This window comes from Planotetraspora phitsanulokensis, assembly GCF_016863295.1.
In the GTDB taxonomy this organism is placed as follows: Bacteria; Actinomycetota; Actinomycetes; order Streptosporangiales; family Streptosporangiaceae; genus Planotetraspora; species Planotetraspora phitsanulokensis.
Genome location: NZ_BOOP01000014.1, coordinates 1 through 56,589 on the forward strand (window position 1 = coordinate 1; position 56,589 = coordinate 56,589).

The window sequence follows — 56,589 nt, forward strand, 5'->3', positions numbered from 1 at the left end:
GGGGTCACCGGCACCAGCCGGACGCACCCACAACACAACCACCGAAACGATCAGAAGGGGAGCGCCGAACCACGCCGACGACCACAAGATTAGCAGCCTTTGAGACCACCTTGATCCGAAAGGAGACGCACGCCGGACTCGGGAGATTGCTCCTGGCTCACCCCTCATGCCGCGCATGGGCCCGGCGTCGCACGGCCGGCGAGCCCCGCGATCTGAGCGCGATGGGCGGCTGATCCCTCGCTCAGGAACGCATCGGCGCCTTCGGCTGTTTGCATCCGTGTATCGGTGCGGCAGCCGTACCGACACGGCAAGCTGGAAACGGCCGGAAGAGTTGCCGGGAAACAGCAGAAGGACCGGCGCCGACGTCTGATCCAATTGTCGGATCTTTCCTCAAAGAAGGGGTAGAAACCGAAACGTGCCTCCACAGCGGATCCCTCGCGCACTCATCGCCATGCTCGGCGCCGCCGCCGCTGTCGTCACCCTGGCCGGCATTCAGGCCGTCGGGTCCATCGTCGGCCCGGTGATCCTGGCACTCACACTGGTCATCGCCGTCTCCCCCCTGCGCGGCTGGCTCTCCCGGCATCGAGCCCCGGTATGGGTCCAGGTCGCCGTCCCCCTGGCGGTGGTCCTGCTCGTCCTCGCCGGCATGGTGGCGGTGCTTTCTCTCGCCGCCGCGCAGCTGGCGATCCTGGCGCCCACGTACTCGACGCAGTTCAACACGATGGTCGCCGATCTCCAGCACTGGGCCGCGGGTCTCGGCTACGGAAGCGAGCAGCTGAACAAGGCGCTGTCCTCGTTCGATCCGGGCAAGATGATCGAAGTGGCGCAGGGCGTGCTCAGCAGCCTCCTCGGGGTGTTGTCGAGCCTCTTCCTGATCGTGGTGCTGCTCCTTGCGATGAGCCTGGACGCCCCCGTGTTCTCCCGGATCGTGGACGCCGCCGCCAGGGAACGGCCGCAGCTGGCCGTGGCACTCAAGTCGTTCACGTCCCGCACCCGCCGCTACCTGGTGGTCTCGACCATCTTCGGATTGATCTGCTCGGCGCTCGACGTCATGGTCCTGGCCATCCTCAGCGTCCCCCTCCCCCTGCTGTGGGGAGTGCTGGCGCTCATCACGAACTACATCCCGAACATCGGCTTCATCCTCGGGCTCGTTCCCCCCGCTCTGCTCGGCCTGCTCGAGGGCGGCCCGAAGACGATGATCCTGGTGATCGTCGCGTACATCGCGATCAACGTCGTGATCCAGTCGTTCATTCAGCCGAAGTTCCTGGGTGACGCCGTGGGGCTGTCCACCACGGCCACGTTCCTGTCACTGATCATCTGGGCATGGGTGCTCGGGCCTCTCGGCGCGCTGCTCGCGATTCCGCTGAGCCTGCTGGTCCGCGCGCTGCTGATCGACAGCGATCCGGACAGCAAGTGGACGGCGGCCCTCATATCCGGCCGGCTGCCGGACGAATCACCTAAACCTCCCGCGGAGCCGTCCCCGGACGTGCCGGCGGAGGCGCGCCCAGGCGGTGCGCCGGTGCAGGCGGAGCCGCCACCTCGCGCGTAGTGTCTGAGCATGCGGCGATGGGACACCGACGAGCGCCTGACGGGAATCGCCGACGGGTCGGCCATGGAACCCCAGGTGCGGAGACTGCTTGAGGCCATGCGGCGGGACGGCTGGGTGACCGAGGACCCCGAGGCGCATCTGCTCCCGCACCTACGGCGTGCGTGCGGCTCCGAATGGCTCCTGCTCGGAGAGTGCCTACTCGACGACGGCGTCTATGAGGTCACGGTCTCTCTGTCCGGCGACCGGGAGGGCGTGCACATCCACCGCGACGCGATCCGCCTGCTGTCAGCGATCGCCGAGCCCGCCTTCTTCGTACGGCAGAGCGAGCCCGGCGTGTTCGACTGCGTCACCGGCGTCCTGGACGGCGACCCTCCCGGTTTCAAGAGCCACGGCCACCTGGTCCGGTTGATCGTCAGGTAGCGCAGACCGCCCTCGTCAGGCGTCCACGCGGGCGGCCTTGACGCCGGTGGGGACGGCCTCGACTCCTTCGGACCTCCTGCGGCCCCACGGCATCGCGGCGATGAGCGCGGGGAACAGGATGATCGAGCTCATCGCCCAGGGCGCGTGCAACTCGCTCCACTTCTCCCCGGTGAACTGGGTCAGCACCAGGTAGCCGACCGCCGACCAGGCGGCGCAGCCGATGATCGCGGGCCACGCCCAGCGGGTCGGCCGCGCGACGAGGAACGGCATGAACCACATCAGGTACTGCGCACCGAGCCGCGGCGTGAAGATCATGAAGGCCAGCACGATCGCAATCGTCACATCGATGGGATCGGCCTTGCGCCACCAGATCAGGCAGAACACCACCGCGGCGTAGATCATGTACTGGCCGAGCTTCAGCGCCGTCGGGTTGAGAACCCAGTCGCCGCCGTTGAGGATCGCCGTCCATCCCCAGTCGCCGGTGATCGGGCGCACGTCGCCGGGCCGCAGGCCGATGGTCTTGAGGACCTCGGGCAGCTGCCCCCAGGCGGTCCAGCCGCCGATGGGCAGCGTGAGCAGGAAGAAGACCGGCGGAATTCCCGACGCGATCAGAGAGATCAGGCGCGAGCGCGGCCCCGGCAGGAGCAGGAGCATCCCGGGAATGAGGATCACGGGCCAGCTCTTCGCGCACAGCGCCATGCCCATCAGCAGCCCCGCCCAGATGGCCCTCGAGGTGGCCGCCCGATCGACGTCGACGGGATGGGTGAATCGCCGGAGCAGGTCGCCCGGCCGCCGCCAGGGAAGGACGCCGGACGGCCGCCAGCCGTCCGGGCCGCGCGCGACGACGTAGGCGGCGACGCCGAAGACCAGCGAGACGGGCTCGACCTGGCCGTGCACCGACGCGACGAGGATGGCGAGCGGGTTGCACGCGTACTGGAACGCGCGGAGCCGTTGGGCGGATCCTCCGGCGAGCTTGCCGACCAGGGGGATCAGCACAATGTCGGAGACGACCGTGACGAGGCGCCCGGCGACCTCCCAGGGGATGCCCAGCCAAAGGAGCAGGCCGTACACATAAGGGATGGTCGGCAGGAAGTGCCAGCCGCCGTTGCTCTCCAGCACCGGGTCGTGATGTTGCACGATGGCCTCGCCGGCCGGTCTGAAGCTGTTGACGAAGTCGATCGGCTGCCAGCTGTCCTTGGCCGAGAGCACGAGGATCAACACGCGGAAGCCGACGCCGATCGCCAGCGTGACGGCGAGTGAGGGCTTCCAGCCCTTCCACTGCGCGACGAGAGCGAGCACGACACCGGTGACGAGGACGATGCCCGTCGGAATTGCGTAGTCCATGACGCTGCCAAGACTGCCCGACAAACCGTCGAAGACGCGACCCGGCTCCAGAATTCTTCGTCCCCCCACTACCGTCTGTCACGGTTAGTTGTATTCTTGTTACGCAGCGTAACAAATGGGAGACTTCGATGAAAATTCGCCTGTGGATCACTCTTGCCATCGCCACGGTCGTGGGCATGCTGATCGGCCTGCTGGCCCCGACGCGAAGCGGCGGCCGGCGCGACGGTTAGGGGGGATCCCGTCGCGCCGGCCGCCGAGTCATGGCCGGCCGGCCCGTTGGTCAGAAGCCGGCGGTGATCCTGGTGAAGTCCCAGTCGTTCTGAGCGATGCCGCTGCAGTTGGAGACCACGCCGCCGCCGGGGCACCCGCGGTCACGGTTGACCGACCAGAAGGCGAGCCTGCCGAGTCCCTTCGACTTGGCGTAGTCGCGGATCTGGGTCCAGGTGGCCACCGACGTCAGCTCTTGCTGGTCGGACAGGCCGTTCATGCCCGAGATGCCCATGTGCGCGTAGGCCTGGGCGTCGGTCCAGCCCCACGCCGTCTTCAGGGCGTTCTTCAGACCCTCGGCCGCGTTCACGGTGTTCTGGTACATGTTCGCGCCGCCGCCGAAGTCGAACGGCATGATCGTGTAGTTGTCCACGTTGACGCCGAGCGCCTTCGACTGGTTGATCAGACGGGTGCCGTAGTACGTCGGGCCCGTCGTGCTCGTGCCGAAGGTGATGACGACCTTGGTGTTCGGGTTGTTCTGCTTGATGATCTTCAGGCCGCCGAGGATGCGGTCCTGGACGGCCTCGTTCTCGAACTCGTCGCTGTTCTCGATGTCGAAGTCGACCGCGGCCGGGTTGTAGGCGTTGATGACCTGCTGCACCGCCCCCGCGAACGCGGCCGACGACGAGCAGTTGGGCCCGAGCTTGTTGCCCGAGTAACCGCCGAAGGAGATCTGCACGTTGCCGCCGGCGGCCTTGATCTGCGAGATCGCCGCGGCGTCCGCGCCGCCCGTCAGCGGGCGTGAGCTGTCCCACGCGGGCGTGCAACCGCCGCCGGAGAGCATGAACGCCATGGTGAAGGCCTTGACGCCGGTGGCGTTCATGACCGTGGCCGGGTTCGGCGGGTTGCCCCAGCCCTCATAGAGGTACGGCGCGCCCGGAAGCTTGCCACCGCCGGTCGGGCAGCCCGTGGTGGTCGCGGTCGCCGCGCCGCTGGCGGCGGATTCACCCTGCCCGTTGTACGCCTTGACCGTGTAGGTGTGCGTGGTGCACGTGCCCAGGCCGGAGATCGTGGCGCTCGTGCCGGTGACGGTCGCCCGCACGGTGGTGCCCTCATAGACCCGGTAGCCGGTGACGGTGCCGCTCGACGCCCCCCACGACAGCGAGATCGACGTGTTGGCCGTGCCGGTGACGGTCGGGTTGCCCGGCTTGCCCGGGGCGCCCGCCGGCGGAGTCGGCGTGGGCGACGTGGTCGGACCGCCGCCGCCGCAGGAGGCGCCGTTCAGCGTGCAGTTGGCCGGGACAGCCCCCGAACCGCCGGGGCTGCCGTTGAAGCCGAAGCTCGCGGTGCCGCCCGCGGGGATGGTGCCGTTCCAGCCGACGTTCGTGAAGGTGAAGTGCTGGCCGTTCCTGGTCATCGCGGAATCCCAGACGGACCCGACGCTGAACCCGGACGGCAGGTCGAACTCCACCCGCCAGCTGTTGATCGCCGACGCCGTCCCGTTGGTGATCACGTACTTGCCTTCGAACCCGGTGCCCCAGTCCTGGGTCTTGGTGAACACCGCGGTGGCGGACGCCGCGTACGCGGGTGCGACGGCGACGATGCCGCCGACGATGGCGAGCGCCGCGGCGGCGATGGCCGCACGGACGCGCAGGCCGGGGCCTGACCGTAGTTTCATGGTTCCTCGCAGGGGTTGGGGGGTGTCATCCGAGCGCGTTGAGGTACGCCCGGTGGTTGCGCGAGAACTCGGAGCCGTTGTACTTGTCCCAGTTGACGGACCAGGTCATCAGCCCGCGGAGACCGGAGAAGACGCCATGCGGGCGGTAGGTGCCGCAGTTGGTCCCCTTGGCGAGACAGCCGAAGGCCTTCTGGACCTCGGCCACCGTGGTGAAGCCGTTGCCGGCGAACGGCGCGGCCGGAAGGCCGATCGCGACCTGGTCGGGCCGGAGCGCGGGGAAGGTCGCGCCGCCCGCCACGGGGAAGCCGGTGAGCAGCATGTCTGTCATGGCGACGTGGAAGTCGGCCACGCCCATGGTGTGGTACTGGTTGTCGAGGCCCATGATCGGCCCGGAGTTGTAGTCCTGCACATGGAGCAGGGTGAGGTCGTTCCGCAGGGCGTGGATGAGGGGCAGGTAGGCGCCCGAGCGCGGGTCCGCCGAGCCGTTCGGGCCCGGGCCGTAGAACTGGTAGCCGAGCTGGACGAAGAACGTCTCCGGCGCCATGGTGAGGACGAACTTCGATCCGTACCTGGCCTTGAGCGACCTGATGGCCGAGATCAGGTTCACCACCACGGGGGTGGTCGGGTTGCGGAAGTCGGTGTCGCCCTGGTTGAGCGACAGGGAGTGGCCCTCGAAGTCGATGTCCAGACCGTCCAGGCCGTACTTGTCGATGATCGCGCCGACGGACTGCACGAACTTGTCGCGCGCGGCGGTCGTGGTCAGCTGGACCTGGCCGTTCTGCCCTCCGATCGAGATGAGCACCTTCTTACCCGCCGCCTGCTTGGTGCGGATGGCCGCGATGAAGTCGGCGTCGCTCTCGACGTTGGGGCACTCGGTGGCCGGGCAGCGGTTGAACCGGATGTCCCCCGAGGTGACCGAGGTCGGCTCGCCGAAGGCCAGATCGATGAAGTCCCAGTCGCTGGACACATCGGCCATCCGGATATATCCGGATCCGTTGGCGAATGAGGCGTGGAGGTATCCCACCAGCAGGCGCTTGCCGTTCGACGTGGGCGGCGTGGGAGTCGGGGTGGGGGTCGGCGTCGGCGTGGGCGTCACGGTGGGAGTGGGGGTGGGGGTCGGCGACGGGTTCGTCCCGCCAGGCCCGTCAAGGACGATGTCGTCGGCGTAGTAGGTGCCCTGGCCGTACCAGCCGTTGACGTAGACCGTCACGCTGGAGGTCGAAGGGCCGGTGGTGAACGACGTGGTCAGCTGCTTCCAGGTCGCGCCGGGCGTCCCCCACGTCTGCGCGTCGGTCGTGCCGGTGCCGGTCGCGCCGAGGAACACGTAGTTCCCCCGGACCCACGCGGACACGGTGTAGGCCGTGGACGGCCTGACGCTGATCGTCTGCTGGCAGCGGGCGAAATCGCTCCCCGCCGGGGTGGCCGACAGGGCCTTGGTCCCGCCGTGGACGGGTGTGGAGACCACCGCGGCGGTCGACGCGCAGGTCCATCCGGTCAGGCCGGACTCGAACCCGGGATTGGTGACGATGTTGGCGGCGGAGGCGGTGCCGCCCCACAGGGCGGTCGCCCCGAGCACCACCGCGACGGCGGCCGCCCACTTGTGCAGGGACCTCCGCCCAGTGATCTGTCCAGTCATTCGCCCGGTCATTCGCGCAGACATGAGACTCACTTTCATGAGTGATCACCCCCCCACCCCTTGCCGTGATCATGCACGCCGGTCGGCCGCGCATGATCACGAACAGCGTTTCCGCAGGCCGTACGGCCTTCATCCGACCTGTGCATGATCACGCGCAGGAGGGGTGGGCGGGCGAGAGGGTCAGCCGGTGAAGGACTTGAAGATGTTGGTGAACTCGTAGGCGGACTGGGCCACGCCGCTGCAGGTGGGCGAGACGGTGCCGTTCGGGCAGCCGCCGTTGTCCCGGCCGACCGACCAGAAGCCGATCCGGCCCACGTGGTTGGTCTGCGCGTACGACAGGAGCTTGCGGGCGTCGGCCTGGAAGGTCGTCTGGCCCGTGTCGTTCTTGCCGATCATCGGGGTGAGCCCGAGCAGCCGCTTGATCTGCGCGTCGCTCTTCGACGGCCAGATCTGCTTCATCTGCGAGACGGTCGCGTTGGCCGCGGAGACCATGGCGTCTCCCCAATTGCCGGAGAAGCCGAAGTCCATCAGCATCGGGTTGACCATGACGTTGAGGCCCTTGGCCGCGGCGTCCTGGAGGATCTGCACCGAGGACGGGTCCATGCCGTAGTCCTGGCCCAGGATCCGCATCGTGTAGCTGATGGTGGTGCCGCGCTCTGCCTGCAGCTGCTTGAGCGCCGTGTTGACCTTGTTGGCGTCGATGGCAGCCTCGACGTCGACGTCCAGATAGTTGGTGCCGACCGTGTCGAGCACCTTCTTGTAGGCGGCGAGCAGCGCGGCCGAGGTCCCGCAGCTGTGCTCCAGGTACGGGCCGACGGCCCCGCCGGTGGCGACGATCACCTGACCGCCCTTGGCCTGGAGGGCCCTGACGTCGTTGATGATCCTCGAGTCGTTGACCGGGATCGTGCCGCCCCACGCGGGGTTGCAGCCGGTGCTGTCCCCGAGCGCGAACGCCAGCGTGTAGTTCTTCACCCCGGTCGCGGTGGACGCGGCGGCCAGCGACGGCGTGGTCATCGTGATGTCGATGTACGGCGCGACGGTGATGGCGCCCGGGTTCGGGGGCGGCCCGGTCGGGGTCGGCGTGGGCGTCGGGGTTGGTGTCGGTGTGGGGGTGGGAGTCGGCGACGGCGGGACCGTGCCCGGGCCGTCGAACACGATGTCGTCCGCGTAGTAGGTGCCCTGGCCGTACCAGCCGTTGACGTAGATCGTCACGCTGGTGGTCGAGGCGCCGGTGGTGAACGACGTGGACAGCTGGGACCAGGCGGCGCCCGGTGCGCCCCACGTCTCGGCGCTCACGCCGTTGCCGGTCGCGCCCAGGAAGACGTAGTTGCCGCGCACCCAGGACGACAGGGTGTACTTCGTCGACGGCTTGACGGTGATCGTCTGCTGGCAGCGGGCGTAGTCGCTGCCGGCCGGGGTGGCCGACAGCGCCCTGGTGCCCGAGTGCACGGGGGTGGAGACCGCCTGCGCCCCCGACGACCCCGAGCAGGTCCATCCGGACAGGCCGGATTCGAATCCCGGGTTGGCCGCGATGTTGGCGGCGTACGCCGTTCCGGTCAGGACGCCCACGAGTGCGACAGCCGCCACGGCGCCCAGGGTGATCAGTTTCTTCATGACGTCATCCCGTGTACGAAGCGAAGATCTTGGAGAACTCGTAGGGCGACTGGGCGATGTTGGTGCACATGTAGAGCGCGCCGTTGCAGGCGTTGCGGTCCCGGGTGGTCTCCCAGAAGGCGAGCAGGCCGAGATGCTTGCCCTTGGCGAAGGTCACGAGCTGGCGGGCGTCGTCCTGGTTGTAGATCCGGCCGTCGTCGTTCTGCCCGAGCATCGGGGTGACGCCGACCATGCGCCACACCTGGGCGTCGGTCAGGCTCGGGTACAGCGACTTGAGCTGGGAGAAGGTGCTGTTGGCCGCCTGGACCGCCGCGTCGCCGTAGTCGACCGACTGGTAGTAGTCCATGGCCATGACGTTGACGACGTCGAGCTTGACCCCGGCGTCGCGGGCGGACCTGACGACGTTCAGCCCGTCGGTGGTCAGGCCGTTCGGCAGGACCGGGAGGGTGAGCGAGATCTTCAGGTTGGGGTGGGCCTGCTGGAGCCGGGCGAGCGCCTGCGACCTGCGGGCGACCGACGCGGGCTCGGCCGTGGCGGAGCCCTCGATGTCGAGGTCGATGTAGTTGAGGCCGTAGGCGTTGACCACGGCGTTGTACTCGTTGTATAGCGCGGTCACGTCGGTGCAGGCCTGCGCGAGTTCGATGCCGGTCGCGCCGCCGAAGGACACCTTCACGTCTCCCCCGCCGGCCCGGATCGCGTCGATCTGGTCCTTGCCCCACTGCTGCCTCGGGTCGTACGCGTTGAACCACATGGCCTTGCAGCTCGACGCGGTGACGAAGGCCAGCGTGAAGTTCTTCAGACCGGAGGCCGAGGCCATCGCGCTCAGGCTCGGGGTCGGCCACGCGCCCATGTCCACGTACGGCGCGGTCCTGAGGTTCCCCGGGGAGGGCGGAGGCGGGGTGACCGTCGGCGTGGGAGTCGGCGTCGGCGTGGGTGTCGGCGTGGATCCGCCGCCGCCGCACGCACCACCGTTGAGCTTGCAGTTCGCCGGGACCCCGTTGCCGCTGCTCACCCAGCCGAAGCTCGTCGCGGCCCCCGGGGCGAGGGTGCCGTTGTACTCGCGGTTCTTGAACGTGTAGTGGTTGCCCGACTTGGTCAGCAACGCGTCCCAGTAGGAGCCGACCGACGAGCCCGACGGCAGGTCGAACTCGACCGTCCAGGCGGAGAGCGCGGCGCTCCCCGTGTTGGTGACCGTGTATCTGCCCTGGTAGGCGGAGCCCCAGTCGGAGTCCTTGGAGAAGACGGCCGTGGCGGTGGCGGCCTGGGCGGGGAGGGCGACGAGGGCGAGCGCGACGGCGGCCACCGCCGCCAGCGCACGCCAGACGAACCTGATCTGCATGTCACAACCTCTGGGGAGTGAGATGGGAGGTCATGGAAACCCGTACGGCTGACGCCTCACGGAGGCGGCCGAGTAAAGACGGCGCCAGCCGTACGGCGCTTCTGGGCGTCTGGTGACGGGACGCAGTTTCGTAAGGTGAGCTAGGTCTTTTTTAGGAAAGTTTCCTAAGAGTTGAACGGATCGTAGCTCTGCCGACAGGAGGCGGCAAGGCCCAAACGGAAGGGAATTCTGACGAGCTCTGTCAGAGATCCACAACTGGCGGGAAGCGTAATCGCGGGCTTTTCCGGCCTGCAAGGGCGCGACCTTAAGCAGCGCTTATCTCCGCCTCAAGCCCTGCCGGGGCGCTGACACCGCTCTGCCAGGGGCCTGCCAGCGGGCACCCCGATCCTCGATGCATGAGCAACACGATCGAAGCCGAGGGCCTGGTCAAGAGGTACGGCGACAAGACGGCCCTGGACGGGGTGGACCTCGAGGCGCGCGCCGGCTCGGTTCTCGGCGTCCTCGGGCCGAACGGCGCGGGCAAGACGACGGCGGTCCGCATCCTCGCGACGCTCGTCAGCCCGGACGGGGGCAGCGCCCGGGTCGGCGGCCACGACGTGACGAAGGAGCCCGCGAAGGTGCGCGAGCTGATCGGCCTGACCGGCCAGTACGCATCGGTCGACGAGAAGCTGACCGGCAGGCAGAACCTCGTGATGATCGGCCGCCTGCTCGGCATGGACAGGACGGCCGCGCGGGCCAGGGCGGCAGATCTCCTCGGCCGGTTCGGCCTGGGGGACGCCGCGGACCGGGCGGCGCAGACCTATTCGGGCGGCATGCGGCGCCGGCTCGACCTCGCGGTGAGCCTGGTCGGCGAGCCGTCGATCATCTTCATGGACGAGCCGACCACCGGCCTGGACCCCCAGGTGCGGGCGGAACTGTGGGCCGTCCTCCGCGAGCAGATCGCGCGGGGCGCCACCGTGCTTCTGACCACGCAGTACCTGGAGGAGGCCGACCAGCTGGCCGACGAGATCGTGCTCATCGACCGGGGGAAGGTGAGCGCCCGGGGAACCCCCGACGAGCTGAAGGCCCGCGCGGGAGACAGACGCCTGGAGATCCGGCCGGAGCACGACGCGGAGAAGGCCGGGCGGATCCTCGCCGAGGTCACCGGGTTGCGCCCGCACCACGGCGAGAACGGGGTGATCAGCGTGCCGGTCCTCGACCCCGCGCTCCCGCCCGCGGCGCTGCGCCGGCTCGACGACGCGGGGATCGTCCTCACCGAGCACGCGCTCAGACGGCCCACCCTCGACGAGGCGTTCCTCGCGCTCGTCGCCGCCCCGGCGGACGGATCGCCCGAAAGACCAGCAGGAAGACCAGTGGAAAGGCCGTCGGCATGACCTCCCGCAACACCTTCGCCCAGGGAATGACGCTGACCTGGCGGAGCCTGGTGCCGCTCAGGAACCAGCCCGGGGAGCTGATCCAGCTTCTCCTTCAGCCCATCTTCATGATCGTGATCTTCGTCGTGGTCTTCGGGGCGATGTCCGGCGACCAGGGCGGGGCGGTGCAGCGTCTGCTACCCGGCGTGCTGACGCAGGTCGCCCTCACCCAGACGATCACGACCGGCATGCGGCTCGCCGAAGACATCGGCAACGGCGTGTTCGACCGATTCCGGAGCATGCCCATCGCGAGATCGGCGCCGCTGATGGGCAGGATCCTCGCCGACACGGCCACCATGACCCTGACCATCGCGGTGGCGCTGCTCGTCGGCGCCGCGGTCGGCTTCCGGATCCGCACCTCGCCGCTTGAAGCACTCGGGGGTGTCGCGCTGCTGCTGACGTTCACCCTGTCGCTCGGCTGGGTGTCGGCGTGGCTCGGCCTCCGGGCGAGGTCCGCGGCCTCGATGCAGGGCATGGCCACGGCCGTCCTGCTCCCGCTGACCTTCGGCAGCACGGCCCTCATCCCCGCGGCCAACCTGCCGGGGGTGCTCCGGTGGTGGGCGAACCTGAACCCCGTCTCGCACCTGGCCGACTCCCTGCGCGCACTGTTGACCGGCGGTCCTGTGGGAGCGCACGTCTGGATCACTCTGGGATGGTGCACCGCCATCGCCGCCTGCTTCGTCCCGCTCGCCGTACGGACCTACGCGCGCAGGATCAGGTGAACGGCGGGCTCACCCACCCGTCGTCACCCGGCGGATCTCGTCGAGCGACAGGGCGCGTCCCCGCTCGTAGGCCTCGCCGAAGACGGCGCCCGCCCCGGCCCGAGCAGACTCCAGCGCCGCGAGGGCGCCGGGGTCGGCCCGCCATCCCTCGTGGACGGCGTCCGCCGCGCCGAACAGGACGGCCGCCTGCTCGGCGTCCCCGTCCGCGAGGGCGACGTTGGCGGAGCCGGCGACGAGCAGGGCGAGGACGGGCACGTCGGGCTGGGTGCCGAGCGCTTCGACCGCGGCCCGGTGCTCGCGCCGTGCGCCGGTCAGGTCACCCCTGGCCAGCAGAACCCTGCCGTACCCGCCTCGCGCGATCGCGGCCTGCTGCGGGACGGTGATGTCGCCCAGCAGGGCCACGACGCCCTCGTAGGAGAGGAGGGCCGCGTCGAGGTCTCCGCCGTGGCGCGCGATCTCGGCCTCCGCGATCCCGAGCTGAAGCAGGGTGTGGGCCGACATGGTGTCCGACAGCCGGGCGCGGGCGGCGGACAGGTCGCTCATCGCACCCTCGAGGTCGCCGGCCCCCATCCTCAGGTGTGCCAGCCTGGTCAGCGCCGAGATCACGTCGTGCGGGCTCATCCACTCGCCGGTCAGGGCGATGATCTCGTCGACGAGCTCGGACGGCAGGTCGCCGCGGCCGGCGCGGAGGGTGGCCAGCGACAGCAGCGACTCGCTCAGACCCCGGCGGTCTCCCGTTCTCCTGAAGCCCGCCACCGCGGCCTCGAGGTCCCCCACGGGGTCGTCGGACATCCCCAGCGATCCTCCGCGGATCATCAGGGCCGAGTTGGCCAGCCAGGGGTCGTCCGACAGCGCGTAGCCGTCCAGGAGCCCGCGGGCACGCGCGTCCTGGCCGGACATGGCCGCGATGACCACGCGCACGATCAGCAACATCGGATGGACGGGCCCCTCGCGCTCCGCCGCGACGATCAGCGCCTCCATCTCCCTGGACAGGGCGCCGATCCGTTCGCGATCGGCCATCGCGTGGCCAAACTGGACGACGGTGAGGCCGACCCGGCACGCGGCGTAGTGCCGGAGCAGCCCGGCGGGCGGAGCGTCGCCGACGAGCTCGACGACCCGGGCGGCCCAGACCGCCGCCTCACCCTCGTACCCGCGCATCCACCAGTAGCAGCTCAGCTCGCCGCACAGCCGCAGGGAGATCTCCACGTCGCCGGCGTCGATCGCCCAGCGGAGGGCGGCGTGGAGGTTGTCCTGCTCCGCGGCGAGCCGGGCGATCCAGCGCTCCTGCCCGGCCGCTCGCAGGCGCGGCTCGGCCTCCTCGGCGAGAGCCAGGAAGTGCCGGGCATGCCGGGCGTGGAACTCGCCGGACTCCCCCGCCTCGGCGAGCCGCTCGAGCGCGTAGGCGCGGATCGTCTCCAGCATCCGGTAGCGCCCGTCTTCGGTCACCTCGACCAGGGACTTGTCGACGAGCCCAGGGAGGGTCTCCGTCACCTCCGCCGGATCGCCGCAGACCGACTCGGCGTCGTCCAGCGTGGCCCCGCCCGCGAAGACGGCGAGCCGTCCGGCCAGAGCCCGCTCGCCGGGCGTGAGCAGGTCCCAGCTCCACTCGACCACCGCGCGGAGCGTCCGCTGCCGCGGCAGCGCCGTACGGCTCCCGCCGGTGAGCAGGCGGAACCGGTCGTCGAGCCTGGCCGCGAGCTGCGCCGGCCCGAGCGCGCGCAGCCGCGCGGCGGCGAGCTCGATCGCCAGCGGCATCCCGTCGAGGCGACGGCAGATCGTGACGACGGCGTCGACGTTGTCCTCGTCGAGCGTGAAGCCCGGCCGTACGGCGACCGCCCGGTCGGCCAGCAGCCGCACGGCCGGGTAGCCCGCCGCGTCCGTGAGCGTCGCCCCGGCGGGCGGGAGGCCGAGCGGCGAGATGGGGGCGAGGGTCTCCCCCGGAACCCCGAGCGGCTCGCGGCTGGTGGCGAGCACCCGTACTCCGGGGCACTCGGCGAGCAGGCGGTCGGCCAGCGCTGCCGCCGCCCCGATCACGTGCTCGCAGTTGTCGAGCACCAGCAGAGCCGACCGGCCGCTCAGCGCGCTCAGCGAGGCGACGAGATGCTCCACGGGATCCCTCGCCTCCTCCCGCCACTCCCCCGTGACCGCCCGCTCGCCCGTGATCCCGAGGGCGTTCAGCACGGCATGGGGTACGTCGACGGCGTCGGTGACGGAGGCCAGCTCGACCAGCCACGGGCCGACCGGCTGTGGTCCGCCGTGCGGTTCCGCCGGCACGCGCAGCGCGGTCTCGATCGCGAGCCTGGTCTTGCCCGCGCCTCCCGGTCCGATGATCGTGACCAGGCGCGACCGCTTCAGCAGCCCGCCGAGGTGGGCGACCTCGTCACCGCGGCCCACGAAGCTGGTGAGGGGCGCGCGCAGAGCGGGGGCGCGCAGGCCAGGCCGGCCGCGCCGTCCAGCGGAGATCTCTCCCCTGAGGACGGCGAGGTGGGCGTCGCGGAGGTCGGGTCCGGGGTCGACGCCGAGTTCGTCGGCGAGCGCCTGCCGGGTCTTGTCGTACAGCGCGAGGGCCTCCGCCTGCCTGCCGCCCCGCGCGAGGGCGCGCATGGCGAGGGCGCAGAGCCGCTCCCGCAGAGGATGGGCGGCGGCCTCGGCGTACAGGTCGAGGTCGCGCCCGAGCGCGAGGCAGGCCTCGGCCCGGCTCTCCACGGCCGCGAGCCGCTGCTCCTCGAGGGAGGTGGCGACGTTCGCCAGGTACGGCAGGCCGGGCAGGCCGTCGAGAGCGGGACCGCGCCACAGGGCGAGCGCCTCGTCGAGCGCGTCGGCCGCCCTGGCGGGGTCGCCCGCGGCGTCGCCGGCGCCCCGCAGGACGGCGAAACGCTCGACGTCGACGTGCGCGGGGTCCACATCCAGCGCGTAACCCCCGGACCGCCACACGACCGCGTCCGGACGGCCGAGCGCCGCCCGCAGTCGCTTGACCAGTGTCTGCAGGGCGTTGGCCGCCATCGCGGGCGGATCGTCGTCCCACAGCGCATCCACGAGAGCGTCGGCCGTCACGACCTGCCGGGGTCGTATCGCGAGAACGGCCAGCAGCGCCCGCACGCGCGGCCCGGCGACGTCGATCCGCTCGCCGTCGTCGTCCGTGACCTCCAACGCGCCCAGAAGGCTGACCCTCATGCCCGCCATCTTGCCCGATGTCCTGCCCGACGTTCTGCCCGATGTTTCCGCGGCGGTGGATCAGTCCATGCCCCGCTTGCCAGGGGTCCAGAAGGGTTTGATGACGACGCTTCCGCGGGGCCAGCCTCGCTCGGCGACCAGGTGACGGCGGACGGCCTGGAGGGTCCTCGCCTCACCCGCGAGGTAGGCGACTCCCGGCTCGTCCGGCAGGTCGAGCGCCTGCACGGCCTTCAGCAGGGCCTCCGAAGGGACGGCGTCGCCCGTGCGCTCCACGCGCACGAGGTCGCGGGAGAGCGGAAGCTGGTCCTCCGCCGCGCCGGCCTCGACCACCCCGTAGACGGGCGTGCCCTCCGGGATCGCCCCGAGCATCGGGCCGAAGGCGACGGAGGCCGTCTCGTCCCCGGCGAACACGTGGTAGCCGCCGGGCCGTACGACGAAGTCGCCCTGGGGCCGGGAGAAGGTGACCTCCTGGCCGGGGGCGGCGCCCCTCGCCCAGGCGTTGCCGGGCGAGTCGCCCACGTGGTCGAACACGACCAGGTCGAGGGTGCCCGCGTCGGCGTCGGCGTCCCAGATCGAATACGTGCGCAGCACGTCGCCCACCGCGCCCCGCAGCCACGTGCGCGCGGCGAACATGTCGGTGACGTGCACTCTGACCTGCTGGCCCGGTGTCCAGGACAGGCCTTTCAGCGCCGGCCCCGAGATTCGGACGCGGCGCATCCGCGGGGTGAGCAGACGCACGTCCTCGATCACACCCACGAGGAACAACATCTCGCGAAGGGCTCGGGCGCGGGCCATGACGGACCTCCCTCGGTACGGCGGGTGCCCACACCTTATCGAGATATATCGCATCTCGACTCCTCCTGAGGGAGGAGCCGGATCTCACCAGGCGGTGACCAGCGTGATCGCCCCCGCGGCCACCAGGGCGATCGCCCACATCCGGTCGAGGTTGAACCACGCCTTCCGCAAAATCGTGAGCCCGACGAACTCGTAGACGACGAGGGCGATGATCGTGGCCGTCACGAACATGGCCAGGGTGTGGATCCCCGCGACGACCATGCCGCCCGCCAGGGCGCCGCCGTGGTGATGCGCCCCCGCGGCCGTCGTCGCGGCGGGCAGACGGGTGAGGACCGGCAACAACATCAGGCCGGCGCCGTGCACCGACGACATGAGGAACGACCAGGCCGCGAGTTGTGGCAGCGACACCCGCATGCCGACCCAGCGGAAATGCCGCTTGGACAGCAGGTGCCACAGGCCGAAGCCCACGAGCAGCACGCCCGAGGCGATGCTGGTCACCGTGCCGGTGACCAGCGAGTCGGTGGCGCTGACGACGAGGACCACCATCGCCACCGACGCCAGGTGCCCCAGCGCGATCACCGGGAGGGACTGCAGGAGCAGATCGCGGCTGCGTTCCTGCAGTCCTCTGGCGACCGCGAAGAGCCAGCCCATGGAGGGGTTGATGCCATGGAAGGCTCCGAGCAGGATGACCGCCGTCAGAGTCACGGGTAGCAGTAGGAGTCGGAGGAGGCGTCCCCGCCCTGCAGCCGGGTCTGGTGCGGGCGCAACCCTCGGAAGTCGTCGCCGTGCGGGAAGAACCTCTCGTCGAGGGTGAACGACGCCGTGTCGGCCTTGGCCATCCAGGCGCCCACGCCGTCGGGGTAGAACTGGTCGTCCCACGAGCCGTACAGCGAGTTCGTCATGTAGACCCTCTGGCCGTCCCGGCTGACCTCGATCATCTGCGGACCCCCGGCCAGCCGCTCGGACGGCGCGGCCGGGTGGGCCGCACGCCGCACGACGCCGCCGAGGTGGATCGAGCCCGTCTCGACCGGGTGGAACGGGTCGGACACGTCGTACTGCTTCAGCTCGCCCGTGCCCCAGCACGAGACGTAGAGGTGCCTGTCGTCCACGGACAGGTCGATGTCGGTGACCAGCGGTGGCACCGCCCCGAAGGGCTTGAGCACGTCGGGCAGGTCGCCGGCTGCCGCGGGCTCAGCCGGGATGTCCACGACCTTCCGCACGGCCCAGCGGGAGCCGTCCTCGTACCACACCCAGATCGAGGCCGACAGGTCCTCCACGTTCGTGACGACCCCGGCGAAGCCGTACTTCCTGGTGGGGTCGTGGGCCGGGCGCAACTCGAGGACCATCTGGTACTGGTCGCCGAGGTCGATCTCCTGGACGTGCCTGCGCCTGCGCAGGTCCCAGAAGTGGAGCCGGTGGCCGTACTTGCGGCCGAGCAGCAGTTCGCCCACCACGCCGTCCTCGACCATCGACGGGGTCCCCCACTCGGAGGTGACCATCACGTCGTGGTTGATGTGCCACCAGAAGTCGTAGGCGAGGTACTGCGGGCCGCGGTCGGCCTCCCACCTGCCGAGGACCTCGAACGTCGTGTGGTCGAGCACGGCGATTCCTCCGGGGCCCTCCTCGCCGTAGCCGCCGAGCGCCGAGACGTACAGGCCCTCGGGGCCGCAGTGGACGGTGTGGGGCCGGGAGTATCCGGCGCGCTTGCCGAGATCCTCCGCCTCGATCACCTTGACGAGCCGCGGGCTCACCACGTCCTTGGTGTCGTACACGTAGATCCGGGACGAGCGCAGCCCCGGGACGACGAGATAGCGCCGCTCGACATGGGGATGCGGCGCGGAGGGGCACAGCGCGCTGCTGCACGCGTTCCAGCCGAAGTGGTGCAGCTCGTCTCCCGTGTAGGGGAGGTCCGTCCAGCCGACGACCGTGCCGTAGGTGGCGGAGCCGGGGTCGGCGTCCAGCACGGCCAGCGCGTCGGGCCTGCTCGCCGAGCGGTCGAACGCGGCGACGTAGGCGAGCTTCTCCGCCGGGGCCGCGGCGGCGTCACGCGGAGACGGATAGAACGTTGGATCCGGCTTCCAGAGCGTCATGCGCTCAGAATCAGCCGCAATTTCCCACCGGGTCAATAGGCATTTCCATGCCCTCACCTGTCGAGACCAAGTCGAGTAGGGCACTATAACGACCTATGTCGTAATTTTGGAGTGGAAGATGTTCTTCGGGATCACCAATATCTGGGCCTACGCCGTCGGCACGTTTCTGATCATCCTGCTGCCCGGCCCGAACTCGCTGTTCGTGCTCTCCACAGCCGCCCAGCGGGGGGTGCGGCGCGGCTACCAGGCCGCGTGCGGCGTCTTCCTCGGCGACTCGGTGCTGATGTTCCTGTCGGCCGCCGGAGCGGCCTCACTGCTGAAGTCCACGCCGATCCTCTTCTCCGTGGTCAAGTACTCCGGGGCGGCCTACCTCGCCTGGATCGGCTTCGGCATGTTGCGCTCGGCCTGGAAGTCGTGGCGCTCGGCCGCGACCGCGGACGGCGGAGCGGAGGCCGTGGCCGCCGCGGCGCCCCGCCAGGTGAACCCGTTCCGCAAGGCGCTGGGCATCAGCCTGCTCAATCCGAAGGCGATCCTGTTCTTCGTCGCCTTCTTCGTGCAGTTCGTCGACCCGTCGTACGGCGCCCCCGTGTTGTCGTTCCTGATCCTGGCGCTGATCGCGCAGGTGTTCAGCTTCATCTACCTCAGCACGCTGATCTTCGGCGGCACCTACCTGGCGAGCCAGTTCCGGCGTCGCCGCAGGCTTTCGGCCGGCCTGACCTCCGGGGTGGGGGCTCTCTTCCTCGGTTTCGGGGCTAAGCTCGCGACCGCCACACTGAACTAGCGGCTCACTCCCCCCGGACCTCGGCGAGTGCGGCCTCGAAGGCGTCCATCTCCCGCCGGATCGCGTCGAGGCCCGCCGAGTGCAGGTAGGTCATGACCCGGGCGACCCCGGCGCGCTCGCACTCCTCGATCACGTGCGGGTCGGCCGGCGTCGAGTTCATGACGACCTCGATCCGCCGGCCCGCGTCCGCCGCCCGGCTGAAGAGTTCGGGCACCCGCTCCAGGACGCCCGGCCGGTAGTTGGGAAACCAGGCGTCGCCGTAGGAGAGCACGCGGTCGAAGACGGTCGGCCCTATGCCGCCGACGAGCACGGGCGGATGCGGTCGCTGGGCGGGCTTGGGCCACGACCACAACGGCGGGAACGACACGAACTCGCCGTGATACTCCGCCTCGGCACGGGTCCAGATCTCCCGCATCGCCTGGACGTGCTCCTTCATCACGGCGAACCGGCGCCGGGGGTCGACCCCGTGGTCGCGCATCTCCGGCTCGTTCCAGCCCGGCCCCACGCCGAACTCGAACCGCCCGCCCGTCAGGTGGTCGACGCTCGCCACCGTCTTGGCCAGCGTGATGGGGTGGTGCTGAGCCACGAGGCAGACGCCCGTGCCGACCCGCAGCCGCGTCGTCGCCAGCCCCGCAGCGGTGGCGGCGACGAAGGGGTCGTAGACGTGCCAGTACTTCGTCGGCAGGTCTCCGCCGCTTTCGGACTGCACCCGGGTGCCCGGCTCGGGGACCGGGATGTGCGTGTGCTCGGTGAACAGCAGCGCCGCGTGTCCCCGCTTCTCGACCATGTGGGCGAGCGTCGCCGGGCCGACGGTGTCGTGGGTGGCGAAGTAGCCGAAGCCTGATTCCATTCCGCCAAATTAATCGGCATTTCTTCCGCGACCCCGGAGACACCCGCCCGGCCGTCGTAAAGACCTGGCCACCGCCCGTTTCGGGGCATTCGCGGCCTTGCGCCGCCATGCCGTACGGGCATGGGGGACGGGCGGCGACCCTCGCGGGATGGGCACAGGATCATGCGGGGGTCGGGTACGTTAGGCCACCGGTAAAGGCCAGCCCTCGTGTTTCCGGCAAGGGCCGCGGGTAGGTGGAGTCCCTACGCCCGGCCCGATGGAGTGTCATGAACCATTCGCCTTTCGTCCTGCCACGGCTCACCGCGATGCTCAAGCAGGCGGTCCCGCGGCTGCTGGAAGGCGTGGTCGCCCCGCTGGCCGTCTTCTACGCCGCACTCATGCTGCTCGGCCTGAACGGCGCGCTGGTGGCGGCGGTTTCATGGGTCTATCTCGGGCTGCTGTGGCGGCTGGTCAGGCGGCGCCCGATCCCGGGGACGATGCTCCTGGCCGCGATCGCGATCACGTGCCGCGCGGCCGTCGGCCTGTGGTCGGGAAGCGCGGTGGTCTACTTCATCCAGCCCGAGCTCGGCACGATCTGCATCAGCATGGCCTTCCTGGCCTCGGTGCGGCTGCGCCGTCCTCTGGTGCAGAAGCTCGCGCTCGACTACATCCACCTGCCGTCGTTCATCCTGCGCCATGAGCGGATCCGCAGGTTCTTCGCGCAGATCACGCTGCTGTGGGCGTTCGTGCTTCTCATGAACTCGACCGTCAGCATCTGGCTGCTGCTGCACCAGTCGATCGAGACCTACCTGCTCGTCCGGACCGCGGCCGTCGCGACCATCAGCGGGATCGCGTTCGTCGGATCCGCCTGGGCGTTCCGGCGCGTGCTGGGTCGCCTGCACGCCGAGACTCCGGCCATAGCGGCTCCTGCCGCGACCGCTTGATCACCCCGGGCTGAGCGCTCCGGCCGTCACCGGCCGGAGCGGCTCCCCGGGGGTTCGCTCCGCCGTCGCGGAGTCGCTTCCCCACGCGGGCGGGATTCGCGTTACGCCTGGAGCGTGTGGGTGCGCACGGAGGCGTCCCCGCGGCTGTGCTTGGCCTCGAACGCCAGGGCGGTCACCTTCCAGCCCTCGGCCTGCCGTACCAGCCTGAGCCGGTAGACGCCCCAGACCTCCCAGATGCCCCCGCCGAGGTCGGCGTCGAGCAGGTTGTAGGCGTGTCCCTTCGCGGTCACGCCCGCCTCGGCCCCGTCGACGTTGATCGCGTAGTTGCTGACCATGTGGAAGCTCTGCTTCTTCGCGTGCAATCCCTTGTTCCAGCCGTCGACCAGCTGCGCGGAGGTCACCGTCGAAGGCTCCCCGCCGTTGAGGCTGGTGAAGTCGACGGCGACCTCGTCATCGAAGAGCTCCTGGCAGACGGGCCAGTTCTTCGCGTCCGTCATGTCGAAGACCGCGGTCACGACGTCCTCGATCTCGGCCCGGTCAACCAGTGCGGCGATCTCATCCATGCGGATCACTATGCACCATGCGCGAAGTCCTCGTGATTGGTGCTCGCGCCCGGTCCCCTTCCAGGGCTGCGAACCACCGTGATAGGACGAACAGTCATGGGAACGGCACTGGTCACCGGAGCTTCACGAGGTCTTGGCGCGGTCATCGCCGAACGGCTCGCAGCCGACGGCTGGCACGTGGCCGTCAACTACGCGCACGACACCGCGGGGGCGGCGGCCGTCGTCGAGCGCGCCCAGGCCGCCGGCGGCTCCGCGCGCCTGTCCCGGTTCGACGTCACCGACGAGGAGTCCGTACGGCGGGGCGTCGCCGAGATCGGCGCGATCGACGTGGTGGTGAACAACGCGACGGGACCCCAGCCGCTCATGCCGGTCCTGGAACAGACGTGGGACGACCACCTCGACCAGCTGCACTTCTTCGTGAAGGCCCCGCTTCTCATCCTGCAGGCCGTGCTGCCCGCCATGCGCGCCGCCGGATCCGGCCGGATCATCAACGTCGGAAGCGAGGTCACCGACCTCGGCAACCCCGACTACGGGCACTATGTGTCGGCCAAGGCCGCGATGCACGGCCTCACCCGGTCGTGGGCCCGCGAGCTCGGTCCGTCCGGCATCACGGTGAACACGATCGAGCCGGGCTGGATCCCCGTGGAGCGCCACGAGGGTACCCCGGCGGCGGAGTACGACGAGTACATCAGGCACCTTCCCCTCGGCCACATGGGCGTTCCCGTCGACGTGGCCGAGGCCGTGGCCTTCCTCGCCTCCCCCGGTTCCCGGTTCATCACCGGCCAGCGCCTCGCCGTCAACGGCGGCAGGACGATGACCTGAGCCGGATCCGGGCACGGTGCGAGAGCCGTCTGTCGGCGAACCGACGACGAGCTGACCACTATCTGAAGTGCAGCCGACGATGAGCTGATCGGCCCCGCACGCGGCGGGCATTAGTCCCGCGTTCGACCTCCGGTCGCTGACATGAGGCATTTAGGCCATGACGCCGTGTCTTCATTCAGCTGGAAGGAGGGCGCATGATTGTGTTCGCGGCGGCCGTGGCGCTGCTCGGCTCACTTTTCTTCGCTCTGGGCGCGGCGTTCCAGCAGCACGAGGCGTCGGGCGCCGCCGGGCCGGGCATGCTCGCGCTGCTGCGCCGACCGCGCTGGCTGATCGGCACGGGAGCGGTCGCCCTGGGCGGCGGCCTGCACATCGTCGCCCTGAGCGCGGGCCCGCTGATCGTGGTGCAGCCAATGGGCGTCGCCAGCCTCCTGTTCGCCCTGCCGATCGCGGCCGCACTGCACGGCCGCAAGCCCTCGGGAGGCGAGCTCATCGCCGCGGCCGTCGTGGGCGCGGGCCTGATCGGCCTCGTGATGCTCGTCCCTCCTACCGCGCCGACGCCCAGCCTGGACGACACCAGCTCGCTCGGGCTGCTCTCCGGCGCCGTCCTCACCGCCCTCGTGTGCTTCGGGCTGGCCAGGAGCATCGGCGGCGCCGGCCGTACGGCGCTGCTCGCAGTCGCGGCCGGAGTGATGTACGGCGCGTGCGCCACGATCACGCGTGTGATCGTCGACGGGGACGGCCATCTGTGGCTCCTGACCGTCATGCCGATCCCCGTGCTGGCGGCGCTCGGCCTGCTGCAACGGGCCTACGCCGGCCGTCATTTCGCGGTCGCCTACGCCACCCTGCAGTTGACCGACCCGCTTACCGCGGTCGCCTGCGGTGCCCTGCTGCTCGGGGAGCCCCTGCCGAGGAACCTGGCCGCCGCCGTGGTGGCGGCACTGGTCGCCGGAGCCGGAACCGTCGCACTCGCCCGGACCACTCCACTCACCGGATGACCTTCGGAACCTGGACAGCCCGCAGTCCAACAGCCCCGCAAGCCGGACAGCCCCGCAACCCCGACGAACCCCGCACGGACGCCCCCCGCAACCCGACAGCCCCGCACGGACGACCCGCACCCGACGACCCCCCGCACCGGATGACGCAGATCGGAGCCCGATGAACGCCGTCCCCGCCCCCTCCAGCCCGGACCCCGCAGGCGCGCAGCCGTCCCTCGCCGTGGCCGCTGCCCCGGCGCGCCGCCGCCGGGTGCTGATCGCCACCGACACCTACCCTCCCGACGTGAACGGCGCGTCGTACTTCACCCACCGCCTCGCGGGAGGGCTGGCCGCGCGCGGCGCCGACGTCCACGTGGTGTGCTCGTCCGACGAGGGGCGCCCGCGTACGGAGGTCGTGGGCGGCGTGGTGGTCCACCGGTTGTGGTCGGCCCGGCTGCCGGTGCACCCGACGATGCGGATCACCCTTCCCCCTGGCCTGAAGCGGACGATGGAGCACCTGGTCGACCGGGCCCGGCCGGACGTCGTCCACGTCCAGGGGCACTTCATGATCGGCCGTGCGGCACTCGGGGCGGCGGGCCGGGCGGGCCTGCCCGTGGTGGCCACCAACCACTTCATGCCGGACAACCTCTTCCAGTTCGCGCCCATCCCGACGAGGCTGCGGACCCGCGCCGGGGATCTGGCCTGGCAGGACCTGGCCCGGGTCTTCGCCCGCGCCCACCGCGTCACCACGCCCACGCGGATCGCCGCCAGGCTCCTGGGCGAGAAGGGGTTTCCGCACAAGGTGGAGGCGGTGTCCTGCGGCATCGACCTGCAGCGGTTCCAGCGCCAGCCGCAGGAGTGGGCGCGGCGGCGCTTCGGCATCGCCGACCGGCCGACCGTCCTGTTCGTCGGCAGGCTGGACGAGGAGAAGCGGCTCGAGGACCTGGTCAGGGCGCTGCCGCACGTGCTGAACCACGTCGACGCCCAGGCGGTGCTGGTCGGCACCGGCGGGAGGCGTCAGGACCTGGAGCGGCTCGCGGCCCGGATCGGGGTGGGCGAGCGGGTGCGCTTCCTCGGGTTCATCCCCGACGCCGACCTGCCGCAGGTCTACTCGGCCGCGGACGTGTTCGCCATGCCGGGCACCGCCGAGTTGCAGAGCATCGCGACACTCGAGGCGATGGCCGCCGGGCTGCCCATCGTGGCGGCGGACGCCATGGCGCTGCCCCATCTCGTGTCCGGCAACGGCTTCCTCTACCGGCCGGGGGACGCCCAGGAGATGGCCCGGCATCTCGTCGGCATCCTGACCTCCGCCGAGGGACACGCCGCGATGTCCAGGGCGAGCCTCGCCATCGCCGCCACCCACGACCACCAGCGATCTCTCGCCCGGTTCGAGGAGATCTACACGGAGCTCCTCGCGTGAAAAGACCCTATTTTCGCAAGAAATCAGTTAATGTCCGTTCATGCCCGGCGCCTATTTCCCCCGCATCCAGACCGTCTCGGGTGCGGTCCCCGTCTCCGAGATCGACGGCCCGGTGCTCGCCCGTGAGCATCTGCGCACCGACACCCGGTGGGGAATCGGCGTGGACTCCGACCCGTACCGCTGGCTCGACGAGGAGCGGTACGTCGTCGCGGAGCTCAAGAATCTGGCATCGGATCGCGGGCTGAGCCTGGTCGTCGAGCACACCTGCATCGGCATGGCCCGCGACCCCTCGTCGCTCGGCCGCATGGCCACGGGCAGCAGGGTCGCCGTCGTCGCCGCCACGGGATTCGCCCCGGAGCCGTTCTCCGGGGACGCGATCCGCCGGTACAGCGTGGACGACCTGACGGCGGACCTTCTGCATGAGATCGGAGCGGGGCTCGACGGCGCGGGGTCACGGCCGGGGCTCATCGTGGCCACCGCCTGGGACGACACGCCGACGGCGGCGGAGGAGCGCGCGCTGGTCGCCGCCGCCCGCGCCTGCCTGCGGACCGACCTGCCGGTGGCCACCGAGGGCCTCGGCCTGCTCGAACTCCTGCTCTCCCACGGAGTGCCGGCCCGGCGGCTCAGCGCGCGCACGGCCGACGCGCCGGCACAGCGGAAGATCGCGGAGACCGGCGCCTACGTGAGCGTCGACGACGCCGAGGACGTCCTGGCGCTGCTCGACGCCGGCCACGCCGAACGCGTGCTGCTCAGCAGCGGCGTGTCCCGCCAGAAGGACCTGCACGGCTACGGCGGGCACGGGTACGGCAGGCTGTTCGACACGATCCTCCCGGCCCTGAGCGAGGCCGGCGTGGACGACGAGACCCGGCGCCTGATCACCCACGAGAACCCGCTGCGCTGGCTGGCGGGGTAGCGCCCCCGCCGCCAGGAGCCGAGGCGTCAGGAGTCGAAGCCGAGCCCGAACGCGTCGAGCGTGCGGAGCCAGGCGTTGCGCCGCCCCTCGTGAGCGTCGGACCTGGCCATCGACCAGCGCGTGAGCTGGATGACGCCCGACCTGAGGGGTTCGGGCGGGAACGGCACGGGCTTGCGCCGCACCATGCGCAGTTCGGTCCGCTCGGTCCGCTCCCCCGCGAGCAGGTCGAGCATCACGTTGGCCCCGAAACGGGTGGCCCCGACCCCGAGGCCGGTGTACCCCGCCGCGTAGGCGAGGCGAGAGCCGTACGCGGTGCCGAAGAAGGCGCTGAACCTGCTGCAGGTGTCGATGACCCCGCCCCACTTGTGGCTGAACCTCACCCCTTCGAGCTGCGGGAACGTCTCGTAGAAGTGCCCGGCGAGCTTCTCGAACGTGGCGTCGCGCTGATCCTGCTCCGCCGTGATGAGGCCGCCGTTGTAGTAGACCGCGTCGTACCCGCCCCACAGGATCCGGTTGTCGTCGGTCAGCCGGTAGTAGTGGAACTGGTTGCCCGAGTCGCCGAACCCCTGACGGTTTCGCCAGCCGACCTCGGCGAGCCGGTCCGCCGGCACGGGTTCGGTCATCAGCACGTAGTCGTAGACCGGCACGAGGAAGTGCCGCAGCCTGCCCAGCAGCGGAGCGAAGGCCCCTGTGCCCAGGGCGACCATGCTCGCCCGCACCGTGCCGAGCGGCGTGTCCAGTTCGAGGAGGCTTCCGCCGTCCCGCAGCGACCTGACCGGGGTCCGCTCGAAGACCCGCACGCCGAGCCGGACGCAGGCTTCCCGGAGTCCCCAGGCCAGCCGGGCGGGGTCGACCATGGCCGCTCCGTCCCGGTCCCACAGGCCGCCCAGGTAGGTTGGGGAGTCGACCTCGGCCCGCACCTGCTCGCGATCGAGGCGCTCCATCCGCAGGCCGAGCGACGCGCCGACCGCGGCCTCATCGTCGAGTCCTTCGAGCTCCCAGTCCCGCGTGGCGACGCGCACCTCGCCGGTCCGCTCGAACGAGCAGTCGATGCCGTACCGGACGAGGGAGGCCTCGAGCTCGTCGAGGTTCTCCCGTCCGAGGCGGTCGAGCCGGCCGATCTCCTCCGGCCACCGCTCCATGCCGTTGCCGAGGCCGTGGGTGATGCTCGCCGCGCAGAAGCCGCCGTTGCGGCCGGACGCGGCCCAGCCGATCTCCCGCCCCTCCAGCAGGACGACGTCGAGGGACGGGTCGCGCTCCTTGGCCATGAGCGCGGTCCACAGGCCGGAGAATCCACCCCCGACGACGGCCAGGTCGGCGGTGACCTGGCCGGTCAGCCTCGGCGACGGAGCGGGCGCGATCGCCCGGTCCAGCCAGTACGGCTTGCGCTCCGCGTCAGCGAGCGCCTTCTGCGGGTTCACACATTCCACATCCCCGAAGAGCTACGCGCGGCGACGGCGCGCCGCGATGATGTTGCCGACGGCGATCAGGAGGCCGCCCGCGAAGATGAGTGTTCCCATCACGTTGACCTGCGGCGGGATGCCGACCCTGGTGACACCCCAGATCCACAGCGGGAACGTCACGGTGCTGCCGGCGGTGAAGTTGGTGATCACGAAGTCGTCGATCGACAGGGCGAACGCCAGCATCGACCCCGCGAGCACGCCCGGGAAGATCATCGGAAGCGTCACCAGGCGGAACGTCTCCCAGGTGTTCGCACCCAGGTCGCGCGCCGCCTCCTCGAGGGAGGTGTCCAGCGTCATCACCCTGGCCCGGACCGTCACCGCGACGAACGAGATCGAGAACATCACGTGGGCGACGACGATCGTGGGGAAGCCCTCGGGCACGCCCAGCGTGATGAACAGCGAGTGCAGCGAGGCGCCCATCACGATCTCGGCGCACGAGATCGCGGCGAACATCACCAGCGTCAGGAGCGCCGCCCCGCGGAAGCGGTAGCGGCCGAGGGCCAGCCCGATGAGCGATCCGAGCACACCCGCGATCACCATCGTCAGGACGGCGATGAGCAGGGAGTTCACCAGAGCCTGCGTCAGGTCGCCGATCTCGAACAGCTGGCCGTACCACTTGAAGGTGAACCCCTGCCACGTGGTGTTGAACCGGCCCCTGGTGTCGTTGAACCCGAACAGGATCATGACCGCGATCGGCACCACGAGCCAGGCGATCACCAGCCAGGTGTAGATCTGGAGGCCGCGCCCCCGGAACAGTCCGCGGTTCATCGTGCGGCCACCTCCAGCACGTCCTCGGTGCCGAGGGCCCTGGCGTACGCGAAGATGCCGACGAGCAGGACGGCCATCAACGTGAAGGACATGGCGGCGGCGATCGGATAGTCCTGATTGATGAGGTACTGGTTCTGGATGACGTTGCCGATCATGGTGGTGTTGGTGCCGCCGAGCACCGACGCGTTCACGTAGTCCGAGCTCGCGGGCACGAACGTCATGAGCACTCCGGCGAACACCCCGGGCAGCGACAGCGGCAGCACGACGCGCAGGAACGTCTGGACCCTGCTCGCGTAGAGATCCTGGGCGGCCTCGAGGAGGCGCGGATCGATCCGCTCCAGCGCCACGTACATCGGGAGGATCATGAACGGCAGGAAGTTGTACGACAGACCGCCGATCACCGCGGCGGGCGTGGCCAGGATGCGGAAGTCCTGCGGGAGCAGGCCCGCGTCCCGCAGCGGGCCGAGCAGGATGCCGTTGTCCGACAGGAGGTACTGCCAGGAGATCGTCCGAAGCACGAACGACACGAGGAAGGGCAGCAGCACCAGGAAGAGGTAGACCGACTTCCTGTTCGCGCCCTTGAAGGCGATCCAGTACGCCACCGGGAAGCCGATGACGATCTGGATGACCGTGGCGGCCAGGCCGTACAGCAGGGACCTGACGATCTGGTCGTGGTAGGTGGTCACCCCGTCGACGTAGCTGTGCCAGTTGAACGTGAAGGCGAAGCCGTCGACCACGTTGCCCGACTGCAGCGACAACGACAACATCACGACCGTCGGGACGACGAAGAAGATCGCCAGCCAGAGCCCGCCCGGGAAGATCAGCGCGTACGGCGTCAGCCTGGCCCTGAGCGTCCTCATGCCTCCTCCTCACCTAAGGGCACGTCGTGCTCGCTCATGCCGTGGTGATCGCTTGGAAGATGTTCTCGTACTGCTTCTGCTCGTCGGTGTTCTTGAAGTTGCGGTAACTGCGCAGTTTCGCGTAGTCGGCATCGCTCGGGAACACCAGCGGGCTGTCGGCGATCTCCGTGAGGGTCTTCTTGTCGTCGCCCGACGCCGCGTCCGCGTCCGACTTGATGACGGCCTGAGCCGCCGGCACGGGAGTGACGTAGTTGATGTACTCGGCGAGGCCCCCGGCGACCTTGGGGTCGTAGAAGAAGTCCATCAGCGTGATCGCGTCGACCGGGTTGGCCGCGGTCTTGGGGATCATCATGTTGTCGGTCCAGATCGTCGCCCCCTCGTCGGGGATCACGAACTGCAGGTCGGTGCCCTCCGAGATGTTCTTCTGGAAGATGTCACCGGACCATGCCTGGCAGAGCCAGATGTCGCCCTTGCCCAGCGGGTCGACGTACCCCTGGTCGTAGTACTTCCGCACGATCCCGGCGTCGCGCTGCTCCTTGAGCTTGGCCGCCGCCTTCTCCCAGTCCGCCGGCGTGGACTTCTCCGGATCGATGCCGAGCAGGAACATGCCGAAGTTGCCGATCTCCTGGGAGTCGGCCATCATGCCGACCTTGCCCTTGTACTTGGGGTCCCAGAGCGCGGAGTAGCTGGTGGGCGGGGTGTCGACGTACTTCGGGTTGTACGCGATGCCGGTCATGCCGGACGCCCACGGGATGCTGTAGACGTTGCCGGGGTCGTAGGACTCGTTCTTGTACCGGGCACCGGCGTTGGCCGCGAAGTTCGGCAGCTTGCCATGGTCGAGCGGCACGAGGTAGCCGAGCTCGACGAGCTGGGTGAACTGGATGCCGTTGGTGACGACCATGAGGTCGTAGTCGATCGACTGACCGGCGGCGAGGAGCGGCTGGATCTTGGCGAACCAGCCCGCGTTCTCCTGGATGACCTCCTTGTAGGTCACCGTGATCCCGGTCTGGTCGGTGAACTGCTTGAGCTCGGGCTGCTTGGGGTCCATATAGAGGGGCCAGTTGGCGAAGTCGACGTGGCCGTTCTTGACCTTGCCCGACCAGTACTGCTGGACGGCGGACTGCGCCTGGGCCGAGGAGCTGGGCTTGGCCACACGCTTGCCCTGAACGCCACAGGCGGCCAGCGCGAGACCTGCCGCCGACAGGCCGGCGAGGCGGAACGCGTCACGGCGGCCGAGGCGGCGCTGCGTCATGCCACGGAGGAGAGCGGGGTCCTGATTGCGGAAGTCGTTCATAGGGGTTCGTGCTCCTGGTAATTCGAAGGAGTTACCGCAGCACGTAGGAGTGCTGGGGCTGCCAGGACAGCCAGACCGTGTCGCCTCGCTCGGCCGTGATGGTGCTGTCGTGCGCGTTCTGCTGGAAGACGGTGATCTCGGCGCCATCGGCGAGCACCACGGCGTAACTGTTGGAGGTGCCCAGATAGACGACCTCGGAGACGGTGCCCTGGACGACGCTGAGGTCGCCTTCGGGCTGTCCGGTGGAGATGGTGATCTTCTCCGGCCGGACGGTGAGTTCCAGAGTCTCGCCCACGGATACGGACTCCTCGACGGGTGCCAGGATCCGGTCGCTCGGCCCGAGCGCCAGCACGGCGGTGGACCCGTTGACCTTGTCGACGGACCCGCTGAGCAGGTTCGACGTGCCGATGAACCCGGCGACGAACTTGGTGGCCGGCCGCTCGTAGATCTCCCTGGGAGCCGCGAGCTGGTCCACCAGGCCGTCGTTCATGACGGCGATGCGGTCGCTCATCGTGAGCGCCTCGCCCTGGTCGTGGGTCACGTAGACGAACGTGATGCCGACGTCGCGCTGGATGCGCTTGAGCTCGATCTGCATGGCCTGCCGCAGCTTGAGGTCGAGCGCGCCGAGCGGCTCGTCCAGGAGCAGGGCACGGGGCCGGTTGACGAGTGCGCGGGCGAGGGCCACACGCTGCTGCTGGCCGCCGGACATCTCCCTGGGACGGCGCTTCTCCCGGCCGGTGAGGTCGACGACCTCGAGGATCTCCCCCACACGCCGCTGGATCTCAGCGGACTCCACCTTCTTGCGCTTGAGCCCGAACGCCACGTTCTCCCAGACGCTCATGTGCGGGAAGAGGGCGTAGGACTGGAAGACCATGTTCACGTCACGCTTGTTCGGGGCGACGCTCGTGACGTCCTGCCCGTGCAGCCGGACCACGCCCTGTGTCGGGTCTTCGAATCCGGCGATCATCCGCATGCTGGTGGTCTTGCCGCACCCAGAGGGACCGAGGAGGGAGAAGAACTCGCCCTCCGTGATGGCCAGGCTCACGCCTTTGACGGCCCGTACGACCTCGCCGTGCGAGGTGTACTCCTTCACGACATTGTCGAGCTCGATGGCGGGCGTCTGTTGTGAACCGGGGGCAGCCGAAGCGGCTGCCCCCGGGCCCGCCTGGATTTCTGTCATTCCAGGCTTATCCCTCTTTATCAATAGGTCGTACGGCTCCGCCGCGGCCTATTCGCCGATGTAGTGCATGACGTGCTTGACCCGGGTGTAGTCGTGAAGCCCGAAGACCGAGAGGTCCTTTCCGTAGCCCGAATGCTTGAAGCCCCCGTGCGGCATCTCCGACACGAAGGGGATGTGCGTGTTCACCCACACCACGCCGAAGTCGAGCCGCTTGGAGACCCGCATCGCCCGGCCGTGGTCGGAGGTCCAGACCGAACCGGAGAGTCCGTACCGGACGCCGTTCGCCTTGGCGAGCGCGTCTGCCTCGTCGGTGAACGTCTGGATCGTCATGACCGGGCCGAAGATCTCGTCCTGGACCATCTCGTCGTCCTGGCGGAGCCCGTCGACGACGGTGGGAGCGAAGAAGTAGCCCTGGTCGCCGACCCGGTGGCCGCCGGTGAGCACGGTCGCGTGCTCGGGCACCCGGTCGAAGAAGCCCTGGACCCGCGCGAGCTGGTTCGCGTTGTTCAGCGGGCCGAAGTAGGCGTCCTCGTCGTCGTGGCCGCCCATCTTGGTGTTCGCGGCCGCCTGAGCGAGCGCCGCGGCGAACTCGTCGTGGATGCTCTCGTGGACCAGGACACGGCACGCGGCGGTGCAGTCCTGCCCGGCGTTGTAGAGGCCCGCTCCCGCGATCGCCTCGGCGACGGCGTTGATGTCCTTGACGTCGTCGAAGACGACGACTGGGGCCTTGCCGCCCAGCTCCAGGTGCACGCGCTTGAGGTCGTCCGCGGCCGACCTGGCCACCGCCATGCCCGCGCCGACCGAGCCGGTGATGGCCACCATGTCGGCGGTCGGGTGGCCGACGACGAGGGCGCCGGTCTCACGGTCGCCGGTGACGACGTTGAAGACGCCGGCGGGAAGGACGTCACCGATGATCTCGGCGAGCTTGATCGTGGCGACCGGGGTGGTGTCCGACGGCTTCAGCACGATCGTGTTGCCCGCGGCGAGGGCCGGTGCGATCTTCCAAACGGCCATCATCATCGGGTAGTTCCACGGCGTGACCTGGCCGATGACGCCGATCGGCTCGTGCCGGATCATCGAGGTGTGGTCGGCGAGGAACTCACCGGCCGTCGGGCCCTCCAGCGTGCGGGCCGCTCCGGCGAAGAAGCGGAAGTGGTCGGCGGCGATCGGGGTCTCGTCCTCCGCCATCCGCGCGCGAGGCTTGCCGGTGTTGCGGCACTCCGCCTCGTTGATCTCGTCGGCGCGCGCCTCGATGGCGTCGGCGATCTTCAGGAGGAAACCGGCGCGCTCGCCGGGGGTCGTCTGTCCCCACGTCTCGAAGGCGGCCGCCGCGGCGGCGTAGGCCGCGTCGACGTCCTCCTGACCGGACACGGGCGCCTGGGCGTAGACCTCGCCGGTCGTGGGATCTACCACATCCGAGAACCGGTCACTGACTGCATCGACGAACTTCCCGTTCACGAAGTTCTGCAGACGGGTGGTCACCGTTGCCCTCCTGTCGAGGTAGCTGAATGTCGCGACTCTGGCAGACAAAAAAACCAACTACAAGTGATTTCGTGGTTAAGATACCAAATCGCTACGAAATCGCTTGACAGGAGCGTCGGAGCTGACAACATGTCAGACCTGAACGGCAACATGTCAAAAACCGGCGTGTAACACAGGGCCGCTACGGCGACTCGAAGAGAGGATCCCCCCAAGGATGACGACACCGCCGAAGGCACGCGCGACCGCCCCGGGCGGGCCCGTGGTCCTCGATGAGATCTCCAAGCAGATCATCGAGCAACTCCAGATGGACGGTCGCAAGCCGTATGCCGCGATCGGCAAGGCGGTCGGCCTGTCGGAGGCGGCGGTACGCCAGCGGGTGCAACGTCTGCTGGACATCGGGGTGATGCAGATCGTCGCGGTCACCGACCCGCTCACCCTCGGGTTCCCCCGGCAGGCGATGATCGGCATCAAGTGCGAAGGCGATCTGGAGACGGTCGCCGACGAGCTGTCGTCCATCGCCGAGATCGACTACGTCGTCCTGACCGCGGGCTCCGTGGACATCATGGTCGAGGTCGTCTGCGAGGGGGACACGCACCTGCTGGAGATCCTCGGGAAGATCCGCGCGATCCCCAGCGTCCGGGCGACCGAGACGTTCGTCTATCTCAAGCTGCACAAGCAGACCTATTCGTGGGGCACTCGCTGAGGCTCGGTCCTGCGGGGGCCCGGCTTTTCGGAGCTGCCGGCTGGCGGGTTTCGCTTGAGCTCGCGGTTACTAACGCACCCTTTCCAGAGCACCATGCAGTTTCCTGCCGTACCTATGGGCTCGAGGCTTCCTTGAGCACCTTGGGGATCAACACTTTCCTAAAGCAGCCAGCGGTGCACTGTTTCCTTAGAGCACTCTGGGGTCCCAAGATTTTCTAGAGCAACTGCGTCGTCGCGGCTTTCTGGAACAACTGCCGTCTCGCGGTTTCCTGGAGCACCCCCTGGCTCGTGCCTTCCCGAGGCACCCCCGGCTCGAGGCTTCCTAGAGCACCGCCCGGCTCGCGCCTGCCTGGAGCGCCCCCTGGCTTGCGTCTGCCTGAGGCGCCCGCTGACGTGCGGCGCCTACCCGGGCCACGGCCCGGACCGGAGCACCGTCGGCACCCTCCAGGCGCAGGGGCAGGAGTGACACCTCGATCGGGCGGCCGTCCGTCTGGGCGTCGACGAGCAGATCGAGGCCTCGCAGGTTCTCCGCGATGACGGCGTGCGCGCCGCACAACGCCCGATGGGCCGGCAGTTCCTCGGCAGGCGTCGGATCGACGCTGAGCGCGTCAATGCCGACGGTCCGGATACCCGACTCGACGATGAGCTCCGCCGTCTCCGCCGTGAGCCACGGATGCCGCAGGTAGTCCGCGCTCCCCCACATGGACGCCCATCCAGTGGCGATCAGGAGGATCGTCCCCGCCCGGAGGCGGGGCGCCACGAGGTCGGGAGTGATCGGCGCGCGCGGCGGCAGGCCCCTGACGTCCACGATCTCGGCCTCGCCCAGGAAACGCTCCAGTGGCAGTTCGTCGAGCCTCGGAAGCGAGTCGTCGATGTGGTAGGGAGCGTCCACGTGCGTCCCCGACTGGGATCCGAGATGCAACGCGAGGACGTTGACGCCCTCTCCCGCCACGGTGAGCGCCGGGCGGATCTCCACCTCGGGGTCACCGGGATAGACCGGCATCCCTGCCGTGATCGGCACCGACAGGTCGATGATCACGGGCTCACCGTCTCCCCGGTGGCGTACAGATCCGGCCGCCGGTCCCTGTGCACGTCGTTGCGCGGGCCGCTGGACTTGTCCCGCGCCGTGGAGAGGTCGCAGTCGGCGACCAGGACGGTGGGACGATCCTGGAGGACAGGTCCGGCCAGCGGATAGCCGCCCGGCCCAATGATCAACGATCCGGACACCCAGCCCACCCCGCGTTCGGCGGAGCAGCGATCGGCCACCGCGACGAACATCCGGTTGGAGGCCGCCGCGACCTGGGCGTGCGCGATGAGGACGGATCGTTCCCCTCGCGGCACGGGCGACACCGGCCAGTTCGTCGAGACGGCCAGCACGTCCGCCCCCCTCAGTCCCACCGAGCGCACCCATTCGGGGAACTCCAGGTCGTAGCAGACCATCATCGCGACGCGGCCGATCATGGTGTCGACGACGGGGGCGAGGTCTTCGCCCGGTACGAACACGTCCTGCTCAGCGTCCCAGAGATGGACCTTGCGGTAGACGGCGCGTAGTCCTCCGGAGTCGACCATGGCCTGGCTGTTTCTGACCTGCCCTCCGACGAGCTCACAGAATCCGCCCACGATCACCAGGTCATGGGCTCGAGCCAGCCGTACCCACTCCGACACGGTCCGACCGTCAGCGGGTTCGGCGAGCGCCCTTGCCTCGGCCGGATCGGAGAAGACGTATCCGCTGTTGACCAACTCGGGCAACACCACGAGCCGAGCGCCGGTCGCGGCGGCCTCGACGACGGCCGCGGTCGCCGCCGCCCGGTTCTCGTCAGCTCTTCCCACCTGGAGGGCGAGCTGTGCGACCGCCACCCTCGTCATCGCCGTCCGTCCACGCCGGCGACGGCCACGGCAGTCATGGTCATGCGGATGTTCTCCCTCTCGTATGGCTCTGTCTTCAGCTTCGTCTCGAGCTCTTGGCCTGCGCGCTTGTCTCTGGCTCTAAAGCGCGGCGCTCCAGAACGCCGGCCAGGTCGGCCAGGAAGCGGTCGACCTCACTGATCGCGTACCCGGACCGGAAGACCACCGTGGTGAACGTGGCAGTCCGTATCTGCTCCGCCGTGACCGGTTGATCGGTGGTCCCGCGCAGTGTGGCGACGACCCGGTCGAGCAAAGCGTCGACGTCCTGCTCCCGATAGCCCATGCCGAGCCGTCCGGGACGGAACGCCATCCGCTCCACCCGCGTGGCCTCTGCCTCCCACGTGTCCCCCGGTTCGGCGTCGTCAAGCCCGCCACGCTTAGCCTCGGCCCGCGCTCGTCTGCTCTCGGACCGCGCGCTCCCGCTCTCGCTCTCGCGACTACCGGTGCGAGCGTCCCCGTTCTCCTCACTGCCGGCCCGCGCGCCCCCGCTCCCCTCGGCCTCGGCCTTGGCGCGTCCGCTCTCCTCGACCTGCGCTGCCTCGCTCCGCCCAGCCGGGTCGTACGTGCGGCTTCCAGCCCTTTCACCCACCCCGGCGTCACCCCGCGCGCCCGAGCCGGTCTCGGGTACGCCCTCCGGTTCGCTCACCGAAGCGTCCTCGTGCCTCAGGCTCAGCTCGGTGGTCACTGTCCCGGACTCGTGTGACCGGGCATGCTCGCCCTGGTCCTCTGCCGTCTGCAGTACGGAATCGAGGTCGGGGGTCTCACGCGGGGGCAGCTCGGCAGCCGACGAACCTCGGGCCTCAACTGCCACGATGAACGCGTCGAGGGCGAAGTCCACGGCCGTCTCGTTGTAACCGCCGAGCTTCACGCCGAACTTGGCACCCCGAATCTCATCGGCGGTGACCGGCGGGCCGTCGAGCCGGCCACGGCCGAGTGTGCGCTCAATCCTCAAGATCAGCTCATCGACCTGCTCGGGGTCATAGCCCAGTCGGACACCGATGACGCGTGGAAAGCGATTCACACACCTCTCCCGTCCGTCGCGTGGTCGAGCAGATCCATTGTGTCGGTGAATCGAACACGAAGGGAGTCCCCGGAACCCCGCCCGTACCGCGGCCTATGCACAGGACACCGGGAATCTGTCTGGATAGGCTGCGGAGCCTATGCGGATGACCAATCTGTCCTTCCGATACGGAAGGCGGGATCCCTGGGTGTTGTCGGACGCCGGGCTTGCACTCCGTCCAGGCGACGTGACCGAGATCCTGGGACCCAATGGCACAGGTAAATCCACACTCTTGCGCCTGCTCGCCGGGCTCCTCAGACCAGTCGAAGGCACCATCGAAGATCGTCCCGGCGTCGTCGGCTACGCGCCCGAACGGTTCCCGGCGGCCCAGCCGTTCACGGTCGCCGCGTACCTGCGCCATATGGCCGCCATTCGAGGCGCCGATCCCCGGCGGATCGGCGAATGGACCGAGCGGCTCGGCATGGATCATCTGATGAGCCATCAGCTGCCCGATCTCTCGAAGGGCAGCGCCCACAAAGTGGGCCTCGCTCAGGCTCTGCTCTGTGAGCCGGGGTTGCTCATCCTCGATGAACCGTTCGCGGGCCTGGATGCCGCGACCCGAGCCGAGCTGCCGACGATCATCGGCGAGGTCGCCGCGAGCGGAGGCATCGTCGTCGCCAGCGACCACCAGGGCGAGTTGCGCGCGTTGCCCGGTCTCCGGCGACACGAGGTCAGGGACAGGACGATTCGAGAGCTTCCCGGGAACTCCGCACATGACATCGCCGATGTCACCGCCGCCATCGCGCATGGCGTCCCCGCACGGAACGGCACCACCCAGGATGATGCCGGGCTCCGGATCACGGCGCAGGACGCTGCCGGGTCAGCGGATGATTCGCAGGCCGTCACCGTGCTCGAGGTCGCGGTGAGTACATCAAGGGCGCAGGAACTGGCCGACCGCCTGCGGGCCGAGGGACATGTGGTCCGGATCGCACGGGAGACCGCCGAATGATCGCGTTGGTACGTTTCCGGCTCGCGGGATACGCGCGCTCCCATCGGGCCCTTCAGCCGCTCATCGGGCTGCTCCCCCTGCTGGCGATTCTGTACGCGACACCGGTCCCCGCCGGCGAGGAACTGGGAGCGATGGCCGATTCGGCCGGGATCCTCCTGCCGGTGTTCGCCTGGGCGGCTCGCGGGCTGCTCGACAGCGAACCGGACGAGCAGCGGATGATCTCCATCGTGGCCCACCGCCGTGGGGAGTTGCTGAGTGGGCTCATCACCGCCTGCGTCTTCGACCTGGGCCTGACCGTGATCGCCGAACTCGCTCTGCTCGCGCGCCTCTCGGCCAACCCCGGCATCGGCGCGATCATGGTCGGAGTATGCCTGCACCTGTTCTCCGTCCTCGCCGGAGTCGCGCTCGGGGCACTGACCAGCCGTCCGATCCTTCCGTCCCCCGCCGTTTCGAGCCTGGCCCTGATCCTCGGTTATCTGGCAATACTGCTGATCAGCGCGTCGGGAGCTCGATGGCTGACGGTTCCCGTCATGAGCTGGATGAAGGACGGCCACCATGACGTCCTGCTGGGACATCTGCCGCTGCTCGCTGTGCAGTCGCTGATCTGGCCGCTGGTCGGTCTCGCGGCGTACGGGTGGCTCCGTCGAACCCGGCCATGACGGTACCGCTAAGAGTTTCTGAACTTGTCGGCTTGTCTTCGATCACACGTTCGATATACGATCGGGTCAGCCGTTACAGGTGAGCCTTGCCGGGTGGGCCGTTAGGGCCGTACGCCCCGTGATGAAGCAGTCGATTTCCATGAAGTGGGTCCCCGATCACCGCTTGATCGGGACGTCGGTCGCTTTCGTCTCCGGGGAGGAGGCCCATCGTGTCCACATGCGCATCCGCAGATCGAGACATGGCCGCTCGGCCTTTCTCCTCGGGTACGGATCGTCCGCTGCCGATCCCCGACGGCTTGGCCTCGCTCCCGCCCGGCGCGGAGTTGGCCGAGGCCCTTGCGCATGTCGATGAGCGCCGAGTGTCGGGGTTCGACACAGTCGAGGTGCTGAAGGCGGCGTACCGGCAGTCGTGCCACGACCGGGCCCGGTTTCTCGCAGTCCTGCTGGAGGTCGGGCTGCGGGAGCACTTCTCCGGCGACTCTGTTCGACGGCTTGAGGTGCCGGACGAGTTCAGCCCCGACGAGGCCCGCGCGGCACTGGTGTGGTCGCGCCGCCGCGCCGATTCCACCTTCGAACTGGCATGGGGCGTGCACCGGCGACTGCCCCAGTTGGGTGAGGCCATGCTGCGCGGCGATCTGGATGAGCCGCGAGCCGCAGCGTTCATCCGATGGACCGCAGGCCTGACCGCGCAGCAGGCCGAGACGGTCTGCTCGCAACTGGTTCCCGGCGCCGACCGGCTGACCGTCGGCGCGTTGATCGAACAGATCCAACGGCTTGTTCTGGCGATCGATCCCGAGTGGGCACAGAAGCGGTACGCCGAAGCGGTCCGCCGCCGCCGAGTCGTCGGCACCCGGAACGAGGACGGCACCGCGAACGTGTCAGGCCTGGACCTGCCGCTGGACCGCGCGGCCGCCGGGTGCGAACGCATCGACGATCTGGCCCGTGCCTGCAAACGCGCCGGGGACAAGCGCCCGATCGACCACATCCGGACCGACCTGTTCCTCGGCTCTCTGGACGGATCATTCGAAGGCCTCAGGGACAGGGAGATCGTCGCTCACGTCCTCGACCACCCCTTCGTAGACCCGAACGACAACCAGGTCGGCGAGCAGAATGGCGAGCGGACTGAACGAGCGAGCGACGCCACCGCAGACCACGCCGCCGAATCCGCCGCCGAACGCGCCGAGCAGTCGGCCGGTCCGAAGCCCGCACGCACGATGCACAGAGGTGCCGCGACACCGCGCCCCGGCATGGCCCAGCGCCCTCGACCCCCTCGGCCTGGAAACGACCGGCCCAGACCCGGTCAAGGGGAATCCGTCCGCCCCGAACCCGGTCAGCACGAACCCGCACCAAACGAGCCGGCACCAGACGGGCCTGCATCGTGCGAGCCCGAATCACGCGAGCCCGCACCGCGCAATGGAGTCAGGTCCACCTCTGCTCTTCCCAAAGAGCCAGTCGGACCACGGTCTCACGGTGTGAATCGCCCGCCGACTACCAGCACCGGCCGCCGGACGGTCCGTGAGCTCCGGGTAGAGGTGACCACTCTTCTCGGGCTAGACGAACACCCGGCTCAGGTGCCCGGTTGGGGGATCGTCCACGCCGACCTGGCCCGCGAGATGGTCTCCGGCATGCTCGCCGGGCAATGGCGGTTCGCGATCTGCACTGATGACGGCCGACTCCTCTACAGCGGGCTCACGCGGCACCGCCCGTGCGCCCCATCCGCACGCCCCGCCCGGGACGACCGGCTGGGCGGAATCGTCGAGCTTCAAATCACCCGATCTCGCCTGAGCGAGATCGCCGCCGCAAAGGGCTCCCTGGGGCTGTGGTCGGCACTCATCGCCGACCTCGACGCCCAGACCTCACGCCACCTCCGTGCGACCGACACCGCAATCAAGATCGCCACCGATAACCGCCGGAGACACGCGGGCGCGGCCTTACGCCGTTACGTCCAGATACGGGGCCGATTCTGCTCATGGCCCGGTTGCCGCATGCCCGCCACGCGGACCGATCAGGACCACGCCGCGGACTGGGCAGGCGGAGGATCGACCAGTGAGGACAACCTGCATCTGGCCTGCCGCCACGACCACCGCGCCAAACACCACGGCGGCTGGCGTGTGACCATGCCCGAGTCCGAGCTGATTCTGTGGGACAGCCCGCTGGGCCACACCTATCCCAGCCGGCTCCCGCCGGTCATGTTCAATGTCGTGGATCCACAGCCCCGCGACTGGCCGGCCCCACCGCCCGAAGCCATTGTTGACGACACCCGCCCCCTGATGACGAGCCTGAAGCCAGACAGCCCAGGGTCGAACTTCCCACCGCCACCCAGCCCTCAGACGAGCAGGCCACGAGAGCACACGCCTCAGCCGAACAATCCGGAGTCACACGGAAAGGACAACCCATCCGACGAACACACCCAGGCATGCGCCCCGTCACCACCACCGCCCGGTCCCCTGTTCAGACCGGAGACGGACACCCCGCCATTCTGATCAGCCGGAGCCTGGAGGGACCCCGTTGATCAACGGGACGCCGCCAGGAAACGGACGACGTCAGGACGGTGACACCGCCCGGAAACGGACGACGCCCGGAAAGCGGACAACGTCAGGAAGCCGGCGTCGCGGCCGCGAGCTGTCCGCACGCGCCGTCGATCTCTCGGCCTCGCGTGTCTCGAACGGTGACCGCGACGCCGTGCGACTCCAGCCTCCGGACGAAGGCACGCTCATCCTCGGGGCGTGAGGCGGTCCACTTCGATCCCGGCGTCGGGTTGAGCGGGATCAGGTTGACGTGGACGAGCTTGCCCTTGAGGAGGCGGCCGAGCAGATCGGCACGCCATTCCTGGTCGTTGATGTCCTTGATCAGGGCGTACTCGATGGAGACACGGCGCTTGGTCTTCGCGGCGTACTCCCAGGCGGCGCCGAGAACCTCGGCGACCTTCCACCGGGTGTTGATGGGGACGAGCGTGTCGCGGAGTTCGTCGTCGGGAGCGTGCAACGAGACGGCCAGCGTGACGGGGAGTCCCTCGTCCGACAACTTCTTGATCGCGGGAACCAGGCCGACGGTCGACACCGTCACGCCACGGGCGGAGATTCCGAGGCCCTCGGGGGCGGGATCGACCAGGCGGCGGACGGCGCCGATCACGGCCTTGTAGTTGGCCATCGGCTCGCCCATGCCCATGAAGACGACGTTGCTCACCCGGGCGGGGCCGCCGGGGACGTCGCCCCTGGCCAGTGCCCGCGCGCCCGCGACGACCTGCTCGACGATCTCCGCCGTGGACATGTTCCGGGTCAGCCCGGCCTGTCCGGTCGCACAGAACGGGCAGTTCATCCCGCAGCCGGCCTGGGAGGAGACGCACATCGTGACCCGGTCGGGATAACGCATCAGCACCGACTCGACGAGCGACCCGTCGAACAGCTTCCACAACATCTTGCGGGTCATGCCGTCGTCGCAGGTGATCTCCCGGACGGAGGTGAGCAAGGACGGCATGAGCTGGGATACCAGCCGCTCGCGGCTGTCGCCCGGCAGGTCGGTCATCTGCTCCGGCGAGCCCGTGAGCTTGGCGAAGTAGTGCCGCGAGAGCTGATCCGCGCGGAACGGCTTCTCCCCCAGTTCCGCGACGGCCTCACGGCGCTCGTCCATGGTGAGGTCGGCCAGATGGCGCTGCGGCTTACCCCGGCGCGGCGCGACGAGGGTCAGCTGGCCGGGCTTGGGCTGGTCGCTCACACAAACCTTCCGATCTCCTGCAGATGTGGTCTTAACGACTGCCCGAAGCAGCTTTATTCTGGCGGTTGATTCCGGAGGTGAGAGTGGACAGGGCATCCGTCGTGCTCACCAGCCCCAACCCCTACGGGAGCCGCACTCTTACCATCGAACGCGACCGGGCATCCTCAGTAGCTTACCTGCGCGGATCAAAGGGAACCGTCCACGGAGCCGTCTGGCTGGCCAACCACGGCCCGGCCCCGGAGACGGTGGATCTCGCGCGGGCCAACGCCGGGCTGCCGCCGGTGATGCCTCGCGTGAACACGATCAATCCCTCCGGTACGGCTCCGCTGGACGCCGCCGCGCTGTCCGTGCTCTGGTTCGAGGAGGGGGACGGCGTCGCCATCTTCGAGAACGGCGAACTGCTGGCCGTCATTCCTGGCTGGTCGGATCTCGAGCGGGGCATGCCGGGCTACGCGAGGGACGCCGTGGGCGAGTCACCCTTCGCCTGGTCTCTCACCGAGGCGATGGAAGGGCTGTCACCTCGTGTGGCCAAGGCCCGGGCGTACTGGCAGTGGCGGGAGGCCGAAGGCAGCTGGGCGTCGTTCCAGCAGTTCGTCATGGGCCACCTGGACAGCCGGCTCGGACCGCCCGGACGCTACTGGGACGTCAGCGGCGCCCGACTCCCGGTAGTCGGAGTGACCGAGCGGCCCGCCGGGTTCGGCAGGGATTACACCGTGCTGTCGACGGTCGGCATGAGCTGCCAGCGGATGCCGACGGCGGAGCTCTACGACACCGCCTGCCGTATCGAGCTCGCCATCGCGACCCGGCAGGACCCCGGAGTGGCCACCCGGGTGCTGCTCTGGCTGGGCCAGTACCCGTGGCGGTCGGTGACCTGGCTGGGACACGGCCACACGGCCCGCTGGTTTCAGGGCCCCGGCACATTCCCGCTGAACGGCGGCCACCAGGGAGTGATCATGTTGGCAGACCCGGTCGGACTGCCCGACCTGTCCGGGTTCGCCTTCGGAGGGGAATCCGTACGGTGGTTGTGGCTGCTTCCGCTCACCGACACCGAGCTGCGGCTGGCCCAAGACCAGGGGCACCAGGTGCTCTCCGACCGCCTGGCCGTACAGAGCCGGATCTGAGCCAGACCTAAGCCGCATCTGAGCCGGACCCAAGCCGGATCTGAATCAGATCCGATCTAGCGCGTGCCGCCGGGCGACGCTCGCAAAAGGCACGCCCTGCGAAAGCGGGCCGATTCGAAAGCGGGCCGGTTCGGAAGTGGGACGATTCGGCCCTTGCGAGAAAGCCCTCTAGGGCACGAACAACGTGAGCAGCAGCCAGACGGGGACCAGCGTGAAGAGCAGGGAGTCCAGCCGGTCCATCACGCCACCGTGGCCCGGGAGCAGGGTCCCCATGTCCTTGATGCCGAGATCACGCTTGATGACCGACTCGATCAGGTCGCCGAGGGTGGCGCAGACCACGACGACGGCGCCGAGGACGGCGCCCTGCCAGTACGCGCCGCCCAGCAGTAAGTGGACCAGTAACGCACCGGCCACGACGCAGGCGAGCGCGGAGCCCGCGAAGCCTTCCCAGGTCTTCTTCGGGCTGATGAGCGGCGACATCCGGTGCTTGCCGAACAGAATGCCCGCGAAATAGCCGCCGATGTCGCTGCAGACGGTCACCGCGATGAAGATGAGCACCCGGTCGGAGCCGTCGTCGACGGTGAGGAGCAGCGGGACGAAACCCGCGAGAAGTGAGGGGTAGACGGCGATGAAGAGCCCGGCCGTGGCATCCCTGACGAAACCGTCCGTGCCCTGGAACATCCGCCAGGCCAGAACCACCATCGCGGTGACCGCGAAGGCGCCGACGAGGAACGCCGGACCACCCCAGTAGGGGCCGACGATCATCGCCGTCATGCCGACGAGCAGCGGGATCACCGGCACCCGGATCCCGCGCGCGGCGACGGCCTTGGTCAGTTCGTGGACGCCCACGCCCACCGCGGCCAGCACGACGAGGAGGAAGACGACCTTCACGGTGTAGAGCGAGGCGATGACCACGGCGCCCAGCGCGACGCCGACGGCCACGGCCGCGGGAAGGTTCCGCCCGGTACGGCTGCCGCCGCCGGACGCCCCGCCAGGCCCGGGGGCCGACGGGCCGGACTCCCCGGCGCCGTTCATGCCGTCACCGTGCCCGCCACCGGGACCGTCGCCGTGATCATCACCATGGGCGCCGGTCACGCCATCCGCGGAAAACCGGTCTCCAGCGGCAGCCGTTCCGTCCAAAGCGTCCTACTCCCTATACACGTGATCCTTGTGCCGCGCTGTACTCACCGGACAGCGCGGCACAAGGATCACGGTCGTGCCCTGCCTCGCAATCGAGGATCGAGGTCTCAGACCTCGAGCAGCTCGGCTTCCTTGTGCTTCAGCAGCTCGTCGATCTTGGCGACGTGCTTCTGGGTGAGATCGTCGAGCTCCTTCACCGCGCGGTGCACCTCGTCCTCGCCCGCCTCGCCGTCCTTGACCAGCTTGTCGAGCGTCTCCTTGGCATGCCGGCGGATGTTCCGCACGGAGACCCGGCTGCTCTCCGCCTTGGTGCGGGCGACCTTGATGTACTCCTTGCGGCGCTCCTCGGAAAGCTCCGGGAACACCACGCGGATCACCTGGCCGTCGTTGCCCGGGTTCACACCGAGATCGCTGTCGCGGATGGCCTTCTCGATCGCGCTCATCGCGCCCTTGTCGTACGGCTGCAGCAGCACCATGCGCGCCTCTGGCACATGGAAGGACGCGAGCTGCTGGATCGGCGTGGGCGACCCGTAGTAGTCCACGTTGATCTTGTTGAACATGGATGGCGTGACTCGGCCGGTACGGATGCCCGCGAAGTCGTCCTTGGCGACCGTCACCGCCTTGTCCATCTTCTCTTCGGCCTCGAAGAGCGTTTCGTCGATCACTGCGGCTCCCTATTTCCCTGCCGGACTCACCAGCGTGCCGATCTTTTCACCGCGGACCGCCCGCAGGATGTTGCCATCGCCCATCAGGTCGAAGACCACGATGGGAAGGCCGTTGTCCATGCACAGGCTGATCGCGGTCGAGTCCATGACCCCGAGGCCGCGCGTCAGCACCTCGCCGTAATCAAGCTGGTCGAAGCGGACCGCGTCGGGGTTCTTCCGGGGGTCGGAGTCGTAGACGCCGTCGACCTGCGTGCCCTTCAACAGCGCCTCCGCCCCGATCTCGAGCGCCCGCTGCGCGGCGCAGGTGTCGGTGGAGAAGAACGGCGAGCCCAGCCCCGCGCCGAAGATCACCACACGCCCCTTCTCCAGGTGGCGGATAGCGCGGCGGGGCAGGAACGGCTCGGCCACCTGCTGCATCGTGATGGCGGTCTGGACCCGGGTGTCGATGCCCCGCTTCTCCAGGAAGTCCTGCAGGGCGAGGCAGTTGATCACAGTGCCGAGCATGCCCATGTAGTCGGCCCGGGCCCGGTCCATCCCGCGCTCCGACAGGGCGGCGCCCCGGAACATGTTGCCGCCGCCGACGACGACGGACACCTGCACGCCCTCGCGGACGGCCTCAGCGATGGAGTCGGCGAGCTGGGCGACCACCGAGGGGTCGATTCCGAGCGGCTCGCCGCCGGCGAAGGCCTCGCCGGACAGCTTCAACATCACGCGCTTCCAGCGCAGTCGCCCATCATGCGACGAAGCCGCCGGCGTGGCGGGTCTGGTGTTCTCCTGCACGGCGGCGGCCTCCTCGATATAACTACGCGTCAACGGGCTCCTGGCTGTAAGCCTAAGCCTGGCCGACCTTGAAGCGGGTGAAGGCAAGAACCTTCACGCCCGCCTCGGCGGCGACCTTCGCGACCGTCTTCTTGTTGTCCTTCACGAACGTCTGCTCCAGCAGCGTGAAGTCCTTGAACCAGCCGTTGAGACGACCGTCGGCGATCTTGGCGACGGCGGCCTCCGGCTTGCCCTCCTCGCGAGTCATCTGCTCGAAGAGCGACCGCTCCTTCTCGACGACGTCGGCGGGCACCTCAGCCGGGCTGAGGTACTTCGGCGCCATCGCGGCGGCGTGCTGGGCGATGTCCTTGGCGACCGCGGCGTTGTCCTGGTCGAGCTGGACGAGCACGCCCACGGCCGGGGGAAGCTGAGGGTCGGTCTTGTGCATGTAGGAGGTGATGAAACCACCCTCCAGCACCGAGAACCGGCGGATCTCGATCTTCTCGCCCAGAGCGGCGTTGGCCTCGTCCAGGTGCTCCTTGACGGACTTGCCGTCCAGGTCGGACTCGAGCAGGGCCGGCACGTCGCTGGGCTTGGTCGCCAAGATGTGCGCGACGATGTCGGCCGCGAGCTGCTGGAAGCGCTCGCCCTTGGCGACGAAGTCGGTCTCGCAGTTGAGCTCGAGCAGCGCGGCGAGCGACTCGCCCTCGTGCTTGACGGCGACGAGGCCGTTGGAGGCGGTGCGGGCCTCCCGCTTGCCGACGTCCTTGGCGCCCTTGAGGCGCAGGAGGTCGACCGCCTTGTCGAAGTCGCCGTCGGACTCCTCGAGCGCCTTCTTGCAGTCCATCATGCCGGCGGCGGTCAGCTCACGAAGCCGCTTGACGTCGGCCATGTTCACGGAAGCCATTGTCCTATTTCCTCTTCGGGAACCCAGGTGAGATCAGATGGCGTGGTGGGCGTGGGCGCCGGGCGCGCACGCCCACCACGGTCGAGCCTTGAGATCCGCACGGCACCCCGTACGGGCGCTGAGCTTAGGCCTGCTCTTCGGTGGTGTCCGCGGCCGGAGCATCGGTCGCCTCGGTCGCGGCCTCGGCGGCCGGAGCCTCCGCGGCGGCCTCGGCCGGAGCGGACTCCTCAGCCGGAACCTCGGTGGCGGCCTCAGCCGGAACCTCGGTGGCGGCCTCGGCCGGAGCCTCGGTGGCGGAACCCTCGAGCAGCTCACGCTCCCACTCGGCGAGCGGCTCGGCGTCAGTGGTGCCGCTGGGCTTCTCCTCGCCGCGACCGGCGCCGGCGCGGGTCATCAGACCGTCGGCCACGGCGTCGGCGATCACGCGGGTGAGGAGGCTGACGGCGCGGATCGCGTCGTCGTTGCCCGGGATCGGGTAGTCGACCTCGTCGGGGTCGCAGTTGGTGTCGAGGATCGCGACGACCGGGATGCCAAGCTTCTTGGCCTCGTTGATCGCGATGTGCTCCTTCTTGGTGTCCACGATCCAGATCGCGCTCGGAACGCGAGCCATGTCACGGATACCGCCGAGGGTGCGCTCGAGCTTCTCCTTCTCGCGCCGGCGCATCAGGAGCTCCTTCTTGGTGAGCCCGGACGCGGCGACGTTCTCGAAGTCGAGCTCCTCGAGCTCCTTCAGGCGCTGGAGCCTCTTGTGAACCGTCGAGAAGTTGGTGAGCATGCCGCCCAGCCAGCGCTGGTTCACGTACGGCATGCCGACGCGGGACGCCTGCTCGGAGATGGACTCCTGCGCCTGCTTCTTCGTGCCGATGAACATGATGGAACCGCCGTGCGCGACGGTCTCCTTCACGAAGTCGTAGGCGCGGTCGATGAAGGACAGCGACTTCTGCAGGTCGATGATGTAGATGCCGTTGCGCTCGGTGAAGATGAAGCGCTTCATCTTCGGGTTCCACCGGCGAGTCTGGTGGCCGAAGTGAACGCCGCTCTCGAGCAGCTGTCGCATGGTGACGACAGGGGCCATGGTGTGGTCCTCCATGGTCGTGTGCCCTGGGGCACGGTCTCGGTTGGTCGCACGAGCCACATGACTCGCACCCTGACGCCCCGGGCCGTCGCCGCCGGACAAGGTCCGGACCGAGGTGACGACTCGTGAATGGGCGTGTGAATTCGGCCCGCTAGCGCAGGCCGTCGTACAGTCTACCCGGATCCGTCCCCGCCGATGACCGGCGACGTGACCGTGCGGGTTACACCGTCACCGGCCTCCGCGCGATCGGCGATCACGTCACCCGCCGGTGTGTCGCCGTCACCTGAAACCAGGCCCAGAAGCAGGCCCCCGAAACCGGTCTCAGTTAATCGGACCCGCAGGGCCGCCCGCCGCCGCGGAACCGAACCCCGCAGGGCCGTCAGGCCCGTCGGAATCGGACGTCCCAGAACCGCCGGGCACCACGGAACGCTCAAAACCGGATCCCCCGGAACCGCCAGAATCGCCGGGACGCCCCTCAGAACCGGCCCCCTCGGAATCGGACCCTGCCGGGGCGGAGCCCGAGGGAGCGGAGGGTTGCCCTACGGCGCCGTGTGGCGCCCGGGGGAAGAACCGGAGCTGGAACTCCGCCAGGCGTGCCCCCGTCGGCGCGTCCTCCGCTGCGCGTTCCGTGGCCCGGTACGGGAGGGTCAGCTCGTTGATCCGCTCCGCCAGAGCCCGCAACTCCTCGGCGTCGACGAGCAGGGTGGCGTGGGTCAGCCAGGTGGCCGACCGCCATTCACGCGACTCCCGGGGCGACTGCACGAGGTAGTCGTTCAGCCGCTGGGCCGCGTCCGCCAGAACCGCGTCGATCACCGCGTTCTGCGCCTCGAACAGCTCAGGGGAGACATCGTCCTCAGAGGTGAAACCCCACCCGCGTTGCAGGGCTCGCCACACCCGCTCCCTGCCGTCACCTCTGGGCGGCGCCTCCTCGACGAGCCCGTTCTTGGCCAGCGTGCGCAGGTGATAGCTGCACGCGCTCGGCGACAACCCCGTGACCTGCGCGCATTCCGTGGCCGTCGCGGGTCCCTCCGTCTGGAGCCGGGACAGGATGGCCAGCCGCGCGGGATGCGCGAGCGCACGGAGGACACCGGCATCCGTGACCTGCCGGTAACCCTCCGCCTTCGAGGTGGTCATGCCGCACACGCTACTCGCGGGCAAGAAATGAAGTATTGCCTTCACAGTTACGAAGCATTAGTTTCACAATTATGAAGGAGATGCTTCACGACTCCCGGGACGCCCACCCGATCCCCCTCCGCCGACAGCGGGACTACCGGTTCCTCTGGTCCGCCCGCGCCGTCTCCGAGACCGGCAGCGAGGTCACCAAGCTCGCCGTGCCGCTGACCGCGGCCACCGTGCTCCACGCCTCCCCGCTCCAGATGGGCCTGCTCACGGCCGCCTCGACCTTCCCCTACCTGCTGGTCGGCCTGCCGTCGGGCGCGCTGGCCGACCGGGTGGGCCGTCGCAGGCCGGTGATGACGGCATGCGAGACGGTCTCCGGTCTCGTCATGCTCTCGGTCCCCGTGGCGTGGCTGACCGGACTGCTGACCATCCCCTGGCTGATCGCGGCCGCCTTCGTCGTCGGCGTCTGCACGGTGGTGTTCCGCACGTTCAACACGCCCCACCTGGCCACCGTGGTCGCGGAGTCGCAGCGCACGGAGGCGCTCGCCGGCTTCCAGTCCGTGTTCGCCGTCGCCCAGATCGGAGGTCCGGGCCTCGCCGGCCTGCTCGTCGCCCTGCTCACCGCCCCGGTCGCGATCGTGGTGAACGGACTCTCCTTCCTCGCGTCCGCGCTGTGCCTGCGGGCCGTCCGCGCGCCTGAACACGAGGCCGGCACCCGCGGGGCCGGACTCGGCCGTGAGATCGCAGAGGGCCTGCGCATCCTGATCGGGCACCCGATACTGCGGACGCTCTGCCTCACGGGCATGACCATCAACGCCCTCGGTGCGGCCCAACTCGCGCTCTACGTGGTCTTCGCCGTCCGCGTCCTCGGCCTTCCCGGCAGCCTGGTCGGCGTCGCCGCGGCCGGTTTCGGCGTCGGCGGCCTGCTGGGCGCCGTCCTCGCACCCCGTCTGAACCGCCGGTACGGCGAAAACCGGGTGTTGCTCGGCTCCGTGCTCTTCTTCCCGGTGGCTTTCGTCGGCACGGCCGCCGCACACGGCCCGGTCTGGCTCGTGATGGGCCAGCTCGGCGTGGCGGAGCTGATCACCGGGGTGGCCGTCGTGTGTTACAGCGTCTGCGCGGGCTCCGCCACGATGCGCGAGGCCCCGGACGGGCTGCTCGGCCGGGTGAACGCCACGACCCAGTTCGCCGTCCAGGGCGTGATGGCCCTGGGCGGTCTCCTCGGCGGCGTCCTCGGGGAGTCCCTCGGGCTCAGGCCCGCCCTGTGGGTGTGCACCGCGGCCTCGCTGCTCGTCATCCCGTGCCTGTGGCTGTCGCCCATTCGGCGCGATGCCCGCCTGGCGAGGGTGGAGCGCTCGCCCAGTACGGCTCGGCGCCCCGAATCCGTCCCGGAGGCCTCACGTACGTGAGGGTGCCGAACTCGCTCTCCATACCGGCCAGGAGATCGTCCACCCGTGGCTCAGGGGCGTCACCGGCGGAGCGTCCCAGGTCGTCGAGCCACGCCGCGGTCCTCGCGAGCGAGACCTCGGCATGCCAGGAACCGCCCTCGCCCGTACGGCGCAGCAGCCCGGCGACCGCGCCGAAGGCGGCGAGGAAGCCGGTCGCGTGATCGAGCGCCTGAGCGGGAAGCGGCACGGGGCGGGAGCCGTCCCCGTTCTCGTGAGCGATGCCGGAGACCATCTGCACCAGGCTGTCGAAGCCCCGCCTGCCCGCCCATGGGCCGCGGGATCCGTACGCGGAGATGTCCACGCACACGATCCCCGGCCGGAGGACGGCGAGATCCTCCGGGGCGAACCCCCTTTCCCGTAAGGCACCGGGCCGATGGGCCTGGATCACCACGTCGACCTGCCTGACGAGGTCCCGCAACACCTCGGGCTCCGATCTGAGGTCGACGTGGCACGACCGCTTGCCGAACGCGGTCTCCACGACCAGCCCCGGCACCTCGGGGAGGTGAGCGGCGCCCACGCGCAGGACCTCGGCGCCGTGCGCGGCGAGGATCCGGGCGGCCACCGGTCCCGCGATCACCCTTGTCAGATCGAGGACCCGCACGCCGCTCAGCGGCCGCGGCCCGTCGACTGCTTCTCGCGCCCCGTCGACTGCTTCCCGCGCTCCGCCGAGAGCGGGCGTGGCCGACGCGGTGAAGCGCGACAGTCCGACGAGCGGCAGTTCCGCGACCGCCCGCCCCTGTGGATGGGCGAGCCATTCCTGTCTGGTCCGCATCGCGGCCGCGCATCCACCTTCGCGGGTCACGGCCTCCTCGACGTCGATGCCGGTACGGCCCGCGCAGGCGGCGGCGACGTCGTCCCTCCCCGCGCCAACGGCGAGCCCCAGCGCACGGAGGGCGGCGTCGCGATGATGGTCGAAGTTGCAGTGCAACCTGATCCAGCCGTCAGCGGTGCGGTAGTCCCCGGACAGGGGCGCCCAGAGAACGGCCTTCTCCCCGTCTATCCGGAAATGACGCTCGCTCTGGAAGGCCGCCGCCGCATGCCGGACGTCCACACTCACATCGGGGTCGACAGCTGGAGCGCCTCCGCGTCGCGTCCAATAGGCGGCCACGGCCGCGGTCACGGCGCCGACGGAGGCGGCCGCCGCCACGTCGACGCGGAAGACCGAGGCGAACACGGGATCGTCACCGGTCACCCGCACCTCCGGAAGGACGACCCCCGTGTCCTCACCCAGCCGCTTGATCAAGCTCGCGATCACGGATGTCCCCCCTCCCCGACGTCCACAAGATCCCCGGCGTCGTCCACAGCCTTCCCCGGTTACCCACAGATCTGTCCACAGCCAGAAGCGCCGCATGACCACAACGAGAGCAGTTCCTCCGGCCGCGGGTCGCCCAGCGCCCTGGTTCGGCCCATGTCCGGGATGAGCCGGGGCTTCTCCCCATTTCACCCATGGCCGACGCCGGACGCCAGGCGGGCGAGCAGCACCACCGCCGGCGCGCCCCTAGTGACCCGCCCTGGACGTTGATCGCCATAGGCGTCATGCTCGCACGCCCTCATGCCGATGTCGTCGCCGAGTCCGCGTGCCTGTGGATGAAGGGTCGTATCCACAGAATCCGGTTCGGCTCCTCCCTGCCTGGGCCGCCGGCAGGAAGGTCTGGGGCCGGAGGTGGTCCCATTGGCCGCGAAAGATCAGCTGGGCAGATACGGCGAGCAGCTCGCCGCGGACTTTCTGGTGGCGCGGGGCATGAGCGTCCTGGCGCGCAACTGGCGCTGTCCCGAGGGAGAGATCGACATCGTCGCGCGCGACGGGAGCGCGATGGTCGTCGTCGAGGTGAAGACCCGTTCGAGCCGGCGCCACGGCACGGCGTTCGAGGCGGTCACACACGACAAGCTGATGCGGCTTCGCTCGCTGGCGCGGCTGTGGCTGGCGACCCAGACGGAGCGGTTCGACTCGGTGCGGGTCGACGTGATCGCCCTGGAGCGGTTCGCGGGCGACTTCTCCCTCCGTCACGAGCGCGGGGTGATCTGAGATGACCGTGGCGAAGACACGATGCGTCGCCCTGGTGGGCGTGACCGGGCACATGATCGAGGTCGAGGCCGACGTGGGCCCCGGAGCGGTCGGCACACACTTCATCGGCCTCCTGGACACCGCGATCAGCGAGTCCCGCGGGCGGGTCCGCTCCGCGTTGATCAACAGCCGCTTCAAATGGCCGGACGCGCGGGTGACGGTCAGCCTGTTCCCCGCGAGCCTCCCGAAGCGGGGGTCGAGCTTCGACCTGGCCATCGCGATCGCGGTCCTCGGCGCGGCGGGCGCAGTCCCGGCCCAGAGGGTCGCCGAACCGGTGTTCCTCGGCGAGCTCGGGCTGGACGGCCGCGTGCGGCCGGTCAGAGGCGTGCTGCCCGCCGTGTTGTCCGCGGTGGAGGCGGGGGCACGCACCGTCGTGGTGCCCTCGCTCAACGCGGCCGAGGCGTCCCTGGTGCCCGGCCTGACCGTGGTGCCGGTCGCCACCCTGTCCGAACTGGTGGGCTGGCTCCGCTCAGGCGACCTCCACAGTCTGGCGATCGTCGCCGACGCCGCCTCCCTGGACGCCGACGAACCGCCCGTGACCGGCGGCCCCGAGACGACCGCCGGAGGGGCCCGTGGAAGAGCCGGCGGGGCCGTCCGGGGCCGTCGCGGCGGAACGCCCTCCGATTGCCGGCCCTACGGCGCCCCGGAGGTCGACCTGCGCGACGTCGCGGGCCAGCCCATGGGCCGCAAGGCGCTGGAGGTGTGCGCGGCGGGAGGGCACAACCTGTGGATGCTCGGTCCCGCGGGCACCGGCAAGACGATGCTCGCGGAGCGGCTGCCGACGCTACTGCCCGCGCTCCCCCAGGACCAGGCCCTGGAGGTCACCGCGATCCACTCGGTCGCGGGCACTCTCCCCCGCGGCCGCCCGCTGCTCACCCGGCCCCCCTTCATGGCGCCGCACCACACGGCGACCGTGGCGGCCGTCGTCGGCGGCGGCGCGGGCGGCCTGGTACGGCCCGGCGCGGTGTCGCTCTCGCACCGGGGGGTGCTTTTTCTCGACGAGGCCCCCGAATTCGGATCGGGGGTGCTCGACTCGCTCCGGCAGCCCCTCGAATCGGGCACGGTGACGATCTCCCGGGCGATGAGCACGGTCACCTTCCCCGCGCGTTTCATGCTGGTCCTGGCCGCTAATCCCTGCCCGTGCGGACGGAACGGCTCGCCGGAAAACGCGTGCGACTGCACGCCGACCATGCGGCGGCGTTATCTCGCCCGGCTGTCCGGCCCCTTGCTGGACCGTGTCGACGTGAAGATCAGGGTCGGGCGGGCGACCCGGGCCGAGTTGCTCGCCGACCGGCGGTTCGCCGAGTCCAGCGCCGTGGTGGCCGAACGTGTGCTCCTCGCCCGCGAACGCGCCGCGAAACGTCTGGCGGGCACGCCGTGGCAGACCAACGCTGAAGTGTCGTCGGCGGCGCTGCACCACGAGTTCCGGCTGCCGGGCGGCGCGCTCGCTCCCCTGCATCGAGGGCTCGACAACGGCACGCTCAGCACGCGCGGGCTCGACCGAATCCTGCGCGTCGCCTGGACGCTCGCCGACCTCGAGGGCAGGGACCGCCCCGGTGAGGCCGAGACGTCGGCGGCGCTGGGGATGTGGCTGGGGGCGGAGTGATGGAGACGCCACCCGACACCGAGACGCGCGAGGACGAGCGAACGGCGAGGGTCGCGCTCATGCGGATGGCCGAAGCGGGCGATCCGGTCATGGGCCGCCTGATCGCCTGGTGCGGGCCTCAGCGAGCGCTGGAGCAAGCCTGCCGAGGGTCGCTGGATCCGGATTTCGCCGCGAAGGAGACGGAGAGGGCCGACCGATCGGGGCGGCGGCCGGATCTGGCTCGACTGGTCGCGGCCTGGGCCGCCCGCTTCACCGACCCGGACGCCGATCTGACGATGGGGCGGGAGCGCGGAGCCCGGCTGGTCATTCCCGGCGATTCCGAGTGGCCCACCCAGCTGGACGATCTCGGTGATGCCCGGCCCTTCGGGTTGTGGGTGAACGGCCGGGCGAACCTGCGCTTCGCCTGCCTGCGGTCGGTCGCGATCGTCGGTGCGAGGGCCGCGACGCCCTATGGCGTCCAGGTGGCCGCCCAACTCGCGTCGGAGCTCAGCGGCCGCGGGTGGACGGTCGTGAGCGGCGGCGCCTACGGCATCGATGCTGCGGCACATCGCGGGGCCCTCGGGGGCGGCTCGCCCACGGTGGCCACGCTGGCCTGCGGAGTCGACCAGTGTTATCCCCGCGCCCACGAGGACCTCTTCCGCGTGGTCCGATCCCAGGGGGTGGTCGTCAGCGAGTGGCCACCCGGCGCCCATCCAACGCGGCCGCGTTTCCTGGTCAGGAACCGGGTGATCGCCGCGCTGTCGCGCGGCACGATCGTCGTGCAGGCGGCCCTCCGCAGCGGCGCGCTCAACACCGCAACGCACGCGGCCGGGCTGAACAGGCATCTGATGGCCGTGCCCGGGCCGATCACTGCCGCGACGTCCGAGGGATGCCACATGTTGATCCGTTCGGGCAAGGCGGTGTGCGTGACCTCGAGCGACGAGGTGATCGATCTTGTCGGCTCGCTGGGCGCCGACCTCGCGCCTGAGCGTCGCGGCCCGTCCCTGCCGCGCGACGAACTGAACGACGAGACCCGGCGCGTGCTCGAGGCCGTGCCCGCGCGCGGAGGCGCGGGCACCGCCGTGATCGCCGTCGAGGCCGGAGTCGACCTCACTACGGCGATCGGGTGTCTCGGCGGCCTCGCCGCGGCCGGTTTCGTCGAGCCGGTCGATCGTGGATGGCGGCTGCGGCGGCAGGCCGATCTCCGGGGCCGGGGAGATCACGCTCGTTAGCATGGAGGTCATGACCGGCGACATCGTGGTCCACGGCTCCGGGGAGACGGCGGAGGCCGTCCTGACCCTGTTCGAGCGTCATCTGCGCCTGGAGAGGGATCTTTCTCCGCACACGGTGCGGGCGTACATCGGGGACGTCACGTCGCTTCTGGGCCACCTGCGCGCCGCCGGTCATGAAACCCTCGCCACCCTGGACGTCACCGCCCTGCGGGAATGGCTCGGCGACCAGCATCAGGCGGGCCGTTCCCGCGCGACGCTCGCCCGCCGCACCGCCTGCGCCCGGGTCTTCACGGCCTTCTGCCATCGGCGGGGCTGGCTGGCCGTCGACCCCGGGTTGCTCCTGGGCACCGCGAAGTCGACCCGATCGTTGCCCGCCGTCCTCGACCAGGCCGAGGCCGAGGCCGTGCTCGCCCTCGACGGGCCCGGCGACCCCAAGGACCTGCGCGATCGGGCGATCATGGAGGTGCTGTACGCCACGGGCGTCCGCGTGAGCGAACTGTGCGGCCTCGACGTGGACGACGTCGACCGCGAGCGCACGACCCTGCGGGTGATGGGCAAGGGACGCAAGGAGCGCACGGTGCCTTTCGGGCTCCCGGCGCTCCATGCCCTCGACGCCTGGTGCGTCCGGGGCCGTCCGTTGTGGATCCGCGAAGGCACCAGCCCCGCTCTGTTCCTCGGCGTCAGGGGAGGCCGCATCGATCAGGGCACCGTGCGGCGGGTGGTGCACGCCCGCCTGAACCGGGCCGAGAGCACGGACATGGGCCCGCACGGGCTCCGCCACACGGCCGCGACGCACATGCTGGAAGGCGGCGCGGACCTGCGTAGCGTCCAGGAGATGCTCGGCCACGCCTCTCTGGCCACCACCCAGGTCTACACCCACGTCTCGATCGAGCGGCTCAGAACCGCCTACCGCCAGGCTCACCCCCGGGCCTGACCGCTCCTGCGATCAGGCCGTCCGACGACAGGGATTCCCGCCCGGGGGCTCGGCGCACGGTTCGGCGTACAGCTCGGCGCATGACCAGGAGTCCGGCCAGAAAGGCGGCCGCCGTCCCCGCCGGCACCACGTCAGAACCTCGCAGGCCCGACTCGGCGGCCACCCTCGTAGCCGCCATACGACCGCCCGGCCAGCCCGACGCGGCGACCGACCGCAGGACCCCTGCATGACGATCTGGCAGGCCTGACGGCGGCCATGGCCGCTCGGCGGCGCGAGGGGGCACGTGCATCCAGACTCGAGGAGCGGGCCGGGAGGCCGGGACGTCTCCCCATCGCGGCAACAGGCGCACCTGGCCGGCGCCGAACAGGAGGAGCGGATCGAGGTAGATCTCTCCCCGTAGAAGCCCCCAATGCAGGCATGCCTCCCGGCAGTGGCCCGTCACGTCCTCCAGGACGCCGATCACCTCCCCCGCCGCGACGGCGTGGCCCGGCCGCACCGTGGGACGGATCGGCAGGTAGGTGGTCCGCAGGCCACCCGGATGGACGATCGTGACGGCGCCCCTGCCGCCGACTGATCCGGCGAATCCGACGGTCCCGGCCCCGGCGGCACGGACCTCGGTGCCCGGCCGCGCCGCGACGTCGACCCCCCGATGCCCGGCGAGCCAGGGCTGAGCCGGAGGGTCGAAGTGCCTGGTCACGGCACGCCCGCCTCCCACCGGCCATCGCCAGCCGGACGGGTCGGCCTCGGCGGCCGCAGGCTGCGGGACGCCCACCACCCCGACGGTGACCAGCCCGACGGTGACCAGCCCGCCAGTGACCAGCCCGCCAGTGATCACAGCCAGGACGCCCAGCAGAGCCATGACCAAGGGCAGAGCCGCGACGGCACAGGAGACCAGCGGATCAAAGACGATCAAGAAGCCGGCGGCTGGGGCTCGACGCATGGCAGAAGCCTGCGGCGAACGGCCATGGCCGGAGGCCGCCGAACCCCGCTCTGTGGAAAACCAGCGTGAGCGGGGACGTCAGTTGGAGAAGCCCTCCTTGGGCATCTCGAGATCGGGCTTGGCCAGTTCTTCGACGTTGACGTCCTTGAAGGTGACGACCCGGACGTTCTTGACGAACCTGGCCGGGCGGTACATGTCCCAGACCCAGGCGTCCTGCATCTTCACGTCGAAGAAGACATCCCCGTTCTCAGCCGTACGGACGTCGAGATCCACGGAGTTGGTCAGGTAGAAGCGCCGCTCGGTCTCGACGACGTAGGTGAACAGCCCGACCACGTCG

50 protein-coding genes (1 of these 50 only partly in view) are annotated in these 56,589 nt (G+C 69.6%); 20 read left to right on the forward strand and 30 right to left on the reverse strand.

From position 1 onward, the window contains the following. Positions 1-415: 415 nt before the first annotated feature. Positions 416-1,549 (forward strand): AI-2E family transporter, encoded by a 1,134-nt coding sequence (locus tag Pph01_RS17270; RefSeq protein WP_239116771.1) that lies wholly within the window; start codon positions 416-418, stop codon positions 1,547-1,549. Positions 1,550-1,558: 9 nt separating this feature from the next. Next, positions 1,559-1,969: a hypothetical protein gene (locus tag Pph01_RS17275; protein ID WP_204074130.1), complete on the forward strand. Its 411-nt coding sequence runs from the start codon at positions 1,559-1,561 to the stop codon at positions 1,967-1,969. 15 nt (positions 1,970-1,984) lie between these two features. On the opposite strand, the gene Pph01_RS17280 is transcribed toward Pph01_RS17275, so the two are convergent. The 5 genes from Pph01_RS17280 to Pph01_RS17300 form a co-directional block, all read right to left on the reverse strand. Further along, the gene (locus tag Pph01_RS17280; RefSeq protein WP_204074131.1) at positions 1,985-3,313 is read right to left on the reverse strand and encodes a putative hexosyltransferase; all 1,329 of its coding nucleotides are present in this window, start codon (positions 3,311-3,313) and stop codon (positions 1,985-1,987) included. Between the two features lie 280 nt (positions 3,314-3,593). Further along, positions 3,594-5,198, reverse strand: a complete 1,605-nt coding sequence (locus Pph01_RS17285) for a cellulose binding domain-containing protein (RefSeq protein WP_204074132.1) — start codon at positions 5,196-5,198, stop codon at positions 3,594-3,596. Between the two features lie 25 nt (positions 5,199-5,223). Further along, positions 5,224-6,834, reverse strand: a complete 1,611-nt coding sequence (locus Pph01_RS17290; RefSeq protein WP_204074133.1) for a chitinase — start codon at positions 6,832-6,834, stop codon at positions 5,224-5,226. A gap of 180 nt (positions 6,835-7,014) precedes the next feature. Continuing rightward, entirely contained in the window at positions 7,015-8,448 is a 1,434-nt protein-coding gene (locus tag Pph01_RS17295; RefSeq protein WP_204074134.1) for a carbohydrate binding domain-containing protein, read from the reverse strand. Positions 8,449-8,452: 4 nt separating this feature from the next. After that, positions 8,453-9,787 carry a cellulose binding domain-containing protein gene (locus Pph01_RS17300; protein ID WP_204074135.1) on the reverse strand — a complete coding sequence of 445 codons (1,335 nt, stop codon included), beginning with the start codon at positions 9,785-9,787 and terminating at the stop codon, positions 8,453-8,455. Positions 9,788-10,182: 395 nt separating this feature from the next. On the opposite strand from Pph01_RS17300, the gene Pph01_RS17305 reads away from it, so the two are divergent. Further along, a complete protein-coding gene (locus Pph01_RS17305; protein WP_204074136.1) occupies positions 10,183-11,160 on the forward strand; it encodes an ATP-binding cassette domain-containing protein in 978 nt (325 codons plus the stop codon). Next, positions 11,157-11,921 (forward strand): ABC transporter permease, encoded by a 765-nt coding sequence (locus Pph01_RS17310; protein WP_204074137.1) that lies wholly within the window; start codon positions 11,157-11,159, stop codon positions 11,919-11,921. Before Pph01_RS17305 ends, Pph01_RS17310 begins: the two co-directional genes overlap by 4 nt. Before the next feature lie 9 nt (positions 11,922-11,930). Here the strand turns inward: Pph01_RS17310 and Pph01_RS17315 are convergent, their stop codons facing one another. The 4 genes from Pph01_RS17315 to Pph01_RS17330 all read right to left on the reverse strand — a co-directional run bounded on the left by Pph01_RS17315 (position 11,931) and on the right by Pph01_RS17330 (position 17,980). Further along, the gene (locus Pph01_RS17315) at positions 11,931-15,095 is read right to left on the reverse strand and encodes an AfsR/SARP family transcriptional regulator (protein ID WP_204074138.1); all 3,165 of its coding nucleotides are present in this window, start codon (positions 15,093-15,095) and stop codon (positions 11,931-11,933) included. A 60-nt stretch (positions 15,096-15,155) separates the two neighbouring features. After that, positions 15,156-15,890 carry a siderophore-interacting protein gene (locus tag Pph01_RS17320; protein WP_204074139.1) on the reverse strand — a complete coding sequence of 245 codons (735 nt, stop codon included), beginning with the start codon at positions 15,888-15,890 and terminating at the stop codon, positions 15,156-15,158. 84 nt (positions 15,891-15,974) lie between these two features. Further along, positions 15,975-16,595 (reverse strand): hypothetical protein, encoded by a 621-nt coding sequence (locus Pph01_RS17325; RefSeq protein ID WP_373315674.1) that lies wholly within the window; start codon positions 16,593-16,595, stop codon positions 15,975-15,977. After that, a complete protein-coding gene (locus Pph01_RS17330) occupies positions 16,592-17,980 on the reverse strand; it encodes a selenium-binding protein SBP56-related protein (protein WP_204074140.1) in 1,389 nt (462 codons plus the stop codon). The genes Pph01_RS17325 and Pph01_RS17330 overlap by 4 nt, the downstream gene beginning before the upstream one ends. Positions 17,981-18,098: 118 nt before the next feature. Between Pph01_RS17330 and leuE the strand changes: the two genes are divergently transcribed. Next, entirely contained in the window at positions 18,099-18,761 is a 663-nt protein-coding gene (gene leuE / locus Pph01_RS17335) for a leucine efflux protein LeuE (protein WP_204074141.1), read from the forward strand. Positions 18,762-18,765: 4 nt separating this feature from the next. On the opposite strand, the gene Pph01_RS17340 is transcribed toward leuE, so the two are convergent. Next, positions 18,766-19,611: a TIGR03619 family F420-dependent LLM class oxidoreductase gene (locus Pph01_RS17340; protein ID WP_204074142.1), complete on the reverse strand. Its 846-nt coding sequence runs from the start codon at positions 19,609-19,611 to the stop codon at positions 18,766-18,768. A 266-nt stretch (positions 19,612-19,877) separates the two neighbouring features. On the opposite strand from Pph01_RS17340, the gene Pph01_RS17345 reads away from it, so the two are divergent. Then, positions 19,878-20,534: a VC0807 family protein gene (locus Pph01_RS17345; RefSeq protein ID WP_204074143.1), complete on the forward strand. Its 657-nt coding sequence runs from the start codon at positions 19,878-19,880 to the stop codon at positions 20,532-20,534. Positions 20,535-20,635: 101 nt separating this feature from the next. On the opposite strand, the gene Pph01_RS17350 is transcribed toward Pph01_RS17345, so the two are convergent. Then, positions 20,636-21,097: a nuclear transport factor 2 family protein gene (locus Pph01_RS17350; RefSeq protein WP_204074144.1), complete on the reverse strand. Its 462-nt coding sequence runs from the start codon at positions 21,095-21,097 to the stop codon at positions 20,636-20,638. Positions 21,098-21,193: 96 nt separating this feature from the next. Here Pph01_RS17350 and Pph01_RS17355 point away from each other — a divergent pair, with 96 nt between their 5' ends. The 4 genes from Pph01_RS17355 (at position 21,194) to Pph01_RS17370 (ending at position 25,226) form a co-directional block, all read left to right on the forward strand. Beyond that, a complete protein-coding gene (locus tag Pph01_RS17355; RefSeq protein ID WP_204074145.1) occupies positions 21,194-21,919 on the forward strand; it encodes an SDR family oxidoreductase in 726 nt (241 codons plus the stop codon). A gap of 194 nt (positions 21,920-22,113) precedes the next feature. Then, positions 22,114-22,914, forward strand: a complete 801-nt coding sequence (locus Pph01_RS17360) for a DMT family transporter (protein ID WP_204074146.1) — start codon at positions 22,114-22,116, stop codon at positions 22,912-22,914. A gap of 160 nt (positions 22,915-23,074) precedes the next feature. Further along, positions 23,075-24,313, forward strand: a complete 1,239-nt coding sequence (locus tag Pph01_RS17365; protein ID WP_204074147.1) for a glycosyltransferase — start codon at positions 23,075-23,077, stop codon at positions 24,311-24,313. 40 nt (positions 24,314-24,353) lie between these two features. Continuing rightward, positions 24,354-25,226 carry a phosphotriesterase family protein gene (locus Pph01_RS17370; RefSeq protein WP_204074148.1) on the forward strand — a complete coding sequence of 291 codons (873 nt, stop codon included), beginning with the start codon at positions 24,354-24,356 and terminating at the stop codon, positions 25,224-25,226. Positions 25,227-25,252: 26 nt separating this feature from the next. Here Pph01_RS17370 and Pph01_RS17375 read toward each other — a convergent pair whose 3' ends face one another. The 6 genes from Pph01_RS17375 to Pph01_RS17400 all read right to left on the reverse strand — a co-directional run bounded on the left by Pph01_RS17375 (position 25,253) and on the right by Pph01_RS17400 (position 32,273). Next, positions 25,253-26,647 (reverse strand): NAD(P)/FAD-dependent oxidoreductase, encoded by a 1,395-nt coding sequence (locus Pph01_RS17375; RefSeq protein WP_204074149.1) that lies wholly within the window; start codon positions 26,645-26,647, stop codon positions 25,253-25,255. Between the two features lie 21 nt (positions 26,648-26,668). Next, positions 26,669-27,457 (reverse strand): ABC transporter permease, encoded by a 789-nt coding sequence (locus Pph01_RS17380; protein WP_204074150.1) that lies wholly within the window; start codon positions 27,455-27,457, stop codon positions 26,669-26,671. Further along, positions 27,454-28,317: an ABC transporter permease gene (locus Pph01_RS17385; RefSeq protein ID WP_204074151.1), complete on the reverse strand. Its 864-nt coding sequence runs from the start codon at positions 28,315-28,317 to the stop codon at positions 27,454-27,456. Before Pph01_RS17385 ends, Pph01_RS17380 begins: the two co-directional genes overlap by 4 nt. Positions 28,318-28,351: 34 nt before the next feature. Then, positions 28,352-29,569 carry a polyamine ABC transporter substrate-binding protein gene (locus tag Pph01_RS17390; protein WP_239116772.1) on the reverse strand — a complete coding sequence of 406 codons (1,218 nt, stop codon included), beginning with the start codon at positions 29,567-29,569 and terminating at the stop codon, positions 28,352-28,354. A 73-nt stretch (positions 29,570-29,642) separates the two neighbouring features. Further along, positions 29,643-30,791 (reverse strand): ABC transporter ATP-binding protein, encoded by a 1,149-nt coding sequence (locus Pph01_RS17395; RefSeq protein WP_204074153.1) that lies wholly within the window; start codon positions 30,789-30,791, stop codon positions 29,643-29,645. A 48-nt stretch (positions 30,792-30,839) separates the two neighbouring features. Next, on the reverse strand, positions 30,840-32,273 hold the full coding sequence (locus Pph01_RS17400; protein ID WP_204074154.1) for a gamma-aminobutyraldehyde dehydrogenase: 1,434 nt from the start codon (positions 32,271-32,273) through the stop codon (positions 30,840-30,842). Between the two features lie 214 nt (positions 32,274-32,487). Between Pph01_RS17400 and Pph01_RS17405 the strand changes: the two genes are divergently transcribed. Beyond that, complete coding sequence (locus tag Pph01_RS17405; protein WP_204074155.1) at positions 32,488-32,976, forward strand: Lrp/AsnC family transcriptional regulator; 489 nt, start codon at positions 32,488-32,490, stop codon at positions 32,974-32,976. 321 nt (positions 32,977-33,297) lie between these two features. Here the strand turns inward: Pph01_RS17405 and Pph01_RS17410 are convergent, their stop codons facing one another. From Pph01_RS17410 to Pph01_RS17420, 3 genes are all read right to left on the reverse strand, one after another. Next, positions 33,298-34,014: a cyclase family protein gene (locus Pph01_RS17410; protein ID WP_239116773.1), complete on the reverse strand. Its 717-nt coding sequence runs from the start codon at positions 34,012-34,014 to the stop codon at positions 33,298-33,300. Continuing rightward, complete coding sequence (locus Pph01_RS17415) at positions 34,011-34,841, reverse strand: nitrilase-related carbon-nitrogen hydrolase (protein WP_204074156.1); 831 nt, start codon at positions 34,839-34,841, stop codon at positions 34,011-34,013. The genes Pph01_RS17410 and Pph01_RS17415 overlap by 4 nt, the downstream gene beginning before the upstream one ends. A gap of 76 nt (positions 34,842-34,917) precedes the next feature. Further along, a complete protein-coding gene (locus Pph01_RS17420) occupies positions 34,918-35,901 on the reverse strand; it encodes a DivIVA domain-containing protein (RefSeq protein ID WP_204074157.1) in 984 nt (327 codons plus the stop codon). 187 nt (positions 35,902-36,088) lie between these two features. On the opposite strand from Pph01_RS17420, the gene Pph01_RS17425 reads away from it, so the two are divergent. The 3 genes from Pph01_RS17425 to Pph01_RS17435 all read left to right on the forward strand — a co-directional run bounded on the left by Pph01_RS17425 (position 36,089) and on the right by Pph01_RS17435 (position 40,031). Beyond that, on the forward strand, positions 36,089-36,889 hold the full coding sequence (locus Pph01_RS17425) for an ATP-binding cassette domain-containing protein (RefSeq protein ID WP_239116788.1): 801 nt from the start codon (positions 36,089-36,091) through the stop codon (positions 36,887-36,889). Then, positions 36,886-37,548 (forward strand): hypothetical protein, encoded by a 663-nt coding sequence (locus Pph01_RS17430; protein ID WP_204074159.1) that lies wholly within the window; start codon positions 36,886-36,888, stop codon positions 37,546-37,548. The genes Pph01_RS17425 and Pph01_RS17430 overlap by 4 nt, the downstream gene beginning before the upstream one ends. Positions 37,549-37,787: 239 nt before the next feature. Then, complete coding sequence (locus tag Pph01_RS17435) at positions 37,788-40,031, forward strand: HNH endonuclease (protein ID WP_204074160.1); 2,244 nt, start codon at positions 37,788-37,790, stop codon at positions 40,029-40,031. A gap of 112 nt (positions 40,032-40,143) precedes the next feature. Here the strand turns inward: Pph01_RS17435 and rlmN are convergent, their stop codons facing one another. Beyond that, on the reverse strand, positions 40,144-41,262 hold the full coding sequence (rlmN, locus tag Pph01_RS17440) for a dual-specificity RNA methyltransferase RlmN (protein WP_239116774.1): 1,119 nt from the start codon (positions 41,260-41,262) through the stop codon (positions 40,144-40,146). Between the two features lie 83 nt (positions 41,263-41,345). Between rlmN and Pph01_RS17445 the strand changes: the two genes are divergently transcribed. Beyond that, complete coding sequence (locus Pph01_RS17445) at positions 41,346-42,383, forward strand: suppressor of fused domain protein (RefSeq protein WP_239116775.1); 1,038 nt, start codon at positions 41,346-41,348, stop codon at positions 42,381-42,383. A gap of 168 nt (positions 42,384-42,551) precedes the next feature. Here Pph01_RS17445 and Pph01_RS17450 read toward each other — a convergent pair whose 3' ends face one another. The 6 genes from Pph01_RS17450 to Pph01_RS17475 form a co-directional block, all read right to left on the reverse strand. Further along, complete coding sequence (locus Pph01_RS17450) at positions 42,552-43,418, reverse strand: phosphatidate cytidylyltransferase (RefSeq protein ID WP_204074162.1); 867 nt, start codon at positions 43,416-43,418, stop codon at positions 42,552-42,554. Positions 43,419-43,630: 212 nt separating this feature from the next. Then, positions 43,631-44,188: a ribosome recycling factor gene (gene frr, locus Pph01_RS17455; RefSeq protein ID WP_204074163.1), complete on the reverse strand. Its 558-nt coding sequence runs from the start codon at positions 44,186-44,188 to the stop codon at positions 43,631-43,633. Positions 44,189-44,197: 9 nt separating this feature from the next. Beyond that, positions 44,198-44,896 (reverse strand): UMP kinase, encoded by a 699-nt coding sequence (gene pyrH, locus Pph01_RS17460; protein ID WP_239116789.1) that lies wholly within the window; start codon positions 44,894-44,896, stop codon positions 44,198-44,200. Positions 44,897-45,020: 124 nt separating this feature from the next. Next, positions 45,021-45,854: a translation elongation factor Ts gene (gene tsf / locus Pph01_RS17465; protein WP_204074164.1), complete on the reverse strand. Its 834-nt coding sequence runs from the start codon at positions 45,852-45,854 to the stop codon at positions 45,021-45,023. A gap of 124 nt (positions 45,855-45,978) precedes the next feature. Beyond that, positions 45,979-46,929: a 30S ribosomal protein S2 gene (gene rpsB, locus Pph01_RS17470; RefSeq protein WP_204074165.1), complete on the reverse strand. Its 951-nt coding sequence runs from the start codon at positions 46,927-46,929 to the stop codon at positions 45,979-45,981. 321 nt (positions 46,930-47,250) lie between these two features. Then, positions 47,251-48,063 carry a winged helix-turn-helix domain-containing protein gene (locus Pph01_RS17475; protein WP_204074166.1) on the reverse strand — a complete coding sequence of 271 codons (813 nt, stop codon included), beginning with the start codon at positions 48,061-48,063 and terminating at the stop codon, positions 47,251-47,253. 71 nt (positions 48,064-48,134) lie between these two features. Between Pph01_RS17475 and Pph01_RS17480 the strand changes: the two genes are divergently transcribed. Next, positions 48,135-49,457: an MFS transporter gene (locus tag Pph01_RS17480; protein ID WP_239116776.1), complete on the forward strand. Its 1,323-nt coding sequence runs from the start codon at positions 48,135-48,137 to the stop codon at positions 49,455-49,457. On the opposite strand, the gene Pph01_RS17485 is transcribed toward Pph01_RS17480, so the two are convergent. After that, positions 49,342-50,751, reverse strand: coding sequence for a CoA transferase (locus Pph01_RS17485; protein ID WP_204074167.1), 1,410 nt, complete (start codon positions 50,749-50,751; stop codon positions 49,342-49,344). The two genes, Pph01_RS17480 and Pph01_RS17485, sit on opposite strands and share 116 nt — an antisense overlap. Before the next feature lie 417 nt (positions 50,752-51,168). On the opposite strand from Pph01_RS17485, the gene Pph01_RS17490 reads away from it, so the two are divergent. The 4 genes from Pph01_RS17490 to Pph01_RS17505 are packed head-to-tail and all read left to right on the forward strand — an operon-like array spanning position 51,169 to position 55,312. Then, entirely contained in the window at positions 51,169-51,522 is a 354-nt protein-coding gene (locus Pph01_RS17490) for a YraN family protein (RefSeq protein ID WP_239116777.1), read from the forward strand. 1 nt (position 51,523) lies between these two features. Then, a complete protein-coding gene (locus Pph01_RS17495; protein WP_204074168.1) occupies positions 51,524-53,167 on the forward strand; it encodes a YifB family Mg chelatase-like AAA ATPase in 1,644 nt (547 codons plus the stop codon). Beyond that, positions 53,167-54,378, forward strand: a complete 1,212-nt coding sequence (gene dprA, locus Pph01_RS17500) for a DNA-processing protein DprA (protein WP_239116778.1) — start codon at positions 53,167-53,169, stop codon at positions 54,376-54,378. The genes Pph01_RS17495 and dprA overlap by 1 nt, the downstream gene beginning before the upstream one ends. A 10-nt stretch (positions 54,379-54,388) precedes the next feature. Next, on the forward strand, positions 54,389-55,312 hold the full coding sequence (locus Pph01_RS17505) for a tyrosine recombinase XerC (RefSeq protein WP_239116779.1): 924 nt from the start codon (positions 54,389-54,391) through the stop codon (positions 55,310-55,312). Here the strand turns inward: Pph01_RS17505 and Pph01_RS17510 are convergent. Beyond that, positions 55,275-56,252, reverse strand: coding sequence for a murein hydrolase activator EnvC family protein (locus tag Pph01_RS17510; protein ID WP_239116780.1), 978 nt, complete (start codon positions 56,250-56,252; stop codon positions 55,275-55,277). The two genes, Pph01_RS17505 and Pph01_RS17510, sit on opposite strands and share 38 nt — an antisense overlap. Before the next feature lie 78 nt (positions 56,253-56,330). Further along, a protein-coding gene (locus tag Pph01_RS17515; protein WP_012888569.1) for a DUF2469 domain-containing protein crosses the window boundary here: on the reverse strand, positions 56,331-56,589 show its 3' portion. Its footprint extends 65 nt past the window's final position; 259 of the gene's 324 nt are visible here — the last part of the coding sequence; its start codon lies beyond the right edge, outside the window — the gene reads right to left on this strand; it ends in the stop codon at positions 56,331-56,333.

What these genes read in the sequence shown, in the direction of transcription:
- Pph01_RS17275 (WP_204074130.1), top strand. Translation starts at nt 1,559, where the DNA reads ATGCGGCGATGGGACACCGACGAGCGCCTGACGGGAATCGCCGACGGG.
- Pph01_RS17280 (WP_204074131.1), bottom strand. Translation starts at nt 3,313, where the DNA reads ATGGACTACGCAATTCCGACGGGCATCGTCCTCGTCACCGGTGTCGTG.
- Pph01_RS17285 (WP_204074132.1), bottom strand. Translation starts at nt 5,198, where the DNA reads ATGAAACTACGGTCAGGCCCCGGCCTGCGCGTCCGTGCGGCCATCGCC.
- Pph01_RS17290 (WP_204074133.1), bottom strand. Translation starts at nt 6,834, where the DNA reads ATGACTGGACAGATCACTGGGCGGAGGTCCCTGCACAAGTGGGCGGCC.
- Pph01_RS17295 (WP_204074134.1), bottom strand. Translation starts at nt 8,448, where the DNA reads ATGAAGAAACTGATCACCCTGGGCGCCGTGGCGGCTGTCGCACTCGTG.
- Pph01_RS17300 (WP_204074135.1), bottom strand. Translation starts at nt 9,787, where the DNA reads ATGCAGATCAGGTTCGTCTGGCGTGCGCTGGCGGCGGTGGCCGCCGTC.
- Pph01_RS17305 (WP_204074136.1), top strand. Translation starts at nt 10,183, where the DNA reads ATGAGCAACACGATCGAAGCCGAGGGCCTGGTCAAGAGGTACGGCGAC.
- Pph01_RS17310 (WP_204074137.1), top strand. Translation starts at nt 11,157, where the DNA reads ATGACCTCCCGCAACACCTTCGCCCAGGGAATGACGCTGACCTGGCGG.
- Pph01_RS17315 (WP_204074138.1), bottom strand. Translation starts at nt 15,095, where the DNA reads ATGAGGGTCAGCCTTCTGGGCGCGTTGGAGGTCACGGACGACGACGGC.
- Pph01_RS17320 (WP_204074139.1), bottom strand. Translation starts at nt 15,890, where the DNA reads ATGGCCCGCGCCCGAGCCCTTCGCGAGATGTTGTTCCTCGTGGGTGTG.
- Pph01_RS17330 (WP_204074140.1), bottom strand. Translation starts at nt 17,980, where the DNA reads ATGACGCTCTGGAAGCCGGATCCAACGTTCTATCCGTCTCCGCGTGAC.
- leuE (WP_204074141.1), top strand. Translation starts at nt 18,099, where the DNA reads ATGTTCTTCGGGATCACCAATATCTGGGCCTACGCCGTCGGCACGTTT.
- Pph01_RS17340 (WP_204074142.1), bottom strand. Translation starts at nt 19,611, where the DNA reads ATGGAATCAGGCTTCGGCTACTTCGCCACCCACGACACCGTCGGCCCG.
- Pph01_RS17345 (WP_204074143.1), top strand. Translation starts at nt 19,878, where the DNA reads ATGAACCATTCGCCTTTCGTCCTGCCACGGCTCACCGCGATGCTCAAG.
- Pph01_RS17350 (WP_204074144.1), bottom strand. Translation starts at nt 21,097, where the DNA reads ATGGATGAGATCGCCGCACTGGTTGACCGGGCCGAGATCGAGGACGTC.
- Pph01_RS17355 (WP_204074145.1), top strand. Translation starts at nt 21,194, where the DNA reads ATGGGAACGGCACTGGTCACCGGAGCTTCACGAGGTCTTGGCGCGGTC.
- Pph01_RS17360 (WP_204074146.1), top strand. Translation starts at nt 22,114, where the DNA reads ATGATTGTGTTCGCGGCGGCCGTGGCGCTGCTCGGCTCACTTTTCTTC.
- Pph01_RS17365 (WP_204074147.1), top strand. Translation starts at nt 23,075, where the DNA reads ATGAACGCCGTCCCCGCCCCCTCCAGCCCGGACCCCGCAGGCGCGCAG.
- Pph01_RS17370 (WP_204074148.1), top strand. Translation starts at nt 24,354, where the DNA reads ATGCCCGGCGCCTATTTCCCCCGCATCCAGACCGTCTCGGGTGCGGTC.
- Pph01_RS17380 (WP_204074150.1), bottom strand. Translation starts at nt 27,457, where the DNA reads ATGAACCGCGGACTGTTCCGGGGGCGCGGCCTCCAGATCTACACCTGG.
- Pph01_RS17385 (WP_204074151.1), bottom strand. Translation starts at nt 28,317, where the DNA reads ATGAGGACGCTCAGGGCCAGGCTGACGCCGTACGCGCTGATCTTCCCG.
- Pph01_RS17390 (WP_239116772.1), bottom strand. Translation starts at nt 29,569, where the DNA reads ATGACGCAGCGCCGCCTCGGCCGCCGTGACGCGTTCCGCCTCGCCGGC.
- Pph01_RS17395 (WP_204074153.1), bottom strand. Translation starts at nt 30,791, where the DNA reads ATGACAGAAATCCAGGCGGGCCCGGGGGCAGCCGCTTCGGCTGCCCCC.
- Pph01_RS17405 (WP_204074155.1), top strand. Translation starts at nt 32,488, where the DNA reads ATGACGACACCGCCGAAGGCACGCGCGACCGCCCCGGGCGGGCCCGTG.
- Pph01_RS17415 (WP_204074156.1), bottom strand. Translation starts at nt 34,841, where the DNA reads ATGACGAGGGTGGCGGTCGCACAGCTCGCCCTCCAGGTGGGAAGAGCT.
- Pph01_RS17430 (WP_204074159.1), top strand. Translation starts at nt 36,886, where the DNA reads ATGATCGCGTTGGTACGTTTCCGGCTCGCGGGATACGCGCGCTCCCAT.
- Pph01_RS17435 (WP_204074160.1), top strand. Translation starts at nt 37,788, where the DNA reads ATGGCCGCTCGGCCTTTCTCCTCGGGTACGGATCGTCCGCTGCCGATC.
- Pph01_RS17450 (WP_204074162.1), bottom strand. Translation starts at nt 43,418, where the DNA reads ATGAACGGCGCCGGGGAGTCCGGCCCGTCGGCCCCCGGGCCTGGCGGG.
- pyrH (WP_239116789.1), bottom strand. Translation starts at nt 44,896, where the DNA reads ATGTTGAAGCTGTCCGGCGAGGCCTTCGCCGGCGGCGAGCCGCTCGGA.
- tsf (WP_204074164.1), bottom strand. Translation starts at nt 45,854, where the DNA reads ATGGCTTCCGTGAACATGGCCGACGTCAAGCGGCTTCGTGAGCTGACC.
- rpsB (WP_204074165.1), bottom strand. Translation starts at nt 46,929, where the DNA reads ATGGCCCCTGTCGTCACCATGCGACAGCTGCTCGAGAGCGGCGTTCAC.
- Pph01_RS17475 (WP_204074166.1), bottom strand. Translation starts at nt 48,063, where the DNA reads ATGACCACCTCGAAGGCGGAGGGTTACCGGCAGGTCACGGATGCCGGT.
- Pph01_RS17480 (WP_239116776.1), top strand. Translation starts at nt 48,135, where the DNA reads ATGAAGGAGATGCTTCACGACTCCCGGGACGCCCACCCGATCCCCCTC.
- Pph01_RS17495 (WP_204074168.1), top strand. Translation starts at nt 51,524, where the DNA reads ATGACCGTGGCGAAGACACGATGCGTCGCCCTGGTGGGCGTGACCGGG.
- dprA (WP_239116778.1), top strand. Translation starts at nt 53,167, where the DNA reads ATGGAGACGCCACCCGACACCGAGACGCGCGAGGACGAGCGAACGGCG.
- Pph01_RS17505 (WP_239116779.1), top strand. Translation starts at nt 54,389, where the DNA reads ATGACCGGCGACATCGTGGTCCACGGCTCCGGGGAGACGGCGGAGGCC.
- Pph01_RS17510 (WP_239116780.1), bottom strand. Translation starts at nt 56,252, where the DNA reads ATGCGTCGAGCCCCAGCCGCCGGCTTCTTGATCGTCTTTGATCCGCTG.